A 55,682-nucleotide genomic window follows, 5' to 3' on the forward strand; every position below is an offset into this window, starting at 1 on the left:
CGATCAGATAGACCTTGAAGCGACCGCGTGCCGGCGCGTACTGCACGTTGTCCAGCAGATCGCGCGTGTCCTCTACTTTGGTACGGGAAGCGGCGTCGATTTCGATTAAATCAACAAAGCGGCCCTGCTCAATTTCCCGGCAGTTATCGCACTTCCCGCAGGGCGTGGCGGTAATACCGGTTTCGCAGTTCAATCCTTTTGCCAGCAGACGGGCAATAGAGGTTTTCCCTACGCCGCGGGTGCCGGAGAAGAGATAGGCATGATGAATACGTCCCAGTGATAACCCGTTGGCGAGCGCAGTCAGCACATGTTCCTGACCCACTACGTCTGCGAAGGCCTGGGGACGCCATTTTCGCGCAAGTACCTGATAGCTCATGTGGATGTGGTCACTGGATTGTATTGAGTTGGCACAGCAGCGCGGCCATCAGCCGGCAGCCACCGTCAGAAAAAGGGAAAAAATGCAGCTTCGCAAACCCTGTGTATTTGGGCAGTAGTTTACCAGCCACAGCGAAATATGCCTATAGCCGTGTCGGCAGGCGCAGGCGGCAAAGTAGTGAGCGAGGATAAGCACTGCGCTCCGCGAAACAGCAGAGCGCAGCAGGCCTTAGTGACCGGGGAAGCTGACGAGGCTGTAGCAGTTAACGCCCAGCGCTGTCAGGCGCGCTTCGCCGCTGAGATCGAACAGGTTAATCACAAACGCGGCGTCGCTGACTTCACCACCTGCACGGCGGATCAGTTTTACCGTTGCTTCGATCGTGCCGCCGGTGGCCAGCAGATCGTCAATCACCAGCACAACGTCGCCGGGCTTGATGGCATCTTTGTGCAGTTCCAGCGCATCAGTACCATACTCCAGCTCATAGCGCTCCTGCCAGGTTTCACGCGGCAGCTTGCCCGGTTTACGCACCGGTATAAACCCGACGCCCAGCCCCAGCGCTACGGGCGCACCAAACAGGAAGCCGCGCGCTTCTGTACCCACCACTTTGGTGATGCCTTTGTCACGATAACGCTCCACCAGAATTGAGATCGCCGCAGCATAGGCCTGCGGATCTTCCATAAGACTGGTAACGTCGCGGAACAGAATGCCCGGCTTCGGATAGTCGTGAATACTTTTGATGCTGTTTTTGATCAGTTCAAGCTGCTGCGCAGTTGCGGTCATAAAGGTTACGCCTGGAAAAATATCTAAAACGCGCAGCTTTAACAGCGCCAATATCCGGAGACCGGGTTAAGCGAAGTCGTTTCACAGAGGGAAGCTACGCACGAAGATGCCCAAATCTATGCAAACGGCGGCCTAAATGCAACCCTGACGCGGTTAATGTTGCGTTGTCTCTTCTGCCACGACCGGAATACGCCACATAAAGAGCAGCAGTATCGCTAATAACACCAGCAGCAGCAGACGCAGCCACAACAGCTTCACCAGCCAGAGAGAAAATGCAAAGGTGATGACAATCAGCAGGATTGCCCGTCCTTTAGCGCCCGGCGGCATGGCGCGGTGACGCTGCCAGTGGCGCAGATAGCGGCCAAAAGGTGAACGCCACAGCAGCCAGTGGTGAAAGCGCGGCGATGAACGGGCAAAACACCAGGCCGCCAGTAACACAAATGGCGTTGTCGGGAGTAAAGGTAATACAATGCCCAGCGTGCCCAGCACTATCGCCAGCCAGCCGAGGCTCAACAGTAAAAAACGCTGCATGCCAGATGCCTGAATACTCAATATGCCTTTACGTTACCATGGAACCAAAGTGATGCCTCTTCTTTCCGCGCCTGAGCGACTGCAAAAAATTGTTGAAACGCTGCGCCAGCGTATAGCACAGCAGCCGGACGGGGCCTGCAGAGTGCCGCGCTTTGATACCGCGCTGTTTCATACGAAAGGCACCCGTCTGAGGGATTATTTGCAGGAGCTGGAGCAGAATCTGCAGCATCTGCAGCAAAAACAGCACGGCGCAGTGCAGCAGCAGTGGCTGGCGCAGCGTGTGCTGGATCAGCTGGCAGCGCTTCAGCGCGAATGCGAAAGCCAGCAGCTGCGGCCGTGGCGGGAGCGACCGCGTCATGATGCGCGCCAGCAGAAACGCACCGAGTATCTGGGGTACGAAACGCGGCTACTGGCCATGCTGCGGCAGCGCGAGGCGCATCTTGCGCAGGCAGAAACCCTGAGCGTACAGCAGCAGCTGATGCGGGAAGTGGAGCAGCTGCAGGCGCGGTTAAACCGCTGTCGCGCTGCGCTTTACCAGCTCGATCTGCCCGCCGCGCAGGCGTAGCGTCGCGCTTCTATACTTAACGCATAAGTCAGAAGGAGGAACCGGTGACGCTGATGATCTGGATTGTGACGGGCCTGGTCGTGGGCTGGCTCAGGTACCTGCTGCTGCCTGGCAGGGCCGGCGGGATGATCCCCGGACTGGTTCTGGCAGCGATAGGTGCGCTGATAGGCGGTTACATTGCCACCTACTTTATGAATGGCGGGATCGGCACGCTGCATGTCGCCAGCGTGGCTGCCGCCCTGGCTGGCGCAGTGCTGATGCTGCTGGTCGTCATAAAACTACGGATATAGGAGAGAGAGTATGTCGCTTGAGCGCGCACCGGACGAGATTAAGCTTGCAGTAGATTTGATTCAGCTGCTGGAGGAGAACCAGGTGCCGCCTGCAACCGTGCTGGCCGCACTGGCGATCGTCCGGCGCGACTATGAACAGAAGCTGGCCGCCGCGCACGCAGATTAACGCGTGCTCAGCGTCGGGCTCAGCCGCAGCATATCGAGAAACGCGTCAACAATCTGCGGCGCTTCCGCTGCCAGGTCAAAGCTCTCCGGGTTAAACAGCCAGCTCTCCATCATGCCATTGATATAGCCGCGCATCAGCAGGGCTGCCTGGCGGGTATTCAGCGCACCGGGCAGCTGTCCGGCCTCGATACAGCTGCGCAGCACGGTTTCAATGCGGTCATAACACGCCTGCAGCAAGCCCTGCTGCATCGCCACCAGCGTTGACATTTCACCCACAAACTCGCATTTATGGAAGATAATCTCCATAAGTGCGCGTCTTTGTGCATCCTTTGCCGTGGCGTCAAGGATATAGATCAGCATCGAACGCATCACAGAAAGTGGATCGTCCGGATATTTTGTCTGATACTCAAGTTCCACATCGTCCAGCCCGGCGTCGCAGCGCAGCCAGATTTCCTGTAACAGATCGGCTTTATTTTTAAAGTGCCAGTAAATGGCACCGCGCGTGACGCCAGCCGCTGCGGCGATATCAGCCAGCGACGTGGCGGCAACACCCTGTTCAGAAAAGTGTGCTAATGCGGCATCAAGAATTTGATTACGCGTTTCAAGTGCTTGCGCTTTGGTTTTTCGTGCCATAGGGAGCTGTTTTTACAAACTGGCAAGTTTACATACATTTGTGAATGTATGTACCATAGCATGACCCGTGTTTTAACGCAGCAATGGGTTTATCGGTTTGTGATCCATTGATCATTTGATATCGGACACTAGAGGTTTTATTTATGAATAAAAACAGAGGGTTAGTGCCTCTGGCGGCCGCCGTGATGCTTTCAGGCAGCTTTTTGTTAACAGGATGTGATGGTGATAAATCTCAGCAAGCCGGCCAGCAACAGCAGCAGCCGCCGGAAGTCGGGGTAGTTACCTTAAAAGCTGAACCCCTGAAGGTCACTACTGAACTGCCCGGACGCACTTCTGCGTTTCGCGTTGCAGAAGTCCGTCCTCAGGTGTCGGGTATCATTCTGAAGCGTAATTTTGTTGAAGGCAGTGATATTAAAGCGGGCCAGTCGCTGTATCAGATCGATCCTGCTACCTATCAGGCGGCTTACGACAGTGCCAAAGGCGATTTAGCTCAGGCGCAGGCAAATGCCCGCGTAGCGCAGCTCACCATTAAACGTTACAAGCCGCTGCTCGGCACCAAATATATCAGTCAGCAGGATTATGATAATGCTGCGGCAACTGCCGCGCAGACGGCTGCTGCCGTGCAGGCTGCTCAGGCTAACGTTGAAACCGCCCGTATTAATCTTGCCTACACCAAAGTGACGTCACCTATCAGCGGTCGTATCGGCAAATCGTCCGTCACGGAAGGTGCCCTGGTCTCCAATGGTCAGACTAACGCGCTCGCGACCGTGCAGCAGCTGGATCCTATGTACGTAGATGTGACGCAGTCCAGCGACGACTTTCTGCGCCTGCGTGCCGAACTGGAAGCGGGTCAGCTGAAACAGACCGACGGTAAAGCTAACGTCACTCTGCTGATGCAGGATGGTAGCCCTTACAAACAGCCAGGGACGCTGGAGTTTTCCGATGTCACCGTCGATGAAACCACCGGTTCGATTACGCTGCGTGCCATCTTCCCGAATCCGGATAACCGTCTGCTGCCGGGTATGTTTGTGCGTGCCCGTCTGGATGAAGGTGTGAACCCTACTGCACTGCTGGTGCCGCAAACCGGCGTGACCCGTACGCCAACCGGCGATGCCAGCGCGATGGTCGTCGGCGCAGACAACAAAGTAGAAGTACGTAAGATCACTGCAAATCAGGCATTTGGTGACAAATGGCTGGTTACCGATGGTCTGAAAGAGGGCGACCGCGTGATTACCGTCGGTATTCAGCGTGCTAAAGCGGGTGCGCAGGTTACGCCAAAAGAGGTCTCAGATGATGCTAAGGCAGCCCAGGAATCTCAGTCTGCCAAATCATCGTCATAACAGGAGCCGTTGATACATGGCTAAGTTCTTTATCGATCGCCCCATTTTTGCCTGGGTGCTTGCCATCATTATTATGATGGCGGGTGCGCTGTCGATCATCAGCCTGCCGATTGAGCAATATCCCAATGTTGCGCCACCGGCGGTTGAGATCCAGGCCTCTTATCCGGGTGCGGATGCAAAAACGCTGCAGGATTCTGTTACGCAGGTTATTGAACAGAATATGAACGGCATCGACGGGCTGATGTATATGTCCTCGAGCAGTGACTCATCCGGTACGCTGACGCTGACGCTGACCTTCCAGTCCGGCACCGACGCGGATATCGCGCAGGTGCAGGTGCAGAACAAGCTGCAGCTGGCGATGCCGCTGCTGCCGCAGGAAGTACAGCAACAGGGGATTCAGGTTAAAAAATCCTCCAGCAGCTTCCTGATGGTAGCGGGTTTTGTCAGTGATGATGGCAGCATGACGCAGAACGATATTGCGGACTATGTTGCGTCTAACATCAAAGATCCTATCAGCCGTACCACAGGTGTAGGTGATACCCAGGTGTTTGGTGCGCAGTATGCAATGCGCATCTGGCTCGATCCGCATAAGCTGAACAACTACCAGCTGACGCCGGTTGACGTGATCAGCGCACTGCAGACGCAGAACACCCAGGTTGCCGCCGGTCAGCTCGGTGGTACGCCGCCGGTACCCGGCCAGCAGCTCAACGCCTCTATCATTGCCCAGACCCGTCTGACCTCAACCGATGAGTTTGGCAACATCATGCTCAAGGTGAACCAGGATGGTTCGCAGGTGCGCCTGCGCGACGTGGCAAAAATTGAACTGGGTGGTGAAAACTACGAGGTTATTGCCCGCTATAACGGCAAGCCTGCATCCGGTATCGGTATCAAGCTGGCTACCGGGGCTAACGCTCTGGATACGGCAGAAGCGGTGAAAGCCGAGCTGGGTAAGCTGGAGCCGTTCTTCCCGTCAGGCATGAAGACTGTCTATCCGTATGACACCACGCCGTTTGTAAAAATCTCGATCTTCGAAGTGGTTAAAACGCTGTTTGAAGCGATTGTGCTGGTGTTCCTGGTAATGTATCTGTTCCTGCAGAACTTCCGCGCCACGCTAATCCCGACCATCGCCGTCCCGGTGGTGCTGCTGGGTACCTTCGCTATCATCAGCGCCTTTGGCTACTCCATTAACACGCTCACGATGTTTGGTATGGTGCTCGCTATCGGCCTGCTGGTGGATGACGCCATCGTGGTGGTCGAGAACGTTGAGCGCGTGATGGCGGAAGAGGGACTGCCGCCGAAAGAGGCAACCAAACGCTCCATGGAGCAGATTCAGGGCGCGCTGGTTGGTATCGCGCTGGTGCTCTCTGCCGTGTTTATTCCCATGGCGTTCTTTGGTGGCTCGACCGGGGTTATCTACCGTCAGTTCTCGATTACTATCGTTTCGGCGATGGCGCTGTCGGTTCTGGTCGCGCTGATCCTCACCCCTGCCCTCTGTGCCACCATGCTGAAACCGATTAAAAAAGGTGAGCATGGTAAAACCACCGGCTTCTTCGGCTGGTTTAACCGCATGTTCGACAAAAGTACCAATCACTATGTCGATAGCGTCAGCCATATTATCCGCAGTACCGGCCGCTATCTGGTGATCTATCTGGTCATTGTTCTTGGCATGGCGTGGCTGTTCCTGAAGCTGCCAACCTCCTTCCTGCCGGAAGAAGATCAGGGACTGTTACTGGCACAGGCGCAGCTTCCAGCTGGTGCGACCCAGGAACGTACCCAGAAAGTGCTGGATCAGGTGACCGATTACTTCCTCACTAAAGAGAAAGATAGCGTAAATTCCGTGTTCACCGTCAACGGATTTGGCTTTGCCGGCCGTGGCCAGAACACCGGTATCGCGTTTGTCAGCCTGAAGCCGTGGGATGAGCGTGGCAGCGCCGATCTGAAAGTACCGGCCATTGCCGGGCGTGCCATGGGTGCGCTGGGTCAGATTAAAGATGCCATGGTCTTCCCGTTCAACCTGCCGGCTATTATCGAACTGGGTAACGCTACCGGTTTTGACTTCCAGCTGATTGACCAGGGCAACCTGGGCCATGAAAAGCTGACCGAAGCGCGAAACCAGCTGTTTGGTATGATTGCCCAGCATTCAGATACGCTGGTTGGCGTACGTCCGAATGGTCTGGAAGATACGCCGCAGTACAAGCTGATTATCGATCAGGAAAAAGCGCAGGCGCTGGGGGTATCGCTCTCTGATATCAACACTACGCTGGGTGCCGCCTGGGGGGGATCCTACGTCAATGACTTCATCGATCGCGGTCGCGTGAAGAAAGTGTACGTTATGGGTAAAGCGGATGCGCGTATGCTGCCGGATGACATTGGCAAATGGTATGTGCGTAACAGCGCCGGCAATATGGTGCCCTTCTCCGCCTTCTCCTCTGCAAAATGGCAGTATGGCTCGCCGCGTCTGGAGCGTTATAACGGTCTGCCTTCCATGGAGATCCTTGGTCAGGCTGCACCGGGCAAGAGTTCGGGTGATGCGATGGATATGATGGAGGAGCTGGCGTCGAAGCTGCCAACCGGTATTGGCTACGACTGGACCGGCATGTCCTATCAGGAACGTCTGTCAGGTAATCAGGCCCCGGCGCTCTATGCTATCTCGCTGATTGTGGTCTTCCTCTGTCTGGCGGCACTCTATGAGAGCTGGTCTATTCCGTTCTCGGTCATGCTGGTCGTGCCGCTCGGTGTCATTGGTGCGCTGATCTTCACCACCCTGCGCGGACTCAGTAACGACGTCTACTTTGTGGTCGGACTGCTGACCACGATAGGTCTTTCCGCCAAGAACGCCATTCTGATCGTCGAATTTGCGAAAGATTTGATGGATAAAGAGGGCAAAGGTCTGGTGGAAGCGACGCTGGAAGCGGTACGTATGCGTCTGCGCCCGATTCTGATGACCTCACTGGCGTTTATCCTCGGCGTACTGCCGCTGGCAATCAGCAGCGGTGCCGGCTCCGGTGCGCAGAACGCAGTCGGTACCGGCGTAATGGGCGGCATGGTTACCGCTACCGCGCTGGCAATCTTCTTTGTGCCGGTCTTCTTCGTGGTGGTGCGTCGCCGCTTCAGCAAGCACAAAGCGGATCTGGAAGAGGGGCATCATCCAGCGGAACAAGCGAAACACTGAGTGACTCCTTAATGAAAAAGGCCGCAGATGCGGCCTTTTTTTATGGTGCCTGATGCGGGTTGCAATCGTGCGATAACGGGCGCATAATATTGTTATATTATAACATTACATAGGAGCCTTCACATGAAGCCTGATATTCACCCGCACTACCGTCCGGTACTGTTCCATGACACCACCGCTGATGAGTATTTTAAAGTGGGATCAACCATCAAGACTGAACGCACTATAGAGTTTGAAGGCGAAGTTCTGCCCTACGTGACGCTGGATGTCTCCTCAAAATCGCACGTTTACTATACCGGTAAACAAAAAGAGTTTGCCAAAGAGGGCAGCGCGGCGCGCTTCAATAAGCGTTTTGGCAGCTTCCTGACGCGCACGAAATAAAGGAGTAAGACGATGCAGGTCGTGAGTTCACTTCGGTCGGCTAAAACCCGCCACCGGGATTGCAAAGTAGTACGACGTAAAGGCCGTATCTATGTGATTTGCAAATCCAACCCACGTTTCAAAGCGGTTCAGGGAAGAAAGAAAAAGCGCTGATGTGTTGTGAGAGTTTGGCCGGGATGCTCCCCGGCCTTTTTTATTGCATGCTTTTCAGCATTGCTTCTGCGTTATGCCTGAACGCTGCCGTATAGGTCGCAGCCGGACCACCGGCAGCAGAGAGCGCCTCCGGATAGAGTTCGCCGCCGGGCTCTGCGCCTGATTCGCGGGCAATCTGTTTAACCAGGCGCGGATCGGTCTGGTTTTCAATAAAGTAGCGACGGATATGTTCACGCCTGAGCTGCTGAACAATCTGCGCGACGTCGCTGGCGCTGGCCTCTGCTTCCGTGGAGAAGCCCACCGGTGCCACAAAGGTAACGCCATAACGCTGTCCGAAGTAGCCAAACGCATCGTGGCTGGTCAGAACTTTGCGCGCGCTGCGCGGTACGGCGTCAAACGCGGATGTAGCCCAGCTGTCGAGCTGCTGCAGCTGCTGGATATAGCGCTCGCCGCTGCGCTGAATGTCTGCGGCGTCCTGCGGATCGGCTTTCATTAGCGCCTGCATCACGTTACGCGCATAAATTTCACCGTTCTGCAGGCTGTTCCAGGCGTGCGGATCGGTGACGGTGCTGCCCTCCTCTTCCATCGTACGCGTGCTGATGCCGCTGGATGCCACGACCACATCGCCGCGGTAGCCTGAAGCCGTGATGAGTCGATCCATCCAGCCCTCCAGCCCAAGGCCGCTGACAAACACCACGCTGGCCTGCGCCAGCGCCTGACTATCCTGCGGTGCAGGCTCAAAGGTATGCGGATCGCCATCCGGCCCGACCAGCGAAGTAACTCGCACATGATCGCCGCCAACCTGCTTTACGATATCGGCCAGCACGGTAAAACTGGCTACGGTATTGATAGTATTGGCCTGCGTGAACGGACTAACCAGCATCGCGCTGGTTAACAGACTCAGTGCAACAAACTTCATGTGTATCCCCTTATCATTGTATTAACGACGGCGCAGCACGCCGCCGCATGGCCCTGTCAGAACAGAGAGCAGAAACAGCCCGGCCGCACTCAGCACCACGGCTGGCCCGGCAGGCAGCGAGTAGTACCAGGAGAGCATCAGACCGCTTAATGCAGCAGCGATGGCCAGCAGCACAGCGATAAACAGCAGCGGAGTGAGCCGCCGGCTCCAGAAGCGGGCGCTGATAGCGGGCAGCATCATTAGCCCGACTGACATCAGCGTGCCCAGAATTTGAAAGCCAGCGACCAGGTTGAGTACAACCAGCAGCAGAAACAGTCCCTGTACCAGCGGTGCGCTCCAGCGGTTCTGCACCCGCAGGAAATCGGGATCGAAGGCGTCAATCACCAGCGGCCGGAAAATCAGCGCCAGCGTCAGAAGCGTGAACGCGGCGATAGCGGCTACCAGAATAAGTGCATGACTGTCCACCGCCAGCAGCGAACCAAACAGCACGTGCAGCAGATCCACGCTGGAGCCGCGCAGCGAAACCAGCGTGACACCCAGCGCCAGCGAGCCAAGATAGAATCCGGAAAAGCTGGCATCCTCTTTTAACGGGGTGTAGCGACTGACGGCACCGGAGAGCAGCGCCACGATCAGTCCCGCCAGCAGTCCGCCTGCGCCCATCGCCACCAGCGACAGACCTGAGAGCAGATAGCCTATCGCCGCACCGGGTAATATCGCATGTGATAACGCATCGCCTATCAGGCTCATACGGCGCAGCGACAGAAACACGCCCAGCGGAGTAGCGCTCAGCGCCAGCGCAATACAGGCCACCAGCGCCCGACGCATAAAGCCAAATTCAATGAAAGGCTGCAGCAGCGTCATGATGTCACCTGCGCGCTCGTCGTCGTGCGGTCCAGCGATAACTCTGCGCTGAAGTAACGGCTGACCAGCGGTCTGTCGTGCAGGACCACCAGCAGCGTCGTGCCCTGCTGCTGCTGCTGCCGGAGCAGGGCCATCAGCAGGGTAACGGTAGATGCATCAATAGCGCTGAAAGGTTCATCCAGCAGCCAGACCCGGCTCTGCTGCATCAGAAGCCGGGCAAACAGGATCCGCTGTAGCTGGCCGCCAGATAGCATGGCCGGCTGCGCATCAGCAAATGCCCGCATCTGTACGGCGTCCAGCGCAGCGTCAATCTCTTTGCGCAGCGCCCGGTTAAGGCCGCCAAACCAGCCGCAGCGTGGCCAGCAGCCGGTAGCCACCAGTTCATACACCGTAAGCGGAAAACGTATTTCCAGCTCACTGCGCTGTGGCAGCCAGCCAATGGCGCTGGCAGGCACGCTGATCAGGCAGGAGCCGGAAACAGGTGCTATCACACCCGCCAGCGTCTTCAGCAGCGTTGATTTTCCGCTGCCGTTTGCGCCGGTCAGCGCTGTCATGCTGCCCGCAGTCAGTTCTCCGTCGGGAATTGCTGTTATCGCCTGCCCGCGGTATCCGACATGCAGCTGATTAAAATGAATCATGCTCTGATTCCCCAGAGGAGACAGAGCGCCAGCACAGTGATGAGCATCATGACAACCATCAGACGTCTGCCGACGGAAAGTAATATACCGCTGTTACGCATAGCCTTTACCATTACGTTATAACATAACAATATGGTAACGGGTTTACCGGCAAAGAACGTACAAAGAAGTGTTTCAAAAATTGATCGCTGCTGAAAGTGGCTTCATCGGGCAGATGAGCTGATGATACGGCCCATTGCAATAATCGCCGTTAACATTAACGACCTGCTTGCATTACCATCAGCAAGACTCAATGATAGCGTTACGATCTTTTTTACGGGATACGCTATGCAGGCTATTATTAATGCGAACGTTGCGACAGGTGAACATGACTGTGACAAACTTCGCAACATCATTCAGGGGAATATTCTTAAAATAGCGGAAGCACTGGCCGGTGAGTTAGGCTGGTATTCGCAGAATGCCCAATTAGTTCCCGAAAGTTTTCAGGTCATTTCTATTAAAGCTGTTAATTCAGATAGTTTTAAAATGCTTTATGAATTTTCCTGGGATCTATTTAACCCCTGTCTGGATTTGAACGAAACCTTTACCCGACATGAAGAAGTCAGATTCCATGTAAAGCCCGGTGCACTGGTGTTTGATGTGATTGACAATTCGCGTCTCTCGCCTGCTGATGAATTGTAATATTTAGTAATTGAGGTGAGCAAAACTAATGATTGTGGATTATATTTAACAGGTCGCTGAATTATTTTTATTCGTGATCGCTCCCTGGTAGCTCTTTTAAAACTCGCCGCGCTGCGGCTCCTGTGCTCGCTATGGAGGGAAAAAGATGGACGAATACTCACCGAAACGGCATGATATTGCCCAGCTTAAATTCTTGTGTGAAAACCTGTATGACGAGAGCATGGCTACCCTGAGCGAAAATCATCGCGACTGGGTGAACGATCCTGCTTCTTCAGCTAATTTACAGCTCAACGATTTTATTGAGCATATTGCTTCTTTCACCATGAATTACAAAATTAAGCATACGGAAGATGAGTCGCTGATTTCACAAATTGACGAATATCTTGATGATACCTTTATGCTTTTTAGCAGTTACAGTATCAATGCAAAGGATCTTCAGCGCTGGCAGCGCTCCGCTAAGCGCTTATTTAATATTTTTGCCGAAGAGTGTGCTTATCTTCAGCAACCGAGCCATTCCTTTTAGCATCAGAGTGAGAATATTTTTTTCATGAGCAATCAAATCCTGACCAAGACCGACTATTTGATGCGCCTGCGTCGTTGTCGTTCAATTGACACCCTTGAGCGGGTCATTGAAAAAAATAAGTATGAATTACCGGACAGTGAACTGGCAGTATTCTATTCAGCGGCCGATCATCGTCTTGCTGAACTGACCATGAACAAACTCTACGATAAAGTACCAGGTTCTGTGTGGAAATATGTTCGTTAGGTGACGCTGCTTCTGTTGCCGGGCAGTAAAACCGGAATAAGGCAAAGGAGTGCCGGAATGCCCTGGGCAGGCGTGGCTATTTGATGGCCTGAAATGGGTGGAGGCCCTGCCAGCTACATCCCGGCACACGCGTCGCCTGCTGCGGCTGCTTCCTTCCGGACCTGACCGAGTTCACAAGTTAGCGTTGCGGGAGAACCAACAGGGCCTCCATTGAGTGCCCCCTTATCGGGAGCGGGGGCATTATCAGCGAACGCCTGTGCAATTGCAAGGGTAAGCCAGACAACCGTTGTTTTCTTGAACAGGCAGCCGCTGTTCACTCCCCTGCTTCCGCTTTCTTTTTTATTACACTGAATGATGAATGATTCGCTAAATTTTCCCGCGCGCGTCTGGCACATTGTGGCAGCGATACCGCGTGGTCAGGTGACCACCTATGGTGACATTGCCTTACTGGCGGGTTCGCCGCGGGCGGCTCGTCAGGTTGGGGGCGTACTGCGCCGTCTGCCGCCCGGGAGCACGCTGCCCTGGCATCGCGTTGTTAACCGACACGGACATATTTCTCTGCAGGGCGACGACCTGCGGCGTCAGCGTGATGCGCTGGAGGCAGAAGGGGTAAACGTCAGTGAGGAGGGTGAGATCGATATGGCACGTTATCGCTGGAAAATTTGATCAGCAGGCCCATGACAGGCCCGCTGATACTGCAGGTTACAGGCTGGTCGGAGCCGGCACTGAAGCGGATGGCGTTACCTGAGTGGGTGATGTCGACGGAACCGTGGTAGCGGCACCCGGCTGGGTTGGCATCGCGCGATTGGCTACCGGCACCAGCAGCAGTTCAGCTTTGGTACCGCCCTGGGTGATAACCGGCTTCACCGTATCGGTTACAAACGCCAGTTTGCCATCCATGGTGATAGCTGCGCTCAGCAAAATGCGTGCATCTGGCTGAATGTCTGCCGGATTAAAGGGCAGAATAAACTGGAAAGGTGACTGTTTGCCTTCGGTACGTACGGCACGCTGTGCCAGCACTTTAGAAGGCGCATCTGCCAGCGACGCGTCCGCCAGCGTCACAGTCAGTACCGCATCCGGCGGCAGCGCAATGCGCTGACGGATATAAACAGAACCACTTACGTTAGGCTGCTTGATAGCCGACTGCTGGCCGGCAACCGCCGAGCCGAGCGTAGGTGTCGGAACCGGTTTGCTGTGGTCAGCACACCCTGTAATAGCCGCAGCCAGTGTCATACCGCTAATAACCTGCCAGAGTTTCATCGATGTCGTCTCCTTATGAACACTATGATTGTCGGCGGTTAATTGTTTAACGGGTATTTCAACCGCCGATTGCTCTTAATTCTGGCACAGAAATCCGCATTGCGCCTGACCCGTCGCCCGTCACCAGAAATCAGCGCAAACCCGTTGCGCAAACTGGTCGGATCTTTCACACTTGCGCCATATCTGCTGATGAGGACATGACTATGAGTCAGGCGCTGACTAACCTGCTTACGCTGTTAAATCTGGAAAAACTGGAAGAGGGCCTGTTCCGCGGACAGAGTGAAGATCTCGGTCTGCGTCAGGTGTTTGGCGGTCAGGTTGTGGGCCAGGCGCTCTATGCCGCCAAACAGACGGTGCCGGAAGATCGCATTATCCATTCATTTCATAGCTATTTTTTGCGTCCCGGCGACAGCCATAAAGCGATTATTTATGATGTTGAAACGCTGCGCGACGGCAAAAGTTTCAGCGCGCGCCGCGTCAGTGCAGTACAGAATGGCCAGCCTATTTTCTATATGACTGCCTCATTTCAGGCCCCTGAAACCGGGTTTGAGCATCAGAACAGCATGCCTGCAGTACCCGGACCGGACGAACTGCCTTCCGAACGCGATCTGGCACAAAAACTTGCCGCGCATTTGCCGCTGAAGCTGAAAGAGAAATTTCTTGCTGAGCGGCCACTGGATATTCGTCCGGTGCAGATCCACAACCCGTTAAAGGGCCACGTAGCTGAGCCGGTGCGCCAGGTCTGGCTGCGCGCCAATGGTCAGATGCCCGACGATCTTCGCATACATCAATATGTACTGGGCTACGCCTCCGATCTCAATTTTTTGCCGGTGGCGCTGCAGCCGCATGGCAAAGGGTTTCTGGAAGCCGATATGCAGGTGGCCACGATCGATCACTCTATGTGGTTTCACCGCCCGTTTGCTCTCTCAGAATGGCTGCTTTACAGCGTGGTGAGCCCGTCTGCCTCTGGCGCACGCGGCTTTGTACGCGGCGAGTTCTATACGCAGGATGGCACGCTGGTGGCAACCACGGTGCAGGAAGGCGTCATGCGTCAGCGCGACGCATAAAAAAAGGGGCGATCCGATCGCCCCTTTTCTTCGGTTTCAGCTTACTGGTTATACGCGTTTTCGCCGTGGCTGTTTACATCCAGGCCCTCACGCTCCTGCTCTTCCGGTACCCGCAGGCCGACAATCACATCCGCCAGCTTGAAGCCGATAAAGGCCACCACACCGGACCAGACCACGGTCACGATACAGCTGAAGATCTGGACCCAGACCTGATGCCCCATGGTGACGCCTTCCGCATAGCCAACGCCACCCAGTGAGCCGGAGGCGAAGACGCCGGTCAGAATGCAGCCGAGGATGCCGCACACGCCGTGCACGCCAAAGACATCGCAGGGGTCATCAACGCGCAGCCATCTTTTCAGCGTCGTAACGCCCCAGATGCCCGCGAGCCCGCCCGCCAGACCAATGATCAGTGCGCCACCGACGCCCACGTAGCCACAGGCTGGCGTAATGGCAACCAGGCCGGCGATAAAGCCCGAGCAGGCACCCAGCAGCGAGGGCTTACCGCGCAGCGCCCATTCACCAAAGACCCAGGAGAGTACGGCACCTGCGGTGGCAACGACGGTGTTCACAAACGCCAGCGCAGCAATTTCATTGGCTGATGAAGCAGAACCGGCGTTAAAACCAAACCAGCCGACGTAGAGAATGGCCGTGCCGAGAAACACCATGGGCAGGTTATGCGGTTTGAACGCTTCTTTGCCAAAACCTGCACGTTTACCCACCAGATAAGCGCCCACCAGACCCGCAACAGCGGCGTTGATATGCACCACGGTACCGCCGGCAAAATCCAGCGCGCCATCCTGCGCCAGATAACCGCCGCCCCAGACCATATGCGCAATCGGCAGATAAGAGAGCGTCAGCCAGACGCCGACGAAAATCAGCACCGCTGAGAAGCGAATACGCTCTGCCAGTGCGCCTACGATCAACCCGACGGTAATACAGGCAAATGAAGCCTGAAACGCGACGTGAATATATTGATAAAAGCTGCCCATCACGGCTTTCAGCTCAATGTTTTTCAGCATCACCCACTGGAAGTTACCGAAAAAGGCGTTGCCCTCACTGAACGCCAGCGAGTAGCCATACACAACCCATAATACGCAGACCAGGGCAAAGGTAACGGCAACCTGTGTGAGCATGGATAAGACGTTTTTGCCGCGGATCAGGCCGCCATAAAACAGCGCGATGCCGGGGATCGTCATAAAAAGTACCAGCGCGGTACAAATCATCATAAAGGCGTTGTCCGCTTTATCCGCGACCGCAGGGGCAGCAGCCAGCGTCAGAGTGGGTAACAGCGCCAGGCTGGCAAGGCCCAGTTTCATCATCATTTTTTTCATTCTTTTCATCCCATCTCAAGTCAGAACCCGGATCAGAGCGCCGCTTCGTCAGTTTCACCGGTACGGATACGTATCACCCGCTGCAGCTCAGCGACGAAAATTTTGCCGTCGCCAATTTTGCCGGTGTAGGCCGCTTTACTGATGACATCAACCACTTCATCCAGCTGGTCATCTGCAATCGCAATATCAATTTTTACTTTTGGCAGGAAGTTAACGCTGTACTCAGCCCCGCGATAGAGTTCGGCATGCCCTTTCTGGCGGCCAAAACCTTTAACTTCAGATACCGTCAGTCCCTGAATGCCGATGGAGGATAGCGCCTCGCGGACATCCTCCAGCTTGAATGGTTTGATTACCACGGTAACCAGCTTCATACGTCCCCTCCGGATTAAACACAACTGCACGATGTATACGCAGTGGTTGAAGCAAAGGGTGTGCCAGAAATGCAAAACGCCTGTTATTGCGGTGGCGGTGCAGGTTCAGCCCGGCGCAATACTGCCGGGCTGAATGAAGGGTGCGGAGCCTGCACCTCTTTGGTGCTCAGGGCATTAAAGCGGTGCAGAAGTGAAGGAAGAGCGGGTCAGCATGAACAAAAAAGGTGCAATTCAGGCAGGTGCGCCCGCTGCCAGCTGTTCACCTGCCTGCTGCAGCTGATACATCTGCCAGTAGCGGCCCTGCTGCGCCAGCAGCTCTGCATGCGTCCCGCGCTCCGCGATATGGCCACGATGCAACACCAGAATCTGCTCCGCCTCCATAATCGTCGAGAGCCGGTGCGCAATGACCACCAGCGTGCTGTGCTGGCGCAGGGTGCGCAGCGCCTGCTGAATAGCCTGCTCAGTGCCGGAATCGATGTTCGCGGTGGCTTCATCGAGGATCAGGATCTGCGGCGGCGCGACCAGCACTCGGGCCAGCGCCAGCAGCTGTTTCTGTCCCACTGACAGCGTATTGCCCTGCTCCCCCAGCCGGGTATGAATACCGTCCGGCAGCGCACGGGCCAGCGCAGCAAGCTGCACGCTCTCAAGCACCTGCCATACCCGGGCTTCAGGGATCGCACGCCCCAGCTGCACATTAGCCAGCAGCGTATCGGCCAGCACAACCGGATCCTGCTGTACCATAGCAATGCCGGTGCGCAGTGCGTCGTGCGAGAGCGAAGAAACCGGACGACCGTCCAGCTCAATTATTCCGTGTTTTAACGGGTAGTAACCCATCAGCAGGTTTGCCAGCGTGCTTTTGCCGCTGCCGGTATGTCCGACCAGCGCCACAAAGCCGCGCGACGGTACGCTGAAGGTGATGTTGCTCAGCACGTCGCGGTCATCGCGGTAGGCGAAACTGACGTCGCGCAGCGCAATGTCTCCGGAGCGCAGCGGGGCACTCTCACTGCCATACCCCTGCTGATGCGCATCAACCAGTTCAAATATGCGCTCACCCGATACCACCGCCTGCTGCAGCATCGACTGCTGCGTGGTCAGTTCGATCAGCGGCTCATTCAGCCGGCCCAGATAGGTGATGAAGGCGTAAAGCACGCCGACCTCAAAGGCGCCGGGGGAAGCAAAGCTGAACAGCAGTAGCAGACCGCACAAAATCAGTGCAGAAAAGAGGCTAAGCAGCGGACGCAGCAAAAACCCATCCAGTCGCAGCGTCTGCATGCGCGCCATATAATGGGCACGACTCGCCTCGCTCATCCGTGCACCAAAGCGCGCCTGCTGCCGAAACTGCTGGATCACGCTCATGCCGTTGATCACTTCATTAAAGCCGTTGTTGATATCCGCCAGATAGCTGCGAACCCGGCGGGCAATCGGCGTACTGTAACGCTGATAGATCAGCATCACGGTCAGCACCAGTGGGAAAATAACCAGCGCCACCAGCGCCATACGCCAGTCGAGCGAAAACATGGCGACCAGCATCGCGCCAATCAGCGCGGCACTGCGCAGCACGGTGGCAACCACAGTGACATAGAGATCTTTGATCACCTCGGTGTCATTAGTGACGCGCGAAATAATCTGCCCCACCGGCTGGGTATCGAACGCGCTCAGCGGCTGGCGCAGCGCCGCGTTCATGACATCAACGCGCAGCTGCTGCACCACCCCGATTGCCGCCCGGTTAAACAGCAGCGCCTGAAAATAGTGCAGCGCCGCTGCCATCAGCTGCAGCAGAATAAAGCTCACCAGTAATCCCGCCACAATGCCCCACGGCATCTGATGTCTGGCAATCAGGTGATCGATAAAATAGCTGACCAGCACCGGGCCGGTCACCTCGGCGGCGGCGGCCAGCCAGAGCATGCCGGTTGCCAGCCACAGTGAACGGCGCCAGGGTTTTCCGTAGGCCAGCAGCCGTTTCAGCGTCGGCCACAGCCGCTGCGACTTAGCCATGCTGCGCTCCTGTTGCGGTTTCATCTTTGCTTTCACTCTCATCATCATCCAGCGCCGCTTCCAGCTGCTGATAGCGGTACATATCGCGATACCAGCCCGGCTGCGCCGCCAGCTGGTCATGATCGCCACGCTGCGCAATGCGCCCCTGCTGCAGTACCAGAATTTCACTCGCTTCGGTTAGCGCTGAGAGGCGGTGTGCGCTGATAATCACCGTGCGGTTCTGCCCCCAGATACGCAGGTTATGCAGAATGTCATGTTCAGTACGCCCATCTACCGCAGAAAGCGCATCATCCAGAATCAGGATCTCCGCCTCCAGCAGCAGCGCCCGGGCAATCGCAATACGCTGCTTCTGTCCGCCCGAAAGCATAACGCCGCGCTCTCCGACTTCTGTCTCATAGCCTTGCGGCAGACGCAGAATATCCTCATGCACGCAGGCCATTTTTGCTGCCTGCTCAATCTGCTGCTGCGTGGCGTCGGGGCGTCCCAGCGCCAGATTGTTTGCCACGCTGTCAGAAAACAGAAACGGCGTCTGGCTGACGACTGCCAGGCGGCTGCGCCAGCTGTCAAGCTGCAGCTGAACCAGCGGCAGCTCGCCGTAGCGGATCCCGCCCCGATCGACATCGAAGTGGCGCTGAATGAGACTGAGCAGCGTACTTTTGCCGCAGCCGGTGGGGCCGCATAATCCCAGCATCTGCCCCGGCTGCAGCTGCGCATGAATATTCTGCAGTACGGCATTTTCTGTACCCGGGTAGTGAAAGGCGTCAATGGCGAGCTGCAGCGCAGCCGGCTCAGGCGGTAACGCCAGAGTGCCATCAACCACGGCCGGCGCTTCAGCCAGCAGCGCACGAATACGGCTCCAGGCCGCACTGCCGCGCTCCACGATATTGATCATCCACGCCAGCGCCAGCATCGGCCAGATCATCAGTCCGAGATACATCACAAAGCTGGTGAGCTGGCCCAGCGTCAGAGTGCCGTGCCATACCATCCAGCCGCCGCCGGCGATCGCCAGCAGATTAGAGAAACCAACGGCCACATAGATAATGGGATCGAATCGCGCGTCCACCCGCGCCACATGCAGATTTTTACGTCCGGTATCGCTGGCGATGTCAGCAAACTGCTGCGACTGATGATCTTCCAGGCCAAACGCTTTGATCATACGGATACTGGTCAGGCTCTCCTGCGTCTGATCGTTCAGGCTTGAGAACGCCGCCTGCGCGACTTTAAAGCGCTGATGCAGTCGCGAACCATCTTTCTGGATCGCCAGCGCCATAAAGGGCATCGGGATCAGCGCCAGCAGCGTAAGCTGCCAGCTTATCTGCGTACTCATTACCGCCAGTACCACCAGCCCCATAACCAGTGAGTCCACCAGCGTCAGCACCCCTTCCCCCGCCGCAAACACCACGCGGTCCACATCATTGGTGGCGCGTGCGATGAGATCGCCTGTGCGATGACGCAGATAGAACGCAGGATGCTGCCGGCTCAGCTGACGATAAAAATCCTCGCGCAGTTCAACCGCCAGCTGATACGAGGCGCCAAACAGCAGCACGCGCCAGACATAGCGCAGCAGATAAACAATAACCGCGGTGAGCAGCATGACGCCGATCCATAGCATAATCTGCCTGGCAGAGAGCTGCTGCTGCGTGACGCCATCCACAATAACGCCCACCAGGTGCGGCGGGATCAGCTGCAGTAACGCGATAATAATAAGCAGGCAAACAGCACCGGCATAGCGGCGCCACTCACGCAGGAAATACCAACTAAGCTGGCTGAATAATCGCACAATCTCTCTCTTTATTTACGCTTCAGGGCACAACGGGCAGCGCGGTTGAATATTTAATCTCTTCCATCGCAAAGCTGGAGGTGACATCGATCAGGCCCGGCACGCCATTCACCAGCCGCTTATAAAACGCGTCGTAGCTCTTCATATCCGCAACCTGTATTCGCAGCAGATAGTCATACTCGCCGGCCATACGGTAGAAGGCCATGACTTCCGGCATTGGCTCCACCACGGCGACAAACTGCCTGAACCAGTCGCTGCTGTGCTGCTGGGTTTTGATCAGCATAAACGCGGTCAGTGACAGACCAAGTTTTTCACCATCCAGCAGCGCCACGCGCGCCCGGATGATGCCATCATCTTCAAGTTTTTTCAGGCGCTTCCAGCAGGGCGTGGTGGTCAGATTCACGGCCTCCGCCAGCGCCTGCAGCGAGAGCGTGCAATCCTTCTGCAGAAGGGCCAGCAGCTTACGGTCAATTTTATCTATCATCACGCCTCACCGGAGAAAAATTTTCTCTGAACCGCTGATTATACCCTGGTTTTAGCAACCTCTTTTTCCTGCCCGTGCCGTACACTGGCGGCAATAAAAACCGGAGAGAATTGCCATGCAAACGCCCTGGATCCGCCACGCCATTAATGAGATTAACGCTGATATCCAGCGCTCGGCTGACACACACCTGATCCGCTTTACGCTGGACGATTTCCCGGGCATCTTTTTCTACCTTAAGGATGAGAGCACGCACCCCAGCGGCAGCCTGAAACATCGCCTGGCGCGTTCGCTGTTCCTGTATGGACTGGCGAATGGCTGGATCGGTGAAAAAACCCCGATTATCGAAGCGTCATCCGGCAGCACCGCGGTATCGGAAGCCTACTTTGCCCGGCTGCTCGGCCTGCCGTTTATCGCGGTTATGCCGGCCAGCACCGCAAAGCGTAAAATTGAGATGATTCGCTTCTATGGAGGCGAATGCCATTTTGTTGCCGATCCGTGCCAGCTCTACGCAGAATCGGAGCGCCTGGCGCGTGAACTGAACGGTCACTTTATGGATCAATTTACCTATGCTGAACGTGCGACGGACTGGCGCGGCAATAATAATATTGCAGAAAGTATTTTTCGTCAGATGGCACATGAGCCGTTTCCGGTGCCCCATACGCTGATCATGAGCGCCGGCACCGGCGGTACCTCTGCCACGCTGGGACGCTATATTCGTTATCAGGGCTACCCCACCCGTCTGCTGGTCACTGATCCGCAGCACTCCGTGTTTTTTGACTACTGGCACAGCCGTGACAGCAGCCTGCGTAATGCGCGCGGCAGCCTGATTGAGGGCATTGGTCGCCCGCGCGTTGAACCCTCTTTTCTGCCCGACGTGATCGATGAAATGCTCAAAGTCCCCGATGGCGCAACGCTGGCAGCCATGCTGCGGCTGGAACAGATCCTCGGGCGGCGGCCCGGCGCCTCAACGGGGACCAACTTCTGGGGTATGATGCAGGTCGCGAAGCGCATGCGTGCCAGCGGTGAACGGGGTGCGCTGGTGACGCTGCTCTGCGACAGCGGTGAGCGCTATCCCGACACCTATTACAATCCGGCGTGGGTCGCGGCGCAGATTGGCGATATTCAGCCCTGGCTGCAGGCGCTGCAATAAAAAAACCGGACTTCCGGTCCGGTTCACGGCAAGACTCAGCCCTGGGGGGAGTAATCAAGGTGGGGCGTTGTCAGCCAGTGATTTAAATAATGAGACACCGCCTGTGTCTCGCAATGGCCGATAACCGGCAAATGCGGCAGCGCGGCTTTAAGCTGATGCATGGCGTTGCCCATAACAAAACCTTTACCTGCCCGCTCCAGCATCTCGCGATCGTTCATCGCATCCCCGAAGGCCATACACTCCGCCAGCGGCAGATCGAGGTGTTCGCACAACCGCGTCAGCGCCGCGCCTTTATGGCAGCCTGTCGGCAGAACCTCAAGACAGTCCCAGGCAGAAAAACAGATACTGGCACGTGCGCCCAGCGCCTGCTGCAGTTCTTCCTGCAGCGCCAGTAACATCTCATGGGGTGCGATAAAGCAGATTTTGGTGATGTTGTCTCCGGACATCTGCTGCAGATCGCACAGCTGATAGCTAAACCCGCTCAGCGAGTGCGCCTCCAGCGCGCCGGGCAGCGGCTTATCAGTGAACCAGCCCTCATCGGTAAACAGATGAATGGAGGCGGGTGTTTTCCAGCGGGTTCTCATGACCTGTTCTGCGACCTCCGCTGGCAGATCGCAGCCATAAAGCTGATTACCTTGCGGGTCATGAATACGCGTGCCGTTACCGGTTATCAGCCAGGCAGGCAGCGTGATCTGTGTACGGATCACCTGCATATCCAGCAGGTGACGACCGGTGGCAAAGGCCAGAATCACATTGCGCTGCTGCAGCGCGTGCAGGGTTTCCAGCGTCTCTTTACCTAACTGATGCGTGGGCAGCAACAGCGTGCCGTCCATATCAAATGCTGCAAGACGAGCCATGCCTGTACTCCTGTCGGGGGATGCCTTTTACTATCGCCTGGTAATTACGGAACGAATAGTGAATACTTTTTGAAAACTGTTCCGGGTTTAACTATGCGCGAACTTCATCGTGTCAGCCAGTTTCAGCGGCTGTGGCACGCCAGCCAGGGGGAGACGCAGCGCTTAAGCGTTGCCATGCTGGCTAAGCGCTGTTTCTGCAGCGAACGTCATGCGCGTACCCTGCTGAAAAAATGGCAGCAGGCGGGCTGGATCCGCTGGGAAAGCCAGCCGGGGCGCGGTAAACAGGGAGAGCTGCAGTTTTTGATCACACCTGAGGCACTGCGCCAGCAGCTGCTTAACCGCCAGCTGCTGGCGGGCGAACCGGTTCAGATGCTGCAGACGCTTGACCTGCCGCCGGAACGTCTGCTGCAGCTGCTGCAGCCACTGATGGGCGGGCACTGGCAGGATCGTACGCCGGTACTGCGCATTCCTTATTACCGCACGCTCGCCTTCCCGGCACCTCTGCAGCCTCTCGGTCGCGCGGAGCAGCATCTGGCCCGGCAGATTTTCTCCGGCCTGACGCGCGTTGAAAACAACCGCGTCAGGGGCGACCTGGCGCATCACTGGCAGCACGACAGCAGCGGACTGAACTGGAGCTTCTGGCTGCGTCCGCAGCTTAGCTGGCATAACGGCGACCCGATGTATGCCGCACAGCTGGCAGCGGTACTGCAGCAGATTATCCGGAGCGCCAGCGGACGCGTGCTGCTTGCCAGCGTTGCGCAGATTGACGCCCCGCATCCGCTCACTCTGCGTATCCGGCTGCATCAGCCCGACTACTGGCTGCCGCAGCGGCTGGCTCACCAGTTCTGTCTGCTGCCGCATCCCGACAGCCCGCAAACTGGCAGCGGCCCCTGGCAGCTGATGCAATTTACCCCGACGCTGCTGCGGCTGGAGAGCTATGCGCGCTGGCATCTGCAGCGTGCGCTGATCCAGCGTATTGAATACTGGATCACACCCACCCTGTTTATGCCGGAACAGGGCAACAGCTGCCGTCATCCGGTACAGATTGCGATTGGTAATGCTGACGAGCTGCAGCAGCTGCGGCCGGTAGATCGCAGTATCAGCCGCGGCTTCTGCTATCTGGCCACCCGCCCTTCACTGCGTTTCAGCGCGGCTCAGGCCCGGACGCTGATTGCGCTGATCCAGCGCAGCGATGTGATCCGCCAGCTGCCGCTGGCAGAAGGATTAATTACGCCAAGTCAGTGGCTGCTGCCCGGCTGGCCGGTTCCGCAGACCGGGACGGAACCCGTTGCCCTGCCTGCACGCCTGACCCTGCATTACCACCTGCCGGTTGAGCTGCACGTAATGGCGGAGGCGCTGGTTAGGCTGCTGGCCTCACACGGCTGTGAGCTGACCTGCGTATTTCATGAGGTAAAAAGCTGGAACAGCGAGCAGGATCTTACGGCAGCGGATATTGTCATGGGCGATCGTCTGATTGGTGACGCGCCGCAGTTCACCCTGCTGAACTGGCTGGAGCAGGACCGGCTGTGGCAGCCGCTGCGTGACAGCTTCCGCCAGTCGCTTCAGCAAATCGCCTGTGAGCCAGATGATGGCGTGCGTTCGTCTGCCGTTCAGCAACTTTTTCATACGCTGATGAGCGAAGGTTATCTGCTGCCGCTGTTTAACTACCGTTATCAGGTACTGGCGCCACCGGGCGTGGAGGGTGTACACCTGACCGCGCTGGGCTGGTTTGACTTTACGCGAGCCTGGATCCCGCCGCCTGTCCCCTGCCCTGTTCAGTCCGCCCCTGACGCAGTACCATAAAGACACCACACCAGGAGATAAGAGTTAATGAAACGCGCCGTTGTCGTTTTTAGTGGTGGACAAGATTCCACCACCTGCCTGATTCAGGCCCTGCAGCACTATGATGAAGTTCACTGCGTTACTTTCGATTATGGACAGCGCCACCGCCAAGAGATTGAGGTGGCAGCAGAGCTGGCACATAAGCTGGGTGCGCGCGCGCATAAAGTACTGGATGTTACCCTGCTGAACGAGCTGGCGGTAAGCAGCCTGACGCGTGACAATATCCCGGTACCGGCCTATGAGGCTGATGCCAGCGGATTACCCAGCACGTTTGTACCCGGCCGTAATATTCTGTTTCTGACGCTCGCCTCTGTCTACGCGTATCAGGTAGAAGCTGAAGCCGTTATCACCGGCGTGTGTGAGACCGATTTTTCCGGCTATCCCGACTGCCGCGATGAGTTTGTTAAAGCGTTAAACCACGCGGTCAGCCTTGGTATGGCCCGCGAAATACGTTTTGAGACACCGCTGATGTGGCTGAATAAAGCAGAGACCTGGGCGCTGGCTGATTACTGGCAACAGCTGCCGCTGGTACGGTCAGAGACGCTGACCTGCTATAACGGCATCAAAGGTGATGGCTGCGGAACCTGCGCCGCCTGTCATTTACGTGCTCGCGGACTGGCAGAGTATCAGGATAATGCCGCAGCGGTAATGACGGCAATGAAGCAAAAAAGCGGCCTGCGCTGAATCAGCCCGCAGCCGGCGTGGCGTCAGCAGTGACGCCACGGTTTAACGCCCGTTCATCAGAGCCGCCAGGCGTTCGCGCAGTTCTCCCTCCAGCGGAACCGCCTTTTGCGTTCGCAAATCGATACAGACAAACGTCAGCATGGCGTCAGCCACCAGAGTGCCATCCTCTGCAAGCAGTACACGCTGTGCAATGATGCCGCTGCGGCCGCTGAGCTGTGACACCTCGCTTTCAATTATCAGGCGATCTCCCAGAACCGCAGGCCGGCGATAGTTGATATTGATGTTCACTACCACAAACGCCAGTTTTTGCGCTATCAGCCAGTTAAAGGCGTTTGCTTCTTCCAGCCACTGCCAGCGCGCCTCCTCCAGAAACTCCAGGTAACGCGCATTGTTAACATGCTGGTAAACATCAAGATGATAGCCGCGCACTTTTATGGTGGTTTGCATCAACACTCCTGAACAGGCTGAAACCGCTAACTGGTTGGACCTGTTGAGCATAGCACAGCCTGTTGCCGGGACTTACTGATACTTCAGCATCGCGAAGTGCTTCACAGTTTGAGTCGATCGCTGTTGCGTTCTACCAGCGCACTGCCGATACCGGGTACCTCTTTGAGCTGCTCCAGCGCAGTGAAGCGACCATACTCTTCGCGATAGCTAACAATCGCCTGCGCTTTTTTCAGCCCGATACCATTCATGGCGCTCGCCAGCTGCTCGGCTGTGGCATCGTTGATGCTGACCGGTCCGGCCGTCAGTGCCGCCAGCGGCTTTGCCTGTACTGCCGGCGGTTCTGCCGCCGCGAGGCTGCCGCTATAGAGTGCGCCGCCCAGCGCCAGTGTCAGACAAAATGCGTGAAAAGTGGATTTGTTCATGCTGTTTTTCTCCTTGTGTTTGACAGCATCAGCAGCGTGTCACAGCAGAGAAAAAGCCGCAAAAGGCGAAACGGAAAGATGGAAAAGGCCGCAGAAGCGGCCTTTGATTGTTGCAGAACATTACCTGTTTTTGTGAGGCTTACTGGGCTTGCGCCGCTGCACCGTATTTGATCTTCGCCTCTTTACGCAGATTCTCCAGCAGCGCTTCAAACGCGATCTGTGCATTATTCTGCGTAACGCCTTTAATCATCTCATCAACCTGATTCTGCGGCAGGCTGCCGGCAGAGACTTTATCCAGCGCAACCAGCACAACATTGCCCTGCATATCTTCGCCTGTGCCCCAGGACGGTTTATTGTCTGCCGGCTGCGGCAGCGAAAATGCGGTCTGTGCAATTGGATCCTGTGCGTTGCGATCAACCACTTTGCTGCTGCTCAGCGTCAGGCCTGCCGCGCTCAGCGCTTCACTTTTGCCTGCTTTCAGCTCAGCCAGCAGTTTATCTGCCTGCGCTTTAGCCTGCTGTGTCGCCTTATCGTGTTTGATGCGATCGGTAACCTGCGCTTTTACCTGGTCAAGCGGTTTAACCGCTTCCGGTTTGTGTTCGCTGATGCGCAGCACAAACGCGCGATCGCCATCCACGCTGATAATATCGGAGTTGTTGCCCGGCGCACCGTTCTGCCCGGTCAGGCCACCGCTGAAGACCGCCTGTTTAACCGCGTCAAAGTCGAGGTCAGCAGGCACATCATCACGGGTGAACCAGCCGGTTTCACTGACGTTAAGACCCGATGCCTGTGCCGCGCCAGCCAGCGATTCATTATCATTGCTGGCGGCTTCGCTGACCTTCTGCTGCAGCTTATAGAATGCGTCGAGCGCTTTCTCCTGCTTAACTTTGTCCGCAATGACGTCATGCACCTGCGCCAGCGGCTTTACCTGCTCCGGCTGGATATCGTCCAGACGCACTACCAGGAAACCCACTGAGGATTTAATCACGTCTGAAAGCTGGCCTTTCTCCGTCAGGCTGGCATTTTTCAGCTCATCTGGCGTGGTGGCAGGTTCCAGCCAGCCCATGTCGCCGCCTTTACGTGCGGAGATAGGATCGGCAGATTTGCTTTTCGCCAGGCTGGCAAAATCGCCGCCCTGCTTCAGTGCATCCAGTACTGACCGGGCTTCTGCCTCAGTTTTGGTCTGAATGATGCTGTAACGGCTGCGCTGCGGCTGTGAGTAGTCCGCTTTGTGTTGATCGTACCAGCTTTGAATATCCGCTTCGCTGACCGGCTGCTGCATCGCTGCTGCATCCATTTTGATATAGCTGACGCGGAACTGCTCTGGTGCCATGAAGCTGTTCTGATGCTGCTGATAATACTGCGCGATCTCGTCGTCAGTCACCGTCTGCTTTGCTGCCAGCGCGTTAACGTCAATCACCGCCTGACGGATTTCCCGCTGCTGCGAGACTAAATCTGTCAGCTTCGTGGTTTCATCTTTCAGCATAAAATCAGTGTTAGCGATGGCGTTGATCAGCTGCTGGTTAAGCAACTGCTTGCGCAGCGCTTCCGCATATTGATCGGCTGAGAAGCCCATACTGGTGATCAAACCATTATATTTGGCATTATCAAATTTACCGTTGGTCTGAAACGCTTTCTGATTGAAAATTGCCTGCTTTACCTGCTCATCACTGATACCAAGATGCAGATCGCTGATGTACTGATCCAGCAGCGCCTGATCTACCAGCTGTGACAGCGCCTGCTGGCGCATCTGCTGGATATAGCCATCATTGCTCGCCAGCTGTGAGAACTGATCGCCCAGCATCTGCTGCTGACGATTGCGCTCGCTGTTAAACGCCTGCTCCAGCTCAGCACGGCTGATTTCGTGGCCGTTAACTTTCGCCGCGTAATCGCCATTGCCACCGATCAGGTAGTTGCCCACCCCGGTAAGCACAAAGGACAGGATAATCAATCCCAGAATAACCTTGAGCACGACATGATTCGACGCCGCGCGTAAATTGTCCATCATGGTATGACAACACTCCGCTGTAGTGTGAATGTAAAGCTCAGACACGATGCCATCATCGTGCAGCTGCAGTTCAGGCTGGCAGCTGGCAACCATGCGGAGACTGAAGCCACTGGCTCAAGCTACGCATCAAATAAAAAAGGCACATCAGTAATGATGTGCCCGTATGTTACATGAGAACGGCTTTTTCGTCCTCAATCCAGAGAAGAAAATGCTTCACTGGTTAATCCAGACCGACTTAATTAACGGCGTCTTTCAGCGCTTTACCGGCACGGAATCCCGGTACCTTGCCAGCCGGGATCGTGATCTCTTTACCGGTTTGCGGATTACGGCCAGCACGCTCAGCGCGCTCGCGCACAGAGAACGTACCGAAACCCACCAGGGCTACTTCATCGCCGCTTTTCAGCGCGTCCGAAACAGATTCGGTAAACGCCTCCAGTACACGTCCGGCTGCTGCTTTAGAAATGTCTGCTTCTGCAGCAATTTTGTCGATCAACTGTGACTTATTCACTCTCTTCATCCCCTCTTTTATTATTCACTTTGCCCCGTCTCTTTTCGCCAGGGCAAACGCGCAGCCAGTTATAACAAGCTCATGATGCTGAAACAACGGTATTCATCTTAATCGCAGATCCAGCCGCCCTCTAACTTAGCAGGCAAAAAAAAGCTGGCAAGCCTGATGTAGCCTGCCAGCTTCGCTTTTTAGCCGCATTGACTGCCTGGCGCTATTTCGCCGTCACGACCTGCATACCGGATGGCGCATTTTCCAGGGCCAGATTCAGCACCTCTTCAATGCGTTTAACCGGATGAATGCTGAGGTCAGCAATCACATTTGCCGGAATATCTTCCAGATCGCGCTTGTTTTCATCCGGGATCAGTACGGTTTTAATCCCGCCACGGTGTGCTGCCAGCAGCTTCTCTTTCAGACCGCCGATAGGCAGTACCTGACCGCGCAGCGTGATCTCGCCGGTCATGGCCACATCAGAACGGACCGGGTTACCCGTCAGACAGGAGACCAGCGCCGTACACATGGCAATACCGGCACTCGGACCATCCTTCGGCGTAGCCCCTTCCGGCACGTGCACGTGGATATCACGCTTCTCATAGAAGTCACCGTTAATACCCAGTTTTTCCGCCCGGGCGCGAACCACGGTTAATGCAGCCTGAATTGACTCCTGCATCACCTCGCCAAGAGAGCCGGTATAGGTCAGTTTGCCTTTACCCGGCACACAAGCGGTTTCAATGGTCAGCAGATCGCCGCCCACTTCTGTCCACGCCAGGCCAGTGACCTGCCCTACGCGGTTTTCACTATCAGCGCGACCGTAATCAAAACGCTGTACGCCGAGGAAATCTTTCAGGTTGTCGCCATCAATGGTGATGCTCTTTTGCGTTTTATCCATCAGCAGCGCTTTGACCGCTTTACGACATAACTTAGAGAGTTCACGTTCAAGGCTACGCACGCCGGCCTCACGCGTGTAATAACGGATGATGCCAATGATTGCGCTATCATCAACGCTGATCTCTTTCTCTTTCAGCGCATTACGCTCAATCTGTTTAGGCAGCAGGTGCTGCTTCGCAATATTGAGTTTTTCATCTTCGGTGTAGCCCGACAGGCGGATCACTTCCATACGATCCAGCAGCGGTGCCGGAATGTTCATGGAGTTAGATGTCGCGACAAACATCACATCAGAGAGGTCGTAGTCAACTTCCAGATAGTGATCGTTAAACGCGATATTCTGTTCCGGATCCAGCACTTCCAGCAGCGCCGAAGCAGGATCGCCCCGCATGTCAGACGACATTTTGTCAATTTCATCCAGCAGGAACAGCGGGTTTTTCACGCCCACTTTTGCCATTTTCTGGATCAGCTTGCCTGGCATCGAACCAATATAGGTGCGACGGTGTCCGCGAATTTCTGCTTCATCACGCACGCCACCCAGCGCCATACGCACATATTTGCGTCCGGTTGCCTTCGCAATCGACTGTCCCAGAGAGGTTTTACCCACGCCCGGCGGGCCAACCAGACAGAGGATCGGGCCTTTGATTTTGCTGACGCGACTCTGCACTGCAAGATACTCAAGGATGCGATCTTTGACGCGTTCAAGACCAAAGTGATCGGTATCGAGCGTCTCCTGCGCTTTGCGCAGATCTTTCTTCACCTTGCTGCGCGCGTTCCACGGAACCTGAACCATCCAGTCAATATAGCCGCGTACCACCGTCGCTTCTGCAGACATAGGCGACATCATTTTCAGCTTCTGCAGCTCAGCTTCCGCTTTTTCACGCGCTTCAGCCGGCATTTTAGCCGCGTCGATTTTACGCTTCAGCGCTTCATACTCGTCTGGCGCGTCATCCATCTCGCCCAGCTCTTTCTGAATCGCCTTCATTTGTTCGTTCAGATAATATTCGCGCTGGCTTTTTTCCATCTGCTTTTTGACGCGATTGCGAATGCGTTTCTCAACCTGCAACAGGTCGATTTCCGATTCCATCATCGCCATCAGATATTCCAGACGCTCGTTCACGTCGGACATCTCAAGCACAGACTGCTTATCCGCCAGCTTAAGCGGCATATGTGCCGCTACGGTATCAGCCAGACGTGCCGCATCATCAATGCTGTTCAGTGAGGTCAGCACTTCAGGCGGGATCTTTTTGTTCAGCTTGATGTAGCCTTCAAACTGATTAATCGCGGTGCGTACCAGCACTTCCTGCTCGCGCTCTTCAATTTCTGGCGAGGTCAGATATTCAGCCTGTGCGACAAAGTGATCGCCATTGTCAGACAGTGTGGTAATGCGGGCACGCTGCAGGCCTTCCACCAGCACCTTAACCGTGCCATCAGGCAGCTTTAACATCTGCAGTACGGACGCCACTGTCCCTACGGCAAAGAGATCGTTAATTCCAGGTTCATCCGTTGAAGCCTCTTTCTGGGCAACCAGCATGATCTTCTTGTCATGATCCATTGCCGCTTCCAGGCAACGAATCGATTTTTCCCGACCAACAAACAACGGAATTACCATGTGCGGATAAACCACCACGTCGCGCAGCGGCAACACGGGGATTTCAATGCGTTCAGAACGCTCAGGATTCATAGAGCTCTCTCTTAGTTTAATGTCCGCCAGGTGATGGGTACCGCGTAATACAGGCTGTATGCAGTTAAACCCACAGGATTATGAGTATATGGGGATGCTTGTCCGACATTCAATGTCACAGCGGTGAGAAAAGTAAAAGGGGAATAAAATTCCCCTTTTTTAAGATAACAACGTGATTTGGCTGCTTATTTATTCGCCAGAAGCTTGCGCTTCATGTTTACCATAAATCAGCATTGGATCGGACTCGCCATCAATCACCGAATCATCGATAACCACTTTCTCGACATCTTCCATTGAAGGCAGGTCATACATGGTTTCCAGCAGTGCCGCCTCAACGATAGAACGCAGACCACGCGCACCGGTTTTGCGTGACATCGCCTTTTTAGCGATAGCTGTCAGCGCTTCGTCGCGAAACTCCAGCTCAACGCCTTCAAGGTTAAACAGCGCCTGATACTGTTTGGTGAGCGCATTTTTCGGCTCACGCAGGATCTGGATCAGCGCTTCTTCGCTCAGCTCATTGAGCGTGGCGACAACCGGCAGACGACCGATAAACTCCGGGATCAGACCAAACTTGATCAAATCTTCCGGCTCAACCTGCGAGAGCAGTTCGCCTTCGCTGGCTTTTTGCGATTTGCCTTTCACCGTCGCGCCAAAGCCAATACCCGAGCCGGTTTCCACACGCTGTGAAATGACTTTATCGAGACCAGCAAATGCGCCGCCGCAGATAAACAGGATTTTCGACGTATCAACCTGCAGGAATTCCTGCTGCGGATGTTTGCGACCGCCCTGTGGCGGTACAGCTGCAACGGTGCCTTCAATCAGCTTCAGCAGCGCCTGCTGTACACCCTCGCCCGATACATCACGGGTAATAGAAGGGTTATCTGACTTACGGGAGATTTTATCAATCTCATCGATATAGACGATACCGCGCTGTGCCTTTTGCACATCATAGTCGCACTTCTGCAGCAGCTTCTGGATGATGTTTTCTACATCTTCACCCACATAACCCGCTTCGGTCAGGGTGGTGGCATCTGCCATGGTAAAAGGCACATCCAGCAGGCGCGCCAGCGTTTCTGCCAGCAGCGTCTTACCGCTACCGGTCGGACCGATCAGCAGAATGTTACTCTTGCCCAGTTCGATACCGTTACTGGTATCGCCATTGCGCAGACGTTTGTAGTGGTTATAAACGGCAACCGCCAGCACTTTTTTCGCCTTTTCCTGACCAATGACATAGTCATCAAGGTGGTGACGAATTTCATGCGGTGTTGGCAGGGCGCTACGCTCGCGATGCGGCGCAACCTCTTTAATCTCTTCACGAATGATGTCATTACATAAATCAACACATTCGTCGCAAATATAGACTGACGGCCCGGCAATCAGCTTACGGACTTCATGCTGGCTTTTGCCGCAGAAAGAGCAGTACAGCAACTTACCTGAACCGTCTTTGCGCTTATCTGTCATCAGCTAACCTCTTTTCGTTCTCAGACCTACTCTGGTGTACGGCACTGGCCGTACAACAACGGCCGGTATGCATGCAACTCATCTGCCTGCCCCCGTTAACTATAGCGTAAGGGCCAGCAGATGCGTCTTATTGACGGTGTGTCAGTATAGAGTCAACCAGGCCATACTCTACCGCTTCGCTGGCAGAGAGGAAACGATCGCGTTCGGTGTCGCGCTCAATCTGCTCCAGCGTTTTGCCGGTATGCTCAGCCATCAGTTCATTCATGCGCTGTTTTACTTTCAGGATTTCACGCGCATGGATCTCGATATCCGTTGCCTGTCCCTGATAGCCGCCCAGCGGCTGGTGAATCATCACGCGGGAGTTAGGCAGGCAGAAGCGTTTACCTTTGGTTCCTGCCGTCAGCAGAAATGCGCCCATTGAGCACGCCTGACCCATACAGATGGTGCTGACGTCCGGCTTAATAAATTTCATGGTGTCGTAGATCGACATACCCGCCGTGATCACGCCACCTGGTGAATTGATGTAGAGATAGATATCTTTTTCCGGATTCTCTGCTTCCAGAAACAGCATCTGCGCCACAATCAGGTTCGCCATGTGATCTTCAACCTGACCAGTCAGAAAGATAACGCGCTCTTTAAGCAGGCGGGAATAGATGTCGTAAGAACGCTCGCCGCGCGAGGTTTGTTCGACCACCATTGGCACCAGCGCATTAGTTGGTGCAGTAAATTCACGATCGCCACTGTATGACATTACCGTCTCCTGATAAATTTCATTGGCAACATTCTGTACCGATTCTACGTGAGACGCGCTGTGAAAACTATGCACAGCCGCCTCGTTCCGACATTTCAGGACGGTTAATCAGCCAGCCTCACGGTTCTCTCGCATTCTTCCTCTATCTGGGGATGCTGCCCGGTTGTTTCAAGCATAACAACCTTTTCTCTATTCGCTAACCTGGAAAAAGAGCATAGCGAATAATTTGCCGCTTAATTAGTCAAATAGACGTGCAGGAAGCGGTTTTTTATCATAAATAAAAAAAAAGCCCACGACAGAGGTCGCGGGCTGAGCACATTCCGTTAAGTGATTAATCAGGCCGCAGAGGTCTGGTTCATCAGCTCCTGGAAAGAGGTCGCTTTGTCGGCCACTTTGGCTTTCGCCAGCAGCGCTTCAACCGCCTGCTCTTCCAGCGCAACGTTGCGCATATTGTTCATCAGCTCATTGTTTTTGCTGTAGAACTCGATAACTTCCTGTGGATCTTCGTACGCAGAAGCCATCTCTTCGATCAGCGTTTTAACGCGATCTTCGTCTGCTTTCAGCTCGTTGATGCGGATCACTTCGCCCAGCAGCAGACCTACAACAACGCGACGTTTGGCCTGCTCTTCGAACAGCTCACGTGGCAGTTCCAGCGCCTGCTTCTCGTTACCACCAAAGCGCTGAGCAGCCTGACGACGCAGCACGTCGATTTCGCTGTCAATCAGAGCAGCCGGAACGTCAATGTTGTTAGCATCAACCAGACCATCCAGAACCTGAGACTTCACGCGGTTACGAATAGCGCCTTTGAGCTCACGCTCCATGTTTTTACGCACTTCTGCACGCAGGCCATCAACTGAACCATCTTCCACGCCGAAACGTTTGATGAAGTCAGCAGTCAGTTCTGGCAGCTCACGGGTTTCAACTTTCTTCAGAACGATATCAAACTTCGCATCTTTCCCTTTCAGGTTTTCTGCGTGGTAATCGTCCGGGAATTTAACGTCGATAGTAAAGGTGTCACCCGCTTTCTTACCGGTGATGCCCTCTTCAAAACCAGGGATCATACGACCCTGGCCCATCGCCAGGACGAAGTCAGACGCTTTACCGCCCTCGAACTCTTCGCCATCTACAGAACCGTTGAAATCGATGGTAGCGCGATCTTCAGCGGTAGCCGCTGCGTCAGTCTCTTTCCAGGTAGCCTGCTGCTTCTGCAGGGTATCCAGCATCGCATCAACGTCTGCATCGGTCACTTCAACAACCGGTTTTTCAACTTCGATTGCGTCCAGACCCTGTAATTCCACTTCCGGATAGACTTCAAACTCAACCGCATAGGTAAAGTCTTCGCCTTCTTTGTACTCACCCGGCACGTAGTCAGGCGCGCCTGCTGGGTTAATTTTCTCTTTGATGATGGCGTCAACGAAGTTACGCGTCATCAGCTCACCCAGCACATCCTGGCGAACAGAGGCGCCGTAGCGCTGATTGATAATGTGCGATGGTACTTTACCTTTACGGAAACCATCGATACGGACTTTCTTAGCCACTTCAATCAGTTCTTTCTTAACTGCAGCGTCAATGCTGTCAGCTGGAATAGTAATCGAAATGCGGCGGCCCAGACCCTGGGTGGTTTCTACTGAAACTGTCATTTTGTTACCTCAAAAAATCACGTGCTCGGTCAACTTCAGACACCACACAATTAATGCGCCGTATCCAATAACCGGGACGGCCTCTGCGGGCAGAACCACATCCCTGTCACCAGAAGCGTCCCGAAGACATTCCGGAAAAATAGACGCCGCATTATAGCGGCATCACCGGAATGAGTCGAGGCTGCAAACTCACCACTTTTTAACGACTTTGCTGCTTTTTTGCGCCGCAGATCGCGTTTAGCGCCTGAGAAACGAAAAAACGGCCCGCAGGCCGTTTCAGGAAACAGTAAAGATACAGGTATCAGGCAAGCGTACCGGCTCCCCGGCAGTTAGGCGAAGCCAGAACGGTATCCTGTAGCCCGTGCCACTCTTTTTGCGTGTAGGTATGCAGTGCCAGCGCATGTACGCTGCCAGCCAGCTCAGCAGACAGCTCACCATAGATAGCGCGATGCCGCTGTAAAAAACGCTGGCCGGTGAAATGATCGCTGACAATCACCACTTTAAAGTGACTTTCAGAACCGGCAGGCACGTTATGACGATAGCTTTCATCATGCACTTCGAGGTGTGCAGGTGTGAAAGCGTTGCGCAGCTTTTCTTCTATTTGTTCGCGAATCATTGTTTACACCCTCTCCGGCGAGCGCTGTGCCCCATCTGTTTAAATATTAGTAGGTTTTGCATTACTGCCCGGTAAAAATCAGAAAATATTCCCGCTCTGCAGCGCATCATAACCGGCAATCCGGGCAGGTCAACCTGCTGGTTTTTCTCTGGTCTGAAAAAAGCCTTTACAATCAATTTCCCGGCGGGTGGGGCTTTTTTCACCTCGCTGCAATGCTATGATGACGCCGGATTTATCTCCCAACCTAACGCTAATGAGAATGAGTATGTTGAAAAAACTGTTATTCCCTCTGCTGGCTGCTTTTGTTTTAGCCGGCTGTGCCAGCAACAGTACAACCCTGAACATTCAGCCAAAAATCCAGCTGCCACAGCAGGATCCGAGCCTGATGGGCGTGACCGTTAGCGTAAACGGTGCCGATCAGCGCAGCGATCAGGCGCTGGCAAAAGTTAACCGCGATGGACAGCTGGTTACGCTGACGCCGTCACGCGACCTGCGTTTTCTGCTGCAGGAAGTGCTGGAGAAGCAGATGACTTCCCGTGGTTATATGATTGGCCCGAACGGCGCAGTCGATCTGCAAATTGTGGTGAATGGCCTGTACGCTGACGTCACGCAGGGCAACGTGCGCTACAGCATCACAACAAAAGCGGACATCTCTATCATTGCCACGGCGAAAAACGGCAATAAGCAGGTGAAAAACTACCGTCAGACCTACAGCATTGAAGGCGCTTTCAATGCCACCAACGACAAAATCACCAACGCTGTTAATGCGACCCTGAGCGATGTGATCGCCGATATGGCGCAGGATACCAGCGTAAACAACTTCATCAAACAGAACGCACGCTAACCGCTCCGCTGTCATCTGCCCGGCCGTCTGGTGCCGGGCACTACCTCAGGCTGGCTATGACCTCTCACTATCTGCGAATATTTACCCAACGTAACGCTGCGGTACTGCTGCTGCTTGGCTTTGCCTCCGGCTTACCGCTGGCGCTGACCGCGGGCACGCTGCAGGCATGGATGACCGTAGAGAATGTCGACCTTAAAACCATTGGTTTCTTTTCTCTGGTAGGACAGGCTTACGTTTTCAAGTTTCTCTGGTCGCCGGTGATGGACCGCTACACGCCGCCGTTTCTGGGACGTCGCCGCGGCTGGTTGCTGCTGACTCAGCTGGCGCTGATTGCCGGCATTGTCGCCCTCGGCTTTATGCATCCGGCTCAGGATTTAACGCTACTGGCCGCTATTGCGGTACTGGTCGCATTCTGTTCAGCCTCTCAGGATATCGTCTTCGACGCGTGGAAAACCGACATCCTGCCGCCGGAAGAACGCGGCAGCGGCGCAGCCATTACGGTGCTGGGCTATCGTCTGGCCATGCTTATCTCCGGCGGACTGGCACTCTGGCTCGCCGATCGCTATCTGGGCTGGCGCGCGACTTACTGGCTGATGGCGCTGCTGATGATCCCGGGATTGATTGCCACTCTGCTGGCCCGTGAGCCTGCCGCTGCCAAACGTGAACCGCACACGCTGCGCCAGGCCGTTACCTTTCCCCTGGCGGACTTTTTTCAGCGTAATAATGCCTGGCTGCTGATCACCCTGATTATCCTTTATAAGCTGGGGGATGCTTTCGCGGCGTCGCTGACGACGACTTTCCTTATCCGCGGCGTAGGATTCAGCGCAGGTGATGTTGGCCTGGTCAATAAAACGCTGGGGCTGATGGCCACCATTATCGGCGCGCTCTATGGCGGCGTACTGATGCAGCGTCTGAGCCTGTTTCGTGCGCTGATGCTGTTTGGCATTCTGCAGGCCGTATCGAACGCCGCTTACTGGCTGCTGGCAGTCACCCCGCCCCATCTCTGGAGCATGGCCAGCGCGGTATTTATCGAAAACCTGTGCGGCGGCATGGGGACGGCAGCGTTTGTGGCGCTGCTGATGACCATGTGCAATAAAGCGTTCTCTGCCACCCAGTTCGCTCTGCTCTCGGCGCTGGCGGCTGTTGGCCGCGTTTACGTGGGTCCCGCCGCTGGCTGGCTGGTTGAGCTGTGGGGCTGGTCCGCTTTTTATGCGTTTACCGTGGTGGCTGCGCTGCCGGGACTGCTGCTGCTGTGGCTTAGCCGTACAACGCTTCTTCAGATGCAGCAAAGCGGCACGTTTATTACGCGTACCTGCTGGCCTGCAGGCTATCGCTGGATTGTCCGCCTGTTTACCGCAGGCTGCGCTTTGCTGGGTTGCTGGCTGCTGATGCTGGCGTTACATGCTGCCGGGGCAGCCCAGATGGCCGGACTGCTGACGCCGCTCTTTGAGACAGGGCTCGGCGTTGCCATTCTGGCCGTCATGCTGGGTGTGATACTCGACTGCCTGGCGCTAAGAAAAACCAGCCGGCTCGCTGAACGATAGACAGACGCTATTTGCAGGCGGTATTTAATTTGTTTAAAAATAGCGCCTGCGAATTAGCGCAAATAGCATTTTTTTCATCGCGAAATAAAAACATTAATTTAACAACATCAGGCGATATTTAAATCCGGTGAGCAATCAGTTTGTGGGAAAATTATCGCTCAAATGATGCATAATTGTTAAATTAGTGAGCATTAAAAGTACGGTTTATGCTTTCCCTGTTTTTTCTGCGGTTTCTGTCATTGCTTTTTGTTATATTGCCGCCAACTGCTTGTCGCGGTTAATAATTTGTCACTCTGCGTAACATCTGTGACTCCCTTAGCAAAAGGTGTCAACACCCTTCTGACACATCCTTAAGCTGGTTTACACTGCATAAACCTTACCGTAAAATGCGCGCACACTTAAACGACAATAGAGCCCTTGTCATTGAGGTCGTTAAATGAGACTCATGAAATACAATAAATGTTTGGGGATTTTGTCATTAATCGCAGGCGCTGTATTACTCAGCGGCTGCGATAGTGCGTTGTTAAATCCCAAGGGACAGATTGCAATGGAGCAACGTTCACTGATTCTGACAGCCTTTGGCTTGATGATGATTGTCGTTATTCCGGCAGTCTTAATGGCTGTTGTGTTTGCCTGGAAATATCGGGCGACCAATACCGAAGCGAAGTACAGCCCTAACTGGTCACACTCCAACAAAGTGGAAGCCGTGGTCTGGACCATTCCGATCCTGATCATCATCTTCCTCGGCGTGCTGACCTGGAAATCAACGCATGCGCTGGAGCCGGCTAAACCGCTGGTCTCTGACGTCAAGCCTGTTGAGATCGATGTGGTTGCGCTGGACTGGAAATGGCTGTTCATTTACCCGGAGCAGGGTATTGCCACCGTTAACCAGATTGCCTTCCCGGCAAATACACCAGTTAACTTCAAAATCACCTCTAACTCCGTGATGAACTCGTTCTTCATTCCTACGCTCGGCAGCCAGATCTACGCCATGGCGGGCATGCAGACTAAACTGCACCTGATCGCCAATGAGACAGGAACGTTTGACGGTATCTCATCAAACTTCAGTGGTCGCGGTTTCTCTGGCATGAAGTTCAAGGCCATTGCAACTAAAGATGATGCGGAATTCCAGCAGTGGGTTGCCAAAGTTAAAGCGGCACCTAACACGCTAACCACCATGGATGAGTTTGAGAAACTGGCTTCGCCAAGTGAGAATCATCCGGTGGAATATTTCTCAACTGCGAATCCTGAACTCTTCAAGCAAATTATTGATAAGTTCAAGATGAGCCACGGGAAAATGGACATGTCACACGAAGGCATGGACATGAATCACGCCGCTGCTGCGGGAACCGGGGAATAATACGATGTTCGGAAAATTAACACTGGATGCAGTGCCGTACCATGAGCCTATTATCATGGTTACGGTCGCCGCTATCATCATCGGTGGTCTGGCGCTGGTTGCCGCGCTCACCTATTTTGGTAAGTGGAAGTATCTGTGGTCAGAATGGCTTACCTCCGTTGACCACAAAAAACTGGGTATCATGTATATCATCATGGCATTCGTCATGCTGCTGCGCGGCTTTGCCGATGCCGTAATGATGCGTACCCAACAGGTTATGGCTTCTGCCGGTGAGGCGGGTATTTTACCTCCGCACCACTACGATCAGATCTTCACCGCCCACGGCGTGATTATGATCTTCTTCGTGGCAATGCCATTTGTTGTAGGTCTGATGAACATCGCGGTTCCGCTGCAAATCGGTGCCCGTGACGTTGCGTTCCCGTTCCTGAACAACCTGAGCTTCTGGTTTACCGCGGTCGGTGTGATCCTGGTGAACATCTCTCTGGGTGTGGGCGAGTTTGCACAGACCGGCTGGCTGGCTTATCCGCCGCTTTCTGGCGCGGAGTATAGTCCTGGCGTCGGGGTCGACTACTGGATCTGGAGTCTCCAGCTCTCAGGGATCGGGACCACGCTGACCGGTATCAACTTCTTCGTGACCATTCTGAAGATGCGTGCGCCGGGCATGGACCTGTTCAAAATGCCGGTCTTTACCTGGGCATCACTCTGCACCAACGTCCTGATCATCGCTGCGTTCCCGGTTCTGACCGTGACGCTGGCACTGTTGACGCTTGATCGTTACCTCGACTTCCATTTCTTTACTAATGATATGGGCGGTAACATGATGATGTACGTCAACCTGATCTGGGTCTGGGGTCACCCGGAAGTGTACATCCTTGTTCTGCCGGTCTTTGGTGTCTTCTCTGAAGTTACCGCGACCTTCTCGAAAAAACGTCTGTTTGGTTACACCTCACTGGTGTGGGCGACCATCGCCATTACCGTACTGTCGTTCATCGTCTGGCTGCACCACTTCTTCACCATGGGTGCGGGCGCCAACGTTAACGCCTTCTTCGGTATCATGACGATGATCATCGCGATTCCGACCGGGGTGAAAATCTTTAACTGGCTGTTCACCATGTATCAGGGTCGCATCGAGTTTAACTCAGCGATGCTGTGGACCATCGGCTTCCTGGTGACCTTCTCAGTGGGTGGTATGACTGGCGTACTGCTGGCCGTACCGGGTGCAGACTTTGTCCTGCACAATAGCCTGTTCCTGATTGCACACTTCCACAACGTTATTATCGGTGGTGTTGTGTTCGGTTGCATGGCCGGTGTGACCTACTGGTTCCCGAAAGCATTTGGCTTCACGCTGAACGAAACCTGGGGTAAACGCGCCTTCTGGTTCTGGATCATCGGCTTCTTTGTTGCCTTTATGCCGCTGTACGCACTGGGCTTCATGGGTATGACCCGTCGTCTGAGCCAGGATATCGATCCACAGTTCCACTCGCTGCTGGTTGTTGCAGCTGGCGGTGCGGCGCTGATTGCCTGCGGTATTCTGTGCCAGCTGGTTCAGTTCTGGGTATCGGTACGTGACCGCGATCAGAACCGCGATCTGACTGGTGACCCGTGGGGCGGTCGTACGCTGGAGTGGGCAACCTCTTCACCACCACCGTTCTACAACTTTGCTGTTATCCCTCATATCCACGAGCGTGATGCGTTCTGGGAAATGAAAGAGAAAGGCGAAGCATACAAGCAGCCAGAAAAATATGAAGAAATTCATATGCCGAAAAACAGCGGCGCGGCCATTGTTATCGCTGCATTCGTAACAGTCTTCGGTTTCGCCATGATCTGGCATATCTGGTGGCTGGCGGGTCTCACTTTCCTGGGCACTATCGTGACCTGGATCGTGAAGAGCTTCGATGAGGACGTGGATTACTACGTTCCGGTTGCTGAAATCGAGCAGATCGAGAAGAAGCACTTTGATGACATCAGCAAAGCAGGTCTGAAATAATGTCGACTCAAACCGTAAAACACCACCACGACGCCCATGCGGAGCATGGGCATCACGATGCAGGAGCCAATAAAGTCTTTGGCTTCTGGATCTACCTGATGAGTGACTGCATTATCTTCGCAACGCTGTTTGCGACCTATGCAGTAATGGTCAACAACACTGCCGGTGGCCCGGCAGGTCAAGATATTTTCGAACTGCCGTTTGTGCTGGTTGAAACCGCGCTGCTGCTGCTGAGCTCCATTACTTATGGAATGGCAGTGATTGCGATGAACAACCAGAACAAAGGTTCGGTCATCGGCTGGCTGGCCCTGACCTTCCTGTTCGGTGCCGGATTTATCGGGATGGAAATCTATGAATTCCATCACCTGATCGCAGAAGGCTTCGGTCCAAACCGTAGCGGCTTCCTTTCTGGCTTCTTTACGCTGGTTGGTACGCACGGTCTGCACGTGACCTCTGGTCTGATCTGGATGGCGGTTCTGATGTTCCAGATCGCTAAACGGGGTCTGACTGAGAGCAACCGCACCCGTATCATGTGCCTGAGCCTGTTCTGGCACTTCCTGGATGTGGTGTGGATCTGCGTATTCACCGTTGTCTATCTGATGGGGGCCATGTAATGAGTCATTCTGTAAACGAACATGGTGCATCACACGGTAGCGTGAAGTCTTACATGATCGGCTTCATCCTCTCTATCATCCTGACGGCGATCCCGTTCTGGATGGTAATGGATGGCAGTGCCTCACACGGCACCATCCTGGGTGTGGTTCTGGTGTGTGCAGTGGTTCAGGTGCTGGTGCACCTGGTCTACTTCCTGCACCTGGACAGCAAATCAGAGGGTGGCTGGAACATGGTGGCCATTGTCTTCTCAGCAATCATAATTCTGATTGTTGTGATCGGTTCACTGTGGATTATGTGGAACCTCAACTACAACATGATGGCCCACTAAAGAGTCACGCGTAATGATTAAGCAATACCTGCAAGTAACAAAACCAGGAATTATTTTCGGAAATTTAATTTCTGTCATCGGTGGATTTCTGCTGGCCTCGAAAGGCAGCATCGATTATCCCCTGTTTCTCACCGCGCTGGCTGGCGTGTCGCTGGTGGTCGCATCGGGTTGTGTATTCAACAATGTGATTGACCGCGATATCGACATCAAAATGGAGAGAACGCGGAACCGGGTTCTGGTCAAAGGCCTGATCTCGGCGAAAGTAAGCCTGGTTTATGCCACTGCGTTGGGTATTGCTGGCTTTGCGTTGCTGTATTTCGGCGCCAACCCGCTGGCCATGTGGCTGGCGGTCATGGGCTTCGTGGTCTATGTTGGCGTTTACAGCCTCTATATGAAGCGTCATTCGGTCTATGGAACGCTGATCGGCAGCCTCTCCGGTGCTGCGCCACCGGTGATTGGCTACTGCGCAGTCACTAACGAGTTTGATGCAGGCGCATTGATTTTACTGGCTATCTTTAGCCTGTGGCAGATGCCGCACTCCTACGCGATTGCCATCTTCCGCTTTAAAGATTACCAGGCCGCTAACATTCCGGTTCTGCCGGTTGTGAAAGGCATCTCCGTGGCTAAAAATCATATTACGCTCTACATTCTGGCGTTCATGATTGCCACGCTGATGCTCTCACTGGGCGGTTATGCGGGCTACAAATATCTGATCGTGGCTGCGGCTGTCAGCGTCTGGTGGCTGGGTATGGCACTCTCAGGTTACAAAACCTCAAACGATAAAGTCTGGGCGCGTAAACTGTTTGTGTTCTCTATCATCGCCATCACCGCGCTGAGCGTCATGATGTCGGTTGACTTTATGGCCCCGGCCTCTAAAGACCTGCTCACTTACGTCTGGTAAGCGGGCACCGTCACTCTGAGAAAGGGCGCGATTTTCGCGCCCTTTCTTTTTGTTACCACTGCTTAAAAACAAATGTTTTACCCGCCCTCCCCTGCTCCCTAAAATGGGTGCTAAATGCCCGAAATAAATCGATTTGCAGCAACACGGTGTCACTGGCTGCTGCAGCATGGTGCATGACAGGCAGACACTTACAGAGGTTGGAATGAACGACAATAAAATGACGCCGGTAGAGCTGCGCGCTACATGGGGTTTAGGTACCGTTTTTTCCCTGCGTATGCTCGGAATGTTTATGGTTCTGCCGGTGCTGACGACGTACGGCATGGCGTTACAGGGTGCCAGCGAAACCCTGATTGGTCTGGCAATTGGTATTTATGGTCTGGCACAGGCAATTTTTCAGATCCCGTTCGGGCTGCTCTCTGACCGCATCGGACGTAAGCCGCTGATTGTCGGCGGCTTGCTGCTGTTTGTCCTTGGCAGCGTGATTGCTGCCACCACAACCTCAATCTGGGGCATTATTCTTGGTCGCGCGCTGCAGGGCTCTGGCGCGATTGCCGCTGCCGTAATGGCGCTGCTGTCCGATCTCACCCGTGAGCAGAACCGCACCAAAGCGATGGCGTTTATCGGCATCAGTTTTGGCGTGACCTTTGCGATTGCTATGGTGGCCGGGCCAATTGTCACGCATGCGCTTGGGCTGCATGCGCTGTTCTGGATGATCGCGCTGCTGGCAACGTTGGGTATCATTATTACGCTGCTGGTGGTGCCAAACGCACGCGGTCATGTGCTGAACCGCGAGTCCGGAATGGTAAAAGGCAGCATTCGCGCCGTTCTGGCGAATCCCAGACTGCTGAAGCTTAATATCGGCATTCTCTGTCTGCACGTGCTGCTGATGTCGAGCTTTGTCGCCCTGCCCGGCCAGTTCGAACTGGCGGGCCTGCCGGCAGCGGAGCACTGGAAAATCTATCTGGTAACCATGCTGGTGGCTTTTGTCGCCGTGGTGCCGGTCATTATCTATGCCGAAGTAAAACGCCGCATGAAGCGGGTTTTTGTCAGCTGCGTGGCGCTGATCATCATTGCGGAAATTGTGCTCTGGGGCGCTGAAGGTCACTTCTGGACGCTGGTGGCGGGCGTACAGCTCTTTTTCCTCGCCTTTAATGTGATGGAAGCCATTCTGCCTTCCCTGATCAGCAAAGAGTCGCCGGCCGGTTATAAAGGCACTGCAATGGGTATTTACTCCACCAGCCAGTTTCTTGGGGTAGCCATTGGCGGCAGCCTCGGCGGCTGGATCTTTGGTCATATCGATGCGCAAACGGTGTTTCTCATCGGGGCGATTATCGCCGCTGGCTGGCTGTTTGTTGCCATGTCGATGCAGGAGCCACCTTACGTCAGCAGCCTGCGACTGGTGCTGAGCGACGCCGTGCTGGCCGTACCGAATCTGGAAAAACGGCTGAAAGCCCAGCCCGGTGTGGCATCCGTGTTTATCGTGCCGGAAGAGAAAAGCGCCTATATCAAAATCGACAGTAAAGTAACGAGCCGCGTTGAGATAGAAGCGCTGCTTGCCAGCTGCTGAATCATAAGCCCGACCGCTGCGTCGGGCTTTTTTTTACAGCGACATATCCACCACAATGCGCCCTTCAATTTTACCGGCGTGCATGCGCGCAAATATATCGTTGATGTTGCTCAGCGGTTCCACTGCTACGCTGGCTTTTACCTTATTACGTCCGGCAAAATCGAGCGCTTCCTGCAGATCTTTGCGCGTGCCGACAATCGAGCCGCGTACCGTAATGCCGTCCAGCACCATATCAAAAATCGACAGGTCAAATTTGCCCGGCGGCAGGCCGTTCAGCACCATTGTACCGCCACGCCGCAGCGTCCCGATCGCCTGCTCAAAGGCTTTCGGCGACACAGCGGTAACCAGAACGCCCTGTGCGCCACCGAAATGCTCGTGAAACACGCGTGCCGGATCGACCTCCTTCGCGTTTGCCACCACGCTGGCACCCAGACGACGGGCAAAATCGAGCTTGGCGTCATCAATATCCACTGCCGCTACGTTGAGTCCCATGGCAACCGCATACTGGATCGCCATATGCCCCAGCCCGCCAATGCCGGAAATCACCACCCAGTCACCCGGTTTGGTATCGGTCATTTTCAGGCCTTTATAGACCGTTACGCCGGCACACAGCACCGGTGCCACTTCATTAAAGGGGAGATTGTCCGGAATGATACCGACATAGTTCGCGTCAGCCAGGCAATACTCGGCAAAACTGCCGTTCACCGAATAACCCGCATTTTTCTGCTCGTGACACAGCGTCTCCCAGCTATCGAGACAGTGTTCGCAATGACCGCAGGCGGAGTAAAGCCACGGCACACCTACGCGATCGCCCATCTTCAGGTGTTTTACCCCTTCCCCCAGCGCCACAACCTGCCCTACCCCTTCGTGACCGGGAATGAAAGGTGGCACCGGCTTCACCGGCCAGTCGCCTTCCGCCGCGTGCAGATCGGTATGACAGACCCCGGTGGCGGCAATTTTTACCAGCACCTGACCTGGCCCGACGGCCGGCACCGGCACCTCTTCAATCACCAGCGGTTCACCAAACGCCTTAACCACTGCCGCTTTCATCGTGCTTTTAATGTGCATTGTCATTCTGCTTCTCCTGTTGCGTAAAGGCGCGATCAGAACAGACCCAGCGGCGCCGTGCTGTAGCTGACCAGCAGATTTTTGGTTTGCTGATAGGCACTCAGCGCCATTTTGTGCGTCTCGCGCCCGACACCGGACTGCTTGTAACCGCCAAACGCCGCATGCGCCGGATAGATGTGGTAGCAGTTCGTCCAGACCCGGCCCGCTTTGATACCCCGCCCCATGCGATACGCGAGATTGGTATCACGCGTCCAGACGCCAGCGCCCAGACCAAACTGCGTTTCGTTGGCGATGGCCAGCGCTTCAGCCTCATCTTTAAAGGTGGTTACGCCGATCACCGGGCCAAATATCTCCTCCTGGAAACAGCGCATCTGGTTACTGCCTTTAATCAGCGTTGGCTGAATATAGAAACCGTTGCTGAGTTCAGCGCTCATTGCCGCCTTATCGCCACCGGTAAGAATGTCGCCGCCTTCATCACGCGCAATAGTGATATAGGAGAGAATTTTGTCGAATTGCTGTCGTGAAGCCTGAGCACCAATCATCGTATCGGTATCCAGCGGATCGCCGTGCCGGATAGCGGCGACCTTCTCCAGTACCCGTGCCATAAACGGCTCATAGATTGATTCATGCACCAGCGCGCGTGACGGACAGGTACAGACTTCCCCCTGATTAAAGAAGCCGAGCACCAGCCCTTCAACCGCTTTATCGATGAAGTCCGCTTCACCCTCCATCACATCTGCAAAGTAGATGTTTGGCGACTTACCGCCCAGCTCGACCGTGCAGGGAATAATATTTTCTGCGGCGCAGGCCATGATATGACGCCCCACCGGCGTTGAGCCGGTAAACGCGATTTTGGCAATACGCTTGCTGGTGGCCAGCGCCTCGCCCGCTTCGCGGCCAAACCCCTGTACCACGTTGATCACGCCGGCCGGGAAAAGATCGCCCACGATCTCCATCAGCAGCGTGATGCCCAGTGGCGTCTGCTCGGCAGGTTTCAGTACCACGCAGTTGCCTGCGGCCAGCGCCGGTGCCAGTTTCCATGCCGCCATCAGCAGCGGGAAGTTCCACGGGATAATCTGCCCCACCACGCCCAGCGGCTCATGAAAATGGTAGGCCACCGTGGTTTCATCGATCTCCGCGGTACTCCCTTCCTGCGCGCGCAGGCAGCCGGCGAAATAGCGAAAATGATCGGCTGCCAGCGGCAGGTCAGCATTGAGCGTTTCGCGAATCGGCTTACCGTTATCCCAGCTCTCCGCTACCGCCAGTTTCTCCAGATTCGCCTCAATACGATCGGCCACCTGCAGCAGCAATGCGGCGCGCTGCTGAACGCTGGTTTTCCCCCAGGCGTCGGCCGCCTGATGTGCAGCATCCAGCGCCAGCTCGATATCCCGCGCGTCTGAGCGGGGAAACTGCGCAATCTCACTGCCGTCAACCGGCGAGGTATTCATGAAGTATTGGCCGCTAAGCGGCTCCGTGAAGTTGCCTGCTATATAGTTGCCGTAGGTTGCCTGGAACGAGACCAGCGCGCCTGGCGTGCCGGGATGTGCATAACGCATCGCAAACTCCTTGATGTAGGGGTCAGATAGTATTACCGGGCGCTACGCCTGTACGACGCCGCGACAGGATGTGCTTTGCAGCCGGCATGCCAGGTTTAACAGCATCATTAAAATACGTAAAAACAAGATGATACAATCGGCTTTCCGGCAAGATACGCAGTAATCTCCCTATCTGTGTTGCATATCGCAACACCTGGAAAACCTGCACGCTACACTGGCGCAACACTTTGCACAGGCATGAGGTTACCCATGCAGGGATTTTCCGCCGCTTCGACCGCTGACGCCACGCCGCTTCTCAGCGACTCCTGGATGCGCAGCCAGCTCTATGGCCTTGATCCGACCGCAGACGATTTTCCGCGGCTGCGCCAGGGAGAACTGGCCGATGTCATCGCCAGCAACGCCAGCTGGCAGCCGTTTGCCAGGCCGGCTATCGACCAGCTGGCGCAGCAGATGGCAGAAAAACAGGCGGTGGTGATCCTTTCTGATGCCAGCGGTCTGGTTCTGAATACCTGCGGAGATATGCAGGCGCTGGCGCGTGCACAGCGTTTTGCTCTGGCGCCAGGCAATCTCTGGAGCGAGTGCGGACGTGGCACCAACGCTATTGGCACGGCGCTGGCGATCAACAACGGCTGCGAAATCGCCGGTGAGCAGCACTTTCTGACGCGCAACCAGGGGCTGTACTGTGCCGCGATGCCGCTGCAGATGCCTAATGGCCAGCTGGCAGGCGTTATCGATATTTCCGGCCCGGCGCACTATTCTCATGCGCATTCGCTGCAGCAGGTACGCGATGCGGCGCGGCAGATAGAGTATCTGTGGGTCAAGCAGAGTCTGCATCCTCAGCAGTGGCTGATGAGCCTGCACGCTGATCCTCAGGGCATCGACAGCGGTGATGAAATGCTGCTGATATTTTCTGACGACGTACTGACAGCCGCAAACCGGCTGGCGCTGGAGACGCTGGCGGTACGCCCTGAACAGCTCAGCAGCCTGACGTTTGCAGCGCTATTTCCGGCGCTGCGACAGCAAAACAGCTGCCTGACAGCGCCGCTGATGTACCACGGCCAGCGCTACTACTTTCGTTTACGTGCGCCGCAGCGCCGGCTGGTAAGCGTGGCCGCCTCCGCTGCGCCGCACGCTACATCCGCACCGCACGACAGGGATAAGCTGGTGCGCCTGCTGAATGCCGGTGTGTCACTCTGCCTGCAGGGAGAAACCGGCAGCGGTAAAGAGTTTGTCAGCCGGGCCCTGCATCAGCAGAGCCGCTGGCATAGCGGCAATTTTGTTGCAATAAACTGTGCGGCGATCCCGGAATCATTGATTGAATCGGAGCTGTTTGGCTATCAGCCTGGCGCCTTTACCGGCGCCAGCAAACAGGGCTATGCGGGCAAAATTCGTGAGGCTGACGGCGGCATCCTGTTTCTGGATGAAATTGGTGATATGCCGCTGGCGCTGCAGAGCCGTCTGCTGCGGGTACTGCAGGAGAAAGAGGTGGCACCGCTGGGGTCCAGCCGCAGCTACCCGGTGAACTTTGCGGTTATCTGCGCCACCCATCGTGATTTGAAACAGCAGGTTGCTGCGGGCCGCTTTCGTGAGGATCTGCTTTACCGGTTACAGGAGTTCTCTCTGACACTGCCGCCGCTGCGTGCATGGCCCAATCTGCCGGGGTTCATTTGCCAGCTATGGCACGAGCTGGGAGCCGCGGAGCGTAAGGTTACCCTGTCGAATGACGTGGTGACGATACTGGCACAGCACGCCTGGCCGGGTAACGTTCGCCAGTTGCGCAGCCTGCTGCGGGTATTGCTGGCACTGGCTGAGGATGGCGAACCCGTTACGCAGGCGCAGCTGCCAGCTGACTATCAGCATCCTGCTGATTTATCGGGCGGTGAACGTCAGCGTCATGATGACCAGCTGCTGAACGAAACGCTGCAGCGCTTTGATGGCAATATCACCAAAGCGGCCGCAGCGCTGGGGGTGGCGCGCAGTACGCTCTACCGCCGTGCAGCACGCGCCAGAGTACGTTAGTCGCGGAAGTTTTTGAACTGGAACGGCTGACCAAGGTTGCCACCGCGCACCAGCGCCATGGCGCCCTGCAGATCGTCGCGCGATTTGCCGGTCACGCGCAGCTCGTCACCCTGAATCTGCGTCTGTACTTTGAGTTTGCTGTCTTTAATCAGTTTCACCAGCTTTTTAGCAACGTCGCTTTCAATGCCTTTTTTCAGTTTGGCCTCAACGCTCCAGCTTTTACCGCTGTGTTCAATCTCTTCCGGCACCTCAATCGCGGCGTTTTCAATGCCGCGCTTCAGCAGCTTTTCACGCAGAATATCAACGATCTGCTTCACCTGAAAATCGGACTCAGTGGTGATTTTGATCGTCTCGTTCTTTTCATTCAGCTCAACGCTGGCGGTCACATTGCGAAAATCGAAGCGGGTTGAGAGCTCACGGTTGGTATTTTCTACCGCGTTGCGGACTTCCTGCAGCTCGACTTCGGAAACGATATCGAAAGATGGCATCTTTTCTTCTCCTGATACTAAAGTGACATGCATAATACGCGTCTTGATGCGCTAATAAAACACGCGGCAGCTCAAAGCTATACTGAGTATGTGATGTGAAAACACCCCGCCAGCAGGAGGCAGAATGAAAATTACCGTGCTGGGTTGTGGCGCGCTGGGGCAGGTCTGGCTGACCGCGCTGGCTCGTCAGGGTCACGACGTACAGGGCTGGCTGCGCGTGCCGCAGCCCTACTGTTCCGTTAACGTCACCGATCTGCAGGGCGAGGTGAGCAATCACACCTTTATCGCCAACGATCCGCTGTTTCTGGCGCGCAGCGATCTGCTGCTGGTTACCCTGAAAGCGCCGCAGGTATCGCCGGCGATCAAAAATCTTCAGAGCGTGCTGCGTGCGGACATGCCGGTCCTGCTGCTGCATAACGGCATGGGTACGCTGGAGGAACTGCGCGATTTGACGCAGCCGCTGCTGCGCGGGATCACCACGCATGCGGCGATGCATGACGGGACAGTGATCCGCCACGTGGCGGCAGGCATTACGCATATCGGGCCGGTCAGCCGTGACGCCGCATCGTTAAGCCATCTTGCGGATCTGCTGCATCAGGCGCTGCCCGATGTAGCCTGGCATGATGATATCGCCTCCGCCTGCTGGCGCAAGCTGGCAGTGAACTGCGTTATTAATCCGCTGACGGTGGAGCATGAGTGCCAGAACGGTGCATTGCGCGCCTGGCCGGAGCAGATCAATACGCTGTGCGACGAGCTGGCGCTGCTGCTGACGCGTGAAGGCCAGCATATGGACGTGGAGACGCTACGCGCCATTATTTATGACGTCATCGACAGTACTGCCGGCAACGTCTCTTCTATGCTGCAGGATATTCGTACGCAGCGACAAACTGAAATTGATTACATTACCGGCTACCTGCTGCGCCGCGCGCGCAGTCAGGGCATCACGTTGCCGGAGAATAGCCGCCTTTATGATCTGGTAAAACGCAAGGAGTCACAATATGAACGCCAGCCCATCCGTACTGGTATGCCTCGCTCATGGCAGTGAAGAGACCGAAGCGGTCACCACTATCGACGTGCTGGTGCGCGGCGGCATTACTGTCACCACTGCCAGCGCAGAGAGTGACGGCTCGCGGGAAATTATATGCTCACGCGGCGTGCGCCTGCTGGCTGATGCGCCACTGGCAGAAGTGGCAGATAACGACTTTGACGCCGTTGTTCTGCCCGGCGGGCTGAAAGGCGCGGAGACGTTCCGCGACAGCCCGTTGCTGGTGGAAACGGTGCGTCAGTTTCATCTGACAGGCAAAATTGTGGCAGCAATCTGCGCGGCGCCCGGCACGGTTCTGGTGCCGCACGATCTCTTTCCGGTTGGCAATATGACCGGCTTTCCAGGGCTCAAAGAGACCATTCCGGATGCGAAATGGATGGAGCGCCGCGTAGTATGGGATCCGCGCGTAAACCTGCTCACCAGCCAGGGGCCGGGCACGGCGTTTGATTTTGCGTTGAAGCTGGTGGATCTGCTGCAGGATAAAGAGACCGCACGCGAAGTTGCCTCACAGCTGGTGCTGGCAGCGGGCATTTATAATTATCAGGAATTTGACGAACGCGAATAAAGGACGCCCCTGCGAATTGCGTTGCGCGCGCAATTGATCCCGGTGTCACCGTAAGGGGCGCATTAATGCGCCCCTGGGTCGAATCGGGTACCGCGCATAAAACGGGCGCCATAAATGGCGCCCCTGCCGATACAGATGTAGGGGGCGCATTAATGCGCCCCTGGGTTGAATAAGGTACCGCGCATAAACCGGGCGCCATAAATGGCGCCCCAACCAATTCCGGTGACGCCCCATGGGATCCCGGTGGCGTCCCTGACGTGCTATGGGCGGTAAACTTTCACGTTCGTAAAACCCTGCTCATGCAGATAGAGCGCCTGCAGTTTGCTCATCACGCCACGATCGCAATAGAGCAGCCAGGTCCGGTTCTGATCCAGATCGCCAAACTGCGTGCTGAGCTTATAGAACGGCAGTGACTTCACCTCTACACCGCTGACATCCAGCGGAGAGGCGTCCTGCTCGTCTGCGGCACGAATATCCAGCACGACATCGTTAGTCCCAAATGAGTCCACGGTCTCTACTTCAACCACTTCTTCTTCCGTCTGTTCAGCAATTTCGCGGATATCGAGGTTGGTCGCTTCCTGTACCACGCGGTTGAGAATATCAAAATTGAAATTCTGCTCTTCCGCTTCGATTTTGGCTTTCACCGCTTTAACCGTCGGGCTTTTTGAGATCACGCCGCAGTATTCCGGCATGGTACGCGCAAAATCTTCCGTACCGATCTGCCGCGCCACATTAATAATGTGCTCTTTATCGTGTGAGATCAGCGGACGCAGGATCAGCGTGTCAGATGCGTTATCGATCAGGCGCAGATTGGTCAGCGTCTGGCTCGATACCTGTCCCAGCGCTTCGCCGGTCACCAGCGCCTGTACGCCGTAGCGCTCGGCAATCATTGACGCGGCGCGCACCATCATGCGCTTCAGCACCACGCCCATCTGCCCGTCATCGACGTTTTCCAGAATTTCACCCACGACCGGCTCAAAATTGATCGCGACAAAGCGCACGCGGTGTGAGCGACCAAAACGGTTCCACAGATAGTGTGCTACCTGACGCACGCCAATCTCATGTGCCGCGCCGCCAAGATTAAAGAAGCAGTAGTGCACGCGGCAGCCGCGTCGCATCAGCATATAGCTCGACACACCGGAGTCAAAACCACCGGACATCAGCGACATTACATCTTCCTGCGTGCCGATTGGAAAACCGCCCAGCCCTTCAAAGCGGCCGGTAATTAGCAGCAGACGATCGTCTTCAATCTCCAGATTAACCGTCTCATCCGGCTGCTTCAGCTGTACGCGCGCGCTGGCGATATGCTGATTCAGCCCGCCGCCTACATAGCGTTCCACATCCTGTGAACTGAAGCTGTGGGTGCCGCGACGTTTTACGCGCACGCTGAAGCTTTTATTTTCCAGGCGTTCACGGTTCAGTGCCAGCGTCTGCTCAAAAATATCGTGCATATCCGTGTAAGCACGATCTTCAACGGCAAGCACGTGGTGGATACCAGGAATGCGCGTCAGCTCATCCACAATGGTTTCACGCAGCGCTTCGTTTTTGGCGCGCACTTCAATGTGATCCCAGTGGCGCACCACCTTGATATCCTCATTCAGAGAACGCAGGGTATTGCGGATATTGCCGGTAAGAATTTTGATAAAGCGCAGCCGCACCGACTGACTTTTGATGGTGATTTCAGGGAAGAGCTTGATGATAAACTTCATGGCGACACAGCTTCGTTGGGCAAATAAGTGCTAAAATCATCAGCACTTAGCTGGTAAGATCATAATATTGCGGGGATCGCGAGAGCGTCCGCATCCGAGGCGCAAAAGTATACCACCTTTACTGCGTGACTGCTTCTGCTACCGCAATCACATTCAACATTTTGCTTATTATTCCCCGTCGGCTACCATGACCGATTGCACGAAGATGTCCCCAACTGTGAGTCGACACTGATTATGCCGAAAAAAGCCGAAGCGCCTGTGAGTTTTGAAACCGCCCTGCAGCAGCTGGAACAGATTGTCAGCCGGCTGGAAAGCGGCGAGCTGCCGCTTGAAGAGGCGCTGAATGAGTTTGAGCGCGGTGTGCAGCTGGCGCGTAGCGGTCAGCAGACGCTGCAGCAGGCTGAACAGCGCGTACAGATCCTGTTGAGCGATGATAAAACGGCCGACCTTACCCCTTTTACGCCGGATAACGACTAATGGATTTTGTCCAGCTACAGCAAACCTATCATGAGCGCGTAAATCAGGCGCTGACACGTTTAATCGATCCACTGCCTTTTCAGAGTTCCCCGCTGGTGAATGCCATGCATTATGGGGCACTATTAGGTGGCAAGCGCCTGCGTCCTTTTCTGGTCTATGCCACCGGTGAAATGCTTAATGCCGACGCAGCCAGCCTTGATGCGCCTGCCGCCGCCACAGAGTGCATTCACGCCTATTCGCTGATACATGACGATCTGCCGGCGATGGACGATGACGCGCTGCGCCGCGGACAGCCTACCTGTCATATTCGTTACGGTGAAGATACGGCCATTCTGGCGGGCGATGCGCTGCAAACGCTGGCTTTCTCTATTCTGGCCGATGAGCCGATGCCGGGCGTCAGCGCGGCGACGCGCGTAAAAATGATCTCTGAACTGGCACAGGCCAGCGGCGTTGCCGGCATGTGCGGCGGCCAGGCGCTGGATTTAGCTGCCGAAGGCCGGCAGATCGATCTGGCGCAGCTTGAGCAGATCCATCGCCACAAAACCGGCGCGCTAATCCGCCTTGCCGTGCGTCTTGGTGCCCTGGCCGCAGGGGAACCGGCTCGCCTGGCGCTGCCGCTGCTGGACACCTATGCTGATGCTATTGGCCTGGCGTTTCAGGTGCAGGATGACATTCTGGATGTCACCGGCGATACCGCCGTGCTGGGTAAAACGCAGGGCGCCGATCAGGCGCTGGGCAAAAGTACCTATCCGGCCCTGTTAGGACTTGAGGGCGCGCGCGCAAAAGCGCAGGCGCTCTATCAGGAAGCTCTGGGGGCGCTGGAGATCCTCGCCGGCCAGGGCTATGACACAAGCGTATTACAAGCGCTGGCAAGCTTCATAATTGAACGCGATAAATAACTTTCATAATGAGTCTCTGATGAGTTTTGATATTGCAAAATACCCGACACTGGCGTTAGCAGGCACGGTGCAGGAATTACGTTTACTGCCGAAAGAGAAACTTCCGGCCCTGTGCGACGAGCTGCGTCAGTATCTGCTGGATAGCGTCAGCCGCTCATCCGGCCACTTTGCGTCGGGTCTGGGCGTCGTCGAACTGACCGTCGCATTGCATTACGTCTACAACACCCCGTTTGACCACCTGGTCTGGGACGTAGGCCATCAGGCTTATCCGCATAAGATCCTGACCGGACGCCGCGATCGCATCGGTACGATCCGGCAGAAAAACGGCCTGCATCCGTTTCCGTGGCGCGGTGAGAGCGAATATGACGTGCTGAGCGTCGGACACTCCTCCACTTCCATCAGCGCCGGTCTCGGCATGGCGGTGGCCGCCGAGCGGGAAGGCAAAGGTCGTCGTACCGCCTGTATCATTGGCGACGGCGCGATTACCGCCGGGATGGCGTTTGAGGCGATGAACCATGCGGGCGATATCAAGCCCGACATGCTGGTGATCCTCAACGACAACGAGATGTCGATTTCGGAAAACGTTGGCGCGCTGAATAACCGTCTGGCGCAGATCCTCTCCGGTAAAACCTATTCGCGCCTGCGCGAAGGCAGCAAGCGCGTACTGGACGGCCTGCCGCCAATTAAAGAGCTGGTGAAGCGCACCGAAGAGCATCTGAAAGGCATGGTGGTACCCGGCACGCTGTTCGAGGAGCTGGGCTTTAACTATATCGGTCCGGTTGACGGGCACGATGTCCTGACGCTGGTCAGCACGCTGAAGAACATGCGCGATCTTAAAGGTCCGCAGTTCCTGCATATCATGACCAAAAAAGGCAAAGGCTATGCGCCTGCAGAGCAGGATCCTATCGCCTGGCATGCCGTGCCGAAGTTTGACCCGGCCAGCGGCGCACTGCCGAAAAGCGTACCCGGTCTGCCGAGCTACTCGAAAATTTTTGGCGACTGGCTGAGCGAGATTGCCGCTGACGATCCGCGCATGATGGCGGTTACGCCGGCGATGCGTGAAGGATCGGGCATGGTGAGCTACTCACGCGCCTATCCGCAGCAATATTTTGATGTGGCGATTGCCGAACAGCACGCCGTCACCTTTGCTGCCGGCATGGCGATTGGCGGTTACAAGCCGGTGGTGGCAATTTACTCCACCTTCCTGCAGCGCGCTTAT

At 55.4% G+C, this 55,682-nt stretch carries 56 protein-coding genes and 1 other RNA gene (2 of these 57 running past the window's edge); 29 read left to right on the top strand and 28 right to left on the bottom strand.

The annotated features are described in order from the left end of the window. The 3 genes from dnaX to BBA90_RS15470 form a co-directional block, all read right to left on the bottom strand. On the bottom strand, positions 1 to 376 hold the beginning of the coding sequence (gene dnaX / locus BBA90_RS15460) for a DNA polymerase III subunit gamma/tau (protein WP_065649919.1). Its footprint begins 1,616 nt before the window's first position; 376 of the gene's 1,992 nt are visible here — the first part of the coding sequence; its start codon is at positions 374 to 376; the stop codon falls past the left edge of the window. Between the two features lie 228 nt (positions 377 to 604). Next, positions 605 to 1,156, bottom strand: a complete 552-nt coding sequence (gene apt / locus BBA90_RS15465) for an adenine phosphoribosyltransferase (protein WP_065650499.1) — start codon at positions 1,154 to 1,156, stop codon at positions 605 to 607. Positions 1,157 to 1,309: 153 nt separating this feature from the next. Beyond that, positions 1,310 to 1,687, bottom strand: a complete 378-nt coding sequence (locus tag BBA90_RS15470) for a DUF454 family protein (RefSeq protein WP_065649920.1) — start codon at positions 1,685 to 1,687, stop codon at positions 1,310 to 1,312. Between the two features lie 52 nt (positions 1,688 to 1,739). Between BBA90_RS15470 and priC the strand changes: the two genes are divergently transcribed. Genes priC through rsmS form a run of 3 tightly spaced genes read left to right on the top strand, consistent with a single transcriptional unit; the run spans position 1,740 to position 2,708 of the window. Further along, positions 1,740 to 2,252, top strand: coding sequence for a primosomal replication protein PriC (priC, locus tag BBA90_RS15475; RefSeq protein ID WP_065649921.1), 513 nt, complete (start codon positions 1,740 to 1,742; stop codon positions 2,250 to 2,252). A 53-nt stretch (positions 2,253 to 2,305) separates the two neighbouring features. After that, positions 2,306 to 2,542, top strand: coding sequence for a hypothetical protein (locus tag BBA90_RS15480; protein WP_313066865.1), 237 nt, complete (start codon positions 2,306 to 2,308; stop codon positions 2,540 to 2,542). Between the two features lie 10 nt (positions 2,543 to 2,552). Then, positions 2,553 to 2,708, top strand: a complete 156-nt coding sequence (rsmS, locus tag BBA90_RS15485) for a pleiotropic regulatory protein RsmS (RefSeq protein ID WP_065649923.1) — start codon at positions 2,553 to 2,555, stop codon at positions 2,706 to 2,708. Here rsmS and acrR read toward each other — a convergent pair. Then, positions 2,705 to 3,340 (bottom strand): multidrug efflux transporter transcriptional repressor AcrR, encoded by a 636-nt coding sequence (gene acrR / locus BBA90_RS15490; protein ID WP_065649924.1) that lies wholly within the window; start codon positions 3,338 to 3,340, stop codon positions 2,705 to 2,707. The two genes, rsmS and acrR, sit on opposite strands and share 4 nt — an antisense overlap. 143 nt (positions 3,341 to 3,483) lie before the next feature. Here acrR and BBA90_RS15495 point away from each other — a divergent pair, with 143 nt between their 5' ends. The 4 genes from BBA90_RS15495 to ykgO all read left to right on the top strand — a co-directional run bounded on the left by BBA90_RS15495 (position 3,484) and on the right by ykgO (position 8,386). Then, positions 3,484 to 4,680 (top strand): efflux RND transporter periplasmic adaptor subunit, encoded by a 1,197-nt coding sequence (locus BBA90_RS15495; RefSeq protein WP_065649925.1) that lies wholly within the window; start codon positions 3,484 to 3,486, stop codon positions 4,678 to 4,680. Between the two features lie 16 nt (positions 4,681 to 4,696). After that, positions 4,697 to 7,852, top strand: coding sequence for a multidrug efflux RND transporter permease subunit AcrB (locus BBA90_RS15500; protein WP_065649926.1), 3,156 nt, complete (start codon positions 4,697 to 4,699; stop codon positions 7,850 to 7,852). A gap of 123 nt (positions 7,853 to 7,975) precedes the next feature. Next, positions 7,976 to 8,233, top strand: coding sequence for a type B 50S ribosomal protein L31 (locus BBA90_RS15505; RefSeq protein WP_039383008.1), 258 nt, complete (start codon positions 7,976 to 7,978; stop codon positions 8,231 to 8,233). A 12-nt stretch (positions 8,234 to 8,245) separates the two neighbouring features. Beyond that, positions 8,246 to 8,386 carry a type B 50S ribosomal protein L36 gene (gene ykgO / locus BBA90_RS18865; RefSeq protein ID WP_071668939.1) on the top strand — a complete coding sequence of 47 codons (141 nt, stop codon included), beginning with the start codon at positions 8,246 to 8,248 and terminating at the stop codon, positions 8,384 to 8,386. Positions 8,387 to 8,426: 40 nt separating this feature from the next. Here the strand turns inward: ykgO and BBA90_RS15510 are convergent, their stop codons facing one another. Genes BBA90_RS15510 through BBA90_RS15520 form a run of 3 tightly spaced genes read right to left on the bottom strand, consistent with a single transcriptional unit; the run spans position 8,427 to position 10,804 of the window. Further along, positions 8,427 to 9,305 (bottom strand): metal ABC transporter substrate-binding protein, encoded by an 879-nt coding sequence (locus BBA90_RS15510; RefSeq protein ID WP_065649927.1) that lies wholly within the window; start codon positions 9,303 to 9,305, stop codon positions 8,427 to 8,429. 21 nt (positions 9,306 to 9,326) lie between these two features. Beyond that, entirely contained in the window at positions 9,327 to 10,166 is an 840-nt protein-coding gene (locus BBA90_RS15515; RefSeq protein ID WP_065649928.1) for a metal ABC transporter permease, read from the bottom strand. Next, positions 10,163 to 10,804, bottom strand: a complete 642-nt coding sequence (locus tag BBA90_RS15520) for a metal ABC transporter ATP-binding protein (RefSeq protein WP_065649929.1) — start codon at positions 10,802 to 10,804, stop codon at positions 10,163 to 10,165. The genes BBA90_RS15515 and BBA90_RS15520 overlap by 4 nt, the downstream gene beginning before the upstream one ends. Before the next feature lie 327 nt (positions 10,805 to 11,131). Between BBA90_RS15520 and BBA90_RS15525 the strand changes: the two genes are divergently transcribed. The 3 genes from BBA90_RS15525 to BBA90_RS15535 all read left to right on the top strand — a co-directional run bounded on the left by BBA90_RS15525 (position 11,132) and on the right by BBA90_RS15535 (position 12,251). Further along, complete coding sequence (locus BBA90_RS15525; RefSeq protein WP_065649930.1) at positions 11,132 to 11,485, top strand: hypothetical protein; 354 nt, start codon at positions 11,132 to 11,134, stop codon at positions 11,483 to 11,485. A 145-nt stretch (positions 11,486 to 11,630) separates the two neighbouring features. Then, positions 11,631 to 12,008: an Hha toxicity modulator TomB gene (gene tomB / locus BBA90_RS15530; protein ID WP_039383003.1), complete on the top strand. Its 378-nt coding sequence runs from the start codon at positions 11,631 to 11,633 to the stop codon at positions 12,006 to 12,008. Between the two features lie 24 nt (positions 12,009 to 12,032). Continuing rightward, positions 12,033 to 12,251, top strand: coding sequence for an HHA domain-containing protein (locus tag BBA90_RS15535; protein WP_065649931.1), 219 nt, complete (start codon positions 12,033 to 12,035; stop codon positions 12,249 to 12,251). A 104-nt stretch (positions 12,252 to 12,355) separates the two neighbouring features. Here BBA90_RS15535 and ffs read toward each other — a convergent pair. Then, positions 12,356 to 12,452: signal recognition particle sRNA small type (gene ffs / locus BBA90_RS15540), an RNA gene on the bottom strand. 153 nt (positions 12,453 to 12,605) lie between these two features. On the opposite strand from ffs, the gene BBA90_RS15545 reads away from it, so the two are divergent. Further along, on the top strand, positions 12,606 to 12,917 hold the full coding sequence (locus tag BBA90_RS15545; RefSeq protein WP_065649932.1) for an MGMT family protein: 312 nt from the start codon (positions 12,606 to 12,608) through the stop codon (positions 12,915 to 12,917). 36 nt (positions 12,918 to 12,953) lie between these two features. Here BBA90_RS15545 and BBA90_RS15550 read toward each other — a convergent pair whose 3' ends face one another. After that, positions 12,954 to 13,511 carry a YbaY family lipoprotein gene (locus BBA90_RS15550; RefSeq protein ID WP_065649933.1) on the bottom strand — a complete coding sequence of 186 codons (558 nt, stop codon included), beginning with the start codon at positions 13,509 to 13,511 and terminating at the stop codon, positions 12,954 to 12,956. A gap of 203 nt (positions 13,512 to 13,714) precedes the next feature. Here BBA90_RS15550 and tesB point away from each other — a divergent pair, with 203 nt between their 5' ends. Further along, complete coding sequence (gene tesB, locus BBA90_RS15555; RefSeq protein ID WP_065649934.1) at positions 13,715 to 14,578, top strand: acyl-CoA thioesterase II; 864 nt, start codon at positions 13,715 to 13,717, stop codon at positions 14,576 to 14,578. Positions 14,579 to 14,619: 41 nt separating this feature from the next. Here tesB and amtB read toward each other — a convergent pair whose 3' ends face one another. The 5 genes from amtB to BBA90_RS15580 all read right to left on the bottom strand — a co-directional run bounded on the left by amtB (position 14,620) and on the right by BBA90_RS15580 (position 20,539). Further along, positions 14,620 to 15,909, bottom strand: a complete 1,290-nt coding sequence (gene amtB, locus BBA90_RS15560) for an ammonium transporter AmtB (RefSeq protein ID WP_065649935.1) — start codon at positions 15,907 to 15,909, stop codon at positions 14,620 to 14,622. Positions 15,910 to 15,941: 32 nt separating this feature from the next. Next, positions 15,942 to 16,280, bottom strand: a complete 339-nt coding sequence (gene glnK / locus BBA90_RS15565; RefSeq protein WP_003850469.1) for a P-II family nitrogen regulator — start codon at positions 16,278 to 16,280, stop codon at positions 15,942 to 15,944. Positions 16,281 to 16,511: 231 nt separating this feature from the next. Beyond that, positions 16,512 to 18,275: a SmdB family multidrug efflux ABC transporter permease/ATP-binding protein gene (locus BBA90_RS15570; RefSeq protein WP_065649936.1), complete on the bottom strand. Its 1,764-nt coding sequence runs from the start codon at positions 18,273 to 18,275 to the stop codon at positions 16,512 to 16,514. After that, positions 18,268 to 20,055, bottom strand: coding sequence for a SmdA family multidrug ABC transporter permease/ATP-binding protein (locus tag BBA90_RS15575; protein WP_065649937.1), 1,788 nt, complete (start codon positions 20,053 to 20,055; stop codon positions 18,268 to 18,270). The genes BBA90_RS15570 and BBA90_RS15575 overlap by 8 nt, the downstream gene beginning before the upstream one ends. 22 nt (positions 20,056 to 20,077) lie before the next feature. Further along, on the bottom strand, positions 20,078 to 20,539 hold the full coding sequence (locus BBA90_RS15580; RefSeq protein WP_065649938.1) for an Lrp/AsnC family transcriptional regulator: 462 nt from the start codon (positions 20,537 to 20,539) through the stop codon (positions 20,078 to 20,080). A 115-nt stretch (positions 20,540 to 20,654) separates the two neighbouring features. Here BBA90_RS15580 and BBA90_RS15585 point away from each other — a divergent pair, with 115 nt between their 5' ends. Beyond that, positions 20,655 to 21,689 (top strand): PLP-dependent cysteine synthase family protein, encoded by a 1,035-nt coding sequence (locus BBA90_RS15585; RefSeq protein ID WP_065649939.1) that lies wholly within the window; start codon positions 20,655 to 20,657, stop codon positions 21,687 to 21,689. Between the two features lie 35 nt (positions 21,690 to 21,724). On the opposite strand, the gene cof is transcribed toward BBA90_RS15585, so the two are convergent. Beyond that, the gene (gene cof / locus BBA90_RS15590; protein ID WP_065649940.1) at positions 21,725 to 22,546 is read right to left on the bottom strand and encodes an HMP-PP phosphatase; all 822 of its coding nucleotides are present in this window, start codon (positions 22,544 to 22,546) and stop codon (positions 21,725 to 21,727) included. A gap of 93 nt (positions 22,547 to 22,639) precedes the next feature. Between cof and BBA90_RS15595 the strand changes: the two genes are divergently transcribed. Then, positions 22,640 to 24,349, top strand: coding sequence for an SgrR family transcriptional regulator (locus BBA90_RS15595; protein WP_065649941.1), 1,710 nt, complete (start codon positions 22,640 to 22,642; stop codon positions 24,347 to 24,349). 27 nt (positions 24,350 to 24,376) lie between these two features. Beyond that, complete coding sequence (queC, locus tag BBA90_RS15600; protein ID WP_065649942.1) at positions 24,377 to 25,072, top strand: 7-cyano-7-deazaguanine synthase QueC; 696 nt, start codon at positions 24,377 to 24,379, stop codon at positions 25,070 to 25,072. A 42-nt stretch (positions 25,073 to 25,114) separates the two neighbouring features. On the opposite strand, the gene BBA90_RS15605 is transcribed toward queC, so the two are convergent. The 9 genes from BBA90_RS15605 to bolA all read right to left on the bottom strand — a co-directional run bounded on the left by BBA90_RS15605 (position 25,115) and on the right by bolA (position 35,491). Continuing rightward, positions 25,115 to 25,519, bottom strand: a complete 405-nt coding sequence (locus BBA90_RS15605; protein ID WP_065649943.1) for an acyl-CoA thioesterase — start codon at positions 25,517 to 25,519, stop codon at positions 25,115 to 25,117. A gap of 101 nt (positions 25,520 to 25,620) precedes the next feature. Next, entirely contained in the window at positions 25,621 to 25,941 is a 321-nt protein-coding gene (locus BBA90_RS15610; protein WP_065649944.1) for a helix-hairpin-helix domain-containing protein, read from the bottom strand. 139 nt (positions 25,942 to 26,080) lie between these two features. Then, positions 26,081 to 27,949: a peptidylprolyl isomerase gene (gene ppiD, locus BBA90_RS15615; RefSeq protein WP_065650500.1), complete on the bottom strand. Its 1,869-nt coding sequence runs from the start codon at positions 27,947 to 27,949 to the stop codon at positions 26,081 to 26,083. A gap of 235 nt (positions 27,950 to 28,184) precedes the next feature. Beyond that, positions 28,185 to 28,457, bottom strand: a complete 273-nt coding sequence (hupB, locus tag BBA90_RS15620; protein ID WP_065649945.1) for a nucleoid-associated protein HU-beta — start codon at positions 28,455 to 28,457, stop codon at positions 28,185 to 28,187. 211 nt (positions 28,458 to 28,668) lie between these two features. Further along, positions 28,669 to 31,023 (bottom strand): endopeptidase La, encoded by a 2,355-nt coding sequence (gene lon, locus BBA90_RS15625; RefSeq protein WP_065649946.1) that lies wholly within the window; start codon positions 31,021 to 31,023, stop codon positions 28,669 to 28,671. 189 nt (positions 31,024 to 31,212) lie between these two features. Beyond that, positions 31,213 to 32,484 carry an ATP-dependent protease ATP-binding subunit ClpX gene (gene clpX, locus BBA90_RS15630; protein WP_039382987.1) on the bottom strand — a complete coding sequence of 424 codons (1,272 nt, stop codon included), beginning with the start codon at positions 32,482 to 32,484 and terminating at the stop codon, positions 31,213 to 31,215. Between the two features lie 127 nt (positions 32,485 to 32,611). Next, entirely contained in the window at positions 32,612 to 33,235 is a 624-nt protein-coding gene (gene clpP, locus BBA90_RS15635) for an ATP-dependent Clp endopeptidase proteolytic subunit ClpP (RefSeq protein ID WP_065649947.1), read from the bottom strand. 335 nt (positions 33,236 to 33,570) lie between these two features. Next, positions 33,571 to 34,875 (bottom strand): trigger factor, encoded by a 1,305-nt coding sequence (gene tig / locus BBA90_RS15640; RefSeq protein WP_065649948.1) that lies wholly within the window; start codon positions 34,873 to 34,875, stop codon positions 33,571 to 33,573. A 301-nt stretch (positions 34,876 to 35,176) separates the two neighbouring features. Then, the gene (gene bolA, locus BBA90_RS15645) at positions 35,177 to 35,491 is read right to left on the bottom strand and encodes a transcriptional regulator BolA (protein WP_039382985.1); all 315 of its coding nucleotides are present in this window, start codon (positions 35,489 to 35,491) and stop codon (positions 35,177 to 35,179) included. A gap of 265 nt (positions 35,492 to 35,756) precedes the next feature. On the opposite strand from bolA, the gene BBA90_RS15650 reads away from it, so the two are divergent. The 8 genes from BBA90_RS15650 to BBA90_RS15685 all read left to right on the top strand — a co-directional run bounded on the left by BBA90_RS15650 (position 35,757) and on the right by BBA90_RS15685 (position 44,637). Beyond that, positions 35,757 to 36,335: a lipoprotein gene (locus BBA90_RS15650; RefSeq protein WP_039382984.1), complete on the top strand. Its 579-nt coding sequence runs from the start codon at positions 35,757 to 35,759 to the stop codon at positions 36,333 to 36,335. 56 nt (positions 36,336 to 36,391) lie between these two features. Continuing rightward, positions 36,392 to 37,879, top strand: coding sequence for a muropeptide MFS transporter AmpG (ampG, locus tag BBA90_RS15655; protein WP_065649949.1), 1,488 nt, complete (start codon positions 36,392 to 36,394; stop codon positions 37,877 to 37,879). A 436-nt stretch (positions 37,880 to 38,315) separates the two neighbouring features. Next, positions 38,316 to 39,239 (top strand): cytochrome o ubiquinol oxidase subunit II, encoded by a 924-nt coding sequence (gene cyoA, locus BBA90_RS15660; protein ID WP_065649950.1) that lies wholly within the window; start codon positions 38,316 to 38,318, stop codon positions 39,237 to 39,239. A gap of 4 nt (positions 39,240 to 39,243) precedes the next feature. Next, a complete protein-coding gene (gene cyoB, locus BBA90_RS15665; RefSeq protein ID WP_065649951.1) occupies positions 39,244 to 41,226 on the top strand; it encodes a cytochrome o ubiquinol oxidase subunit I in 1,983 nt (660 codons plus the stop codon). After that, positions 41,226 to 41,840, top strand: a complete 615-nt coding sequence (locus tag BBA90_RS15670; protein ID WP_065649952.1) for a cytochrome o ubiquinol oxidase subunit III — start codon at positions 41,226 to 41,228, stop codon at positions 41,838 to 41,840. The genes cyoB and BBA90_RS15670 overlap by 1 nt, the downstream gene beginning before the upstream one ends. Beyond that, positions 41,840 to 42,169 carry a cytochrome o ubiquinol oxidase subunit IV gene (locus BBA90_RS15675; RefSeq protein ID WP_039382979.1) on the top strand — a complete coding sequence of 110 codons (330 nt, stop codon included), beginning with the start codon at positions 41,840 to 41,842 and terminating at the stop codon, positions 42,167 to 42,169. The genes BBA90_RS15670 and BBA90_RS15675 overlap by 1 nt, the downstream gene beginning before the upstream one ends. 13 nt (positions 42,170 to 42,182) lie before the next feature. Beyond that, complete coding sequence (cyoE, locus tag BBA90_RS15680; protein WP_039382978.1) at positions 42,183 to 43,070, top strand: heme o synthase; 888 nt, start codon at positions 42,183 to 42,185, stop codon at positions 43,068 to 43,070. 202 nt (positions 43,071 to 43,272) lie between these two features. Then, on the top strand, positions 43,273 to 44,637 hold the full coding sequence (locus tag BBA90_RS15685) for an MFS transporter (protein WP_065649953.1): 1,365 nt from the start codon (positions 43,273 to 43,275) through the stop codon (positions 44,635 to 44,637). Positions 44,638 to 44,670: 33 nt separating this feature from the next. Here the strand turns inward: BBA90_RS15685 and adhP are convergent, their stop codons facing one another. Then, the gene (gene adhP, locus BBA90_RS15690; RefSeq protein ID WP_065649954.1) at positions 44,671 to 45,711 is read right to left on the bottom strand and encodes an alcohol dehydrogenase AdhP; all 1,041 of its coding nucleotides are present in this window, start codon (positions 45,709 to 45,711) and stop codon (positions 44,671 to 44,673) included. A 29-nt stretch (positions 45,712 to 45,740) separates the two neighbouring features. After that, the gene (gene exaC / locus BBA90_RS15695; protein WP_065649955.1) at positions 45,741 to 47,261 is read right to left on the bottom strand and encodes an acetaldehyde dehydrogenase ExaC; all 1,521 of its coding nucleotides are present in this window, start codon (positions 47,259 to 47,261) and stop codon (positions 45,741 to 45,743) included. Between the two features lie 249 nt (positions 47,262 to 47,510). On the opposite strand from exaC, the gene BBA90_RS15700 reads away from it, so the two are divergent. Next, on the top strand, positions 47,511 to 49,280 hold the full coding sequence (locus tag BBA90_RS15700; protein ID WP_065649956.1) for a sigma-54-dependent Fis family transcriptional regulator: 1,770 nt from the start codon (positions 47,511 to 47,513) through the stop codon (positions 49,278 to 49,280). Here the strand turns inward: BBA90_RS15700 and BBA90_RS15705 are convergent. Then, positions 49,277 to 49,768 (bottom strand): YajQ family cyclic di-GMP-binding protein, encoded by a 492-nt coding sequence (locus BBA90_RS15705; RefSeq protein ID WP_039382976.1) that lies wholly within the window; start codon positions 49,766 to 49,768, stop codon positions 49,277 to 49,279. The genes BBA90_RS15700 and BBA90_RS15705 overlap by 4 nt on opposite strands. Before the next feature lie 124 nt (positions 49,769 to 49,892). On the opposite strand from BBA90_RS15705, the gene panE reads away from it, so the two are divergent. Next, a complete protein-coding gene (panE, locus tag BBA90_RS15710; protein ID WP_065649957.1) occupies positions 49,893 to 50,813 on the top strand; it encodes a 2-dehydropantoate 2-reductase in 921 nt (306 codons plus the stop codon). Beyond that, a complete protein-coding gene (yajL, locus tag BBA90_RS15715) occupies positions 50,767 to 51,378 on the top strand; it encodes a protein deglycase YajL (RefSeq protein ID WP_065649958.1) in 612 nt (203 codons plus the stop codon). Before panE ends, yajL begins: the two co-directional genes overlap by 47 nt. A 260-nt stretch (positions 51,379 to 51,638) precedes the next feature. Here the strand turns inward: yajL and thiI are convergent, their stop codons facing one another. Continuing rightward, positions 51,639 to 53,087 (bottom strand): tRNA uracil 4-sulfurtransferase ThiI, encoded by a 1,449-nt coding sequence (gene thiI / locus BBA90_RS15720; RefSeq protein ID WP_065649959.1) that lies wholly within the window; start codon positions 53,085 to 53,087, stop codon positions 51,639 to 51,641. A gap of 234 nt (positions 53,088 to 53,321) precedes the next feature. Here thiI and xseB point away from each other — a divergent pair, with 234 nt between their 5' ends. The 3 genes in view from xseB to dxs are tightly spaced (at most 19 nt apart) and all read left to right on the top strand, a layout consistent with a single transcriptional unit that may run on beyond the window. Continuing rightward, positions 53,322 to 53,564 carry an exodeoxyribonuclease VII small subunit gene (gene xseB / locus BBA90_RS15725; protein ID WP_039382972.1) on the top strand — a complete coding sequence of 81 codons (243 nt, stop codon included), beginning with the start codon at positions 53,322 to 53,324 and terminating at the stop codon, positions 53,562 to 53,564. Beyond that, the gene (ispA, locus tag BBA90_RS15730) at positions 53,564 to 54,463 is read left to right on the top strand and encodes a (2E,6E)-farnesyl diphosphate synthase (protein WP_065649960.1); all 900 of its coding nucleotides are present in this window, start codon (positions 53,564 to 53,566) and stop codon (positions 54,461 to 54,463) included. Before xseB ends, ispA begins: the two co-directional genes overlap by 1 nt. A gap of 19 nt (positions 54,464 to 54,482) precedes the next feature. Further along, on the top strand, positions 54,483 to 55,682 hold the 5' portion of the coding sequence (gene dxs, locus BBA90_RS15735; protein WP_065649961.1) for a 1-deoxy-D-xylulose-5-phosphate synthase. The gene runs 666 nt beyond the window's last position; the window shows 1,200 of its 1,866 coding nt (coding positions 1-1,200); its start codon is at positions 54,483 to 54,485; its stop codon lies beyond the right edge, outside the window.

Origin of the sequence: Pantoea eucrina, assembly GCF_001691555.1 — a bacterium.
Lineage (GTDB): Bacteria > Pseudomonadota > Gammaproteobacteria > Enterobacterales > Enterobacteriaceae > Pantoea > Pantoea borealis.

Bases quoted from the DNA above. Each gene is read 5' to 3' on its own strand.
- apt (WP_065650499.1), bottom strand. From the start codon at position 1,156: ATGACCGCAACTGCGCAGCAGCTTGAACTGATCAAAAACAGCATCAAA.
- BBA90_RS15470 (WP_065649920.1), bottom strand. From the start codon at position 1,687: ATGCAGCGTTTTTTACTGTTGAGCCTCGGCTGGCTGGCGATAGTGCTG.
- priC (WP_065649921.1), top strand. From the start codon at position 1,740: ATGCCTCTTCTTTCCGCGCCTGAGCGACTGCAAAAAATTGTTGAAACG.
- BBA90_RS15480 (WP_313066865.1), top strand. From the start codon at position 2,306: ATGATCTGGATTGTGACGGGCCTGGTCGTGGGCTGGCTCAGGTACCTG.
- rsmS (WP_065649923.1), top strand. From the start codon at position 2,553: ATGTCGCTTGAGCGCGCACCGGACGAGATTAAGCTTGCAGTAGATTTG.
- acrR (WP_065649924.1), bottom strand. From the start codon at position 3,340: ATGGCACGAAAAACCAAAGCGCAAGCACTTGAAACGCGTAATCAAATT.
- BBA90_RS15495 (WP_065649925.1), top strand. From the start codon at position 3,484: ATGAATAAAAACAGAGGGTTAGTGCCTCTGGCGGCCGCCGTGATGCTT.
- BBA90_RS15500 (WP_065649926.1), top strand. From the start codon at position 4,697: ATGGCTAAGTTCTTTATCGATCGCCCCATTTTTGCCTGGGTGCTTGCC.
- BBA90_RS15505 (WP_039383008.1), top strand. From the start codon at position 7,976: ATGAAGCCTGATATTCACCCGCACTACCGTCCGGTACTGTTCCATGAC.
- ykgO (WP_071668939.1), top strand. From the start codon at position 8,246: ATGCAGGTCGTGAGTTCACTTCGGTCGGCTAAAACCCGCCACCGGGAT.
- BBA90_RS15510 (WP_065649927.1), bottom strand. From the start codon at position 9,305: ATGAAGTTTGTTGCACTGAGTCTGTTAACCAGCGCGATGCTGGTTAGT.
- BBA90_RS15515 (WP_065649928.1), bottom strand. From the start codon at position 10,166: ATGACGCTGCTGCAGCCTTTCATTGAATTTGGCTTTATGCGTCGGGCG.
- BBA90_RS15520 (WP_065649929.1), bottom strand. From the start codon at position 10,804: ATGATTCATTTTAATCAGCTGCATGTCGGATACCGCGGGCAGGCGATA.
- BBA90_RS15525 (WP_065649930.1), top strand. From the start codon at position 11,132: ATGCAGGCTATTATTAATGCGAACGTTGCGACAGGTGAACATGACTGT.
- tomB (WP_039383003.1), top strand. From the start codon at position 11,631: ATGGACGAATACTCACCGAAACGGCATGATATTGCCCAGCTTAAATTC.
- BBA90_RS15535 (WP_065649931.1), top strand. From the start codon at position 12,033: ATGAGCAATCAAATCCTGACCAAGACCGACTATTTGATGCGCCTGCGT.
- BBA90_RS15545 (WP_065649932.1), top strand. From the start codon at position 12,606: ATGAATGATTCGCTAAATTTTCCCGCGCGCGTCTGGCACATTGTGGCA.
- BBA90_RS15550 (WP_065649933.1), bottom strand. From the start codon at position 13,511: ATGAAACTCTGGCAGGTTATTAGCGGTATGACACTGGCTGCGGCTATT.
- tesB (WP_065649934.1), top strand. From the start codon at position 13,715: ATGAGTCAGGCGCTGACTAACCTGCTTACGCTGTTAAATCTGGAAAAA.
- amtB (WP_065649935.1), bottom strand. From the start codon at position 15,909: ATGAAAAAAATGATGATGAAACTGGGCCTTGCCAGCCTGGCGCTGTTA.
- glnK (WP_003850469.1), bottom strand. From the start codon at position 16,280: ATGAAGCTGGTTACCGTGGTAATCAAACCATTCAAGCTGGAGGATGTC.
- BBA90_RS15570 (WP_065649936.1), bottom strand. From the start codon at position 18,275: ATGGCTAAGTCGCAGCGGCTGTGGCCGACGCTGAAACGGCTGCTGGCC.
- BBA90_RS15580 (WP_065649938.1), bottom strand. From the start codon at position 20,539: ATGATAGATAAAATTGACCGTAAGCTGCTGGCCCTTCTGCAGAAGGAT.
- BBA90_RS15585 (WP_065649939.1), top strand. From the start codon at position 20,655: ATGCAAACGCCCTGGATCCGCCACGCCATTAATGAGATTAACGCTGAT.
- cof (WP_065649940.1), bottom strand. From the start codon at position 22,546: ATGGCTCGTCTTGCAGCATTTGATATGGACGGCACGCTGTTGCTGCCC.
- BBA90_RS15595 (WP_065649941.1), top strand. From the start codon at position 22,640: ATGCGCGAACTTCATCGTGTCAGCCAGTTTCAGCGGCTGTGGCACGCC.
- queC (WP_065649942.1), top strand. From the start codon at position 24,377: ATGAAACGCGCCGTTGTCGTTTTTAGTGGTGGACAAGATTCCACCACC.
- BBA90_RS15605 (WP_065649943.1), bottom strand. From the start codon at position 25,519: ATGCAAACCACCATAAAAGTGCGCGGCTATCATCTTGATGTTTACCAG.
- BBA90_RS15610 (WP_065649944.1), bottom strand. From the start codon at position 25,941: ATGAACAAATCCACTTTTCACGCATTTTGTCTGACACTGGCGCTGGGC.
- ppiD (WP_065650500.1), bottom strand. From the start codon at position 27,949: ATGATGGACAATTTACGCGCGGCGTCGAATCATGTCGTGCTCAAGGTT.
- lon (WP_065649946.1), bottom strand. From the start codon at position 31,023: ATGAATCCTGAGCGTTCTGAACGCATTGAAATCCCCGTGTTGCCGCTG.
- clpX (WP_039382987.1), bottom strand. From the start codon at position 32,484: ATGACAGATAAGCGCAAAGACGGTTCAGGTAAGTTGCTGTACTGCTCT.
- clpP (WP_065649947.1), bottom strand. From the start codon at position 33,235: ATGTCATACAGTGGCGATCGTGAATTTACTGCACCAACTAATGCGCTG.
- tig (WP_065649948.1), bottom strand. From the start codon at position 34,875: ATGACAGTTTCAGTAGAAACCACCCAGGGTCTGGGCCGCCGCATTTCG.
- bolA (WP_039382985.1), bottom strand. From the start codon at position 35,491: ATGATTCGCGAACAAATAGAAGAAAAGCTGCGCAACGCTTTCACACCT.
- BBA90_RS15650 (WP_039382984.1), top strand. From the start codon at position 35,757: ATGTTGAAAAAACTGTTATTCCCTCTGCTGGCTGCTTTTGTTTTAGCC.
- ampG (WP_065649949.1), top strand. From the start codon at position 36,392: ATGACCTCTCACTATCTGCGAATATTTACCCAACGTAACGCTGCGGTA.
- cyoA (WP_065649950.1), top strand. From the start codon at position 38,316: ATGAGACTCATGAAATACAATAAATGTTTGGGGATTTTGTCATTAATC.
- cyoB (WP_065649951.1), top strand. From the start codon at position 39,244: ATGTTCGGAAAATTAACACTGGATGCAGTGCCGTACCATGAGCCTATT.
- BBA90_RS15670 (WP_065649952.1), top strand. From the start codon at position 41,226: ATGTCGACTCAAACCGTAAAACACCACCACGACGCCCATGCGGAGCAT.
- BBA90_RS15675 (WP_039382979.1), top strand. From the start codon at position 41,840: ATGAGTCATTCTGTAAACGAACATGGTGCATCACACGGTAGCGTGAAG.
- cyoE (WP_039382978.1), top strand. From the start codon at position 42,183: ATGATTAAGCAATACCTGCAAGTAACAAAACCAGGAATTATTTTCGGA.
- BBA90_RS15685 (WP_065649953.1), top strand. From the start codon at position 43,273: ATGAACGACAATAAAATGACGCCGGTAGAGCTGCGCGCTACATGGGGT.
- adhP (WP_065649954.1), bottom strand. From the start codon at position 45,711: ATGACAATGCACATTAAAAGCACGATGAAAGCGGCAGTGGTTAAGGCG.
- exaC (WP_065649955.1), bottom strand. From the start codon at position 47,261: ATGCGTTATGCACATCCCGGCACGCCAGGCGCGCTGGTCTCGTTCCAG.
- BBA90_RS15700 (WP_065649956.1), top strand. From the start codon at position 47,511: ATGCAGGGATTTTCCGCCGCTTCGACCGCTGACGCCACGCCGCTTCTC.
- BBA90_RS15705 (WP_039382976.1), bottom strand. From the start codon at position 49,768: ATGCCATCTTTCGATATCGTTTCCGAAGTCGAGCTGCAGGAAGTCCGC.
- panE (WP_065649957.1), top strand. From the start codon at position 49,893: ATGAAAATTACCGTGCTGGGTTGTGGCGCGCTGGGGCAGGTCTGGCTG.
- yajL (WP_065649958.1), top strand. From the start codon at position 50,767: ATGAACGCCAGCCCATCCGTACTGGTATGCCTCGCTCATGGCAGTGAA.
- thiI (WP_065649959.1), bottom strand. From the start codon at position 53,087: ATGAAGTTTATCATCAAGCTCTTCCCTGAAATCACCATCAAAAGTCAG.
- xseB (WP_039382972.1), top strand. From the start codon at position 53,322: ATGCCGAAAAAAGCCGAAGCGCCTGTGAGTTTTGAAACCGCCCTGCAG.
- ispA (WP_065649960.1), top strand. From the start codon at position 53,564: ATGGATTTTGTCCAGCTACAGCAAACCTATCATGAGCGCGTAAATCAG.